The 57,671-nt window shown below is 52.3% G+C and carries 49 protein-coding genes, 2 tRNA genes and 2 pseudogenes (2 of these 53 running past the window's edge); 23 read left to right on the forward strand and 30 right to left on the reverse strand.

Annotated elements, in window-relative coordinates; translation table 11 throughout:
- A protein-coding gene (locus NAL19_RS02790; protein WP_039477842.1) for a helix-turn-helix domain-containing protein crosses the window boundary here: on the reverse strand, positions 1 to 95 show its beginning. Its footprint begins 166 nt before the window's first position; 95 of the gene's 261 nt are visible here — the first part of the coding sequence; the start codon lies at positions 93 to 95; its stop codon lies off the left edge, out of view.
- A 120-nt stretch (positions 96 to 215) separates the two neighbouring features.
- Here NAL19_RS02790 and NAL19_RS02795 point away from each other — a divergent pair, with 120 nt between their 5' ends.
- Positions 216 to 437 carry a helix-turn-helix domain-containing protein gene (locus tag NAL19_RS02795; RefSeq protein ID WP_010301503.1) on the forward strand — a complete coding sequence of 74 codons (222 nt, stop codon included), beginning with the start codon at positions 216 to 218 and terminating at the stop codon, positions 435 to 437.
- Positions 438 to 1,346: 909 nt separating this feature from the next.
- Here NAL19_RS02795 and NAL19_RS02800 read toward each other — a convergent pair.
- From NAL19_RS02800 to aspA, 7 genes are all read right to left on the reverse strand, one after another.
- Positions 1,347 to 2,606 carry a tyrosine-type recombinase/integrase gene (locus tag NAL19_RS02800; protein WP_263058701.1) on the reverse strand — a complete coding sequence of 420 codons (1,260 nt, stop codon included), beginning with the start codon at positions 2,604 to 2,606 and terminating at the stop codon, positions 1,347 to 1,349.
- Between the two features lie 163 nt (positions 2,607 to 2,769).
- Positions 2,770 to 2,845: transfer RNA gene (locus tag NAL19_RS02805), tRNA-Phe, on the reverse strand.
- Between the two features lie 126 nt (positions 2,846 to 2,971).
- Positions 2,972 to 3,547 carry a transcriptional regulator gene (locus tag NAL19_RS02810; protein WP_225086805.1) on the reverse strand — a complete coding sequence of 192 codons (576 nt, stop codon included), beginning with the start codon at positions 3,545 to 3,547 and terminating at the stop codon, positions 2,972 to 2,974.
- Between the two features lie 43 nt (positions 3,548 to 3,590).
- Entirely contained in the window at positions 3,591 to 5,342 is a 1,752-nt protein-coding gene (locus NAL19_RS02815) for a protein-disulfide reductase DsbD (protein WP_263058702.1), read from the reverse strand.
- Positions 5,318 to 5,650: a divalent cation tolerance protein CutA gene (gene cutA, locus NAL19_RS02820; protein WP_263058703.1), complete on the reverse strand. Its 333-nt coding sequence runs from the start codon at positions 5,648 to 5,650 to the stop codon at positions 5,318 to 5,320. Before cutA ends, NAL19_RS02815 begins: the two co-directional genes overlap by 25 nt.
- 149 nt (positions 5,651 to 5,799) lie before the next feature.
- Positions 5,800 to 7,101 (reverse strand): anaerobic C4-dicarboxylate transporter, encoded by a 1,302-nt coding sequence (locus NAL19_RS02825; RefSeq protein WP_263058704.1) that lies wholly within the window; start codon positions 7,099 to 7,101, stop codon positions 5,800 to 5,802.
- A gap of 121 nt (positions 7,102 to 7,222) precedes the next feature.
- Positions 7,223 to 8,662 (reverse strand): aspartate ammonia-lyase, encoded by a 1,440-nt coding sequence (gene aspA, locus NAL19_RS02830; protein ID WP_263058705.1) that lies wholly within the window; start codon positions 8,660 to 8,662, stop codon positions 7,223 to 7,225.
- A gap of 509 nt (positions 8,663 to 9,171) precedes the next feature.
- Between aspA and NAL19_RS02835 the strand changes: the two genes are divergently transcribed.
- From NAL19_RS02835 to ubiA, 5 genes are all read left to right on the forward strand, one after another.
- Positions 9,172 to 9,636 carry an FxsA family protein gene (locus NAL19_RS02835; protein ID WP_225086810.1) on the forward strand — a complete coding sequence of 155 codons (465 nt, stop codon included), beginning with the start codon at positions 9,172 to 9,174 and terminating at the stop codon, positions 9,634 to 9,636.
- A 231-nt stretch (positions 9,637 to 9,867) separates the two neighbouring features.
- Positions 9,868 to 10,161, forward strand: a complete 294-nt coding sequence (locus NAL19_RS02840) for a co-chaperone GroES (RefSeq protein ID WP_005971295.1) — start codon at positions 9,868 to 9,870, stop codon at positions 10,159 to 10,161.
- 45 nt (positions 10,162 to 10,206) lie between these two features.
- Positions 10,207 to 11,853 carry a chaperonin GroEL gene (groL, locus tag NAL19_RS02845; RefSeq protein ID WP_096616408.1) on the forward strand — a complete coding sequence of 549 codons (1,647 nt, stop codon included), beginning with the start codon at positions 10,207 to 10,209 and terminating at the stop codon, positions 11,851 to 11,853.
- Between the two features lie 389 nt (positions 11,854 to 12,242).
- Positions 12,243 to 12,776 (forward strand): chorismate lyase, encoded by a 534-nt coding sequence (ubiC, locus tag NAL19_RS02850; RefSeq protein WP_225086811.1) that lies wholly within the window; start codon positions 12,243 to 12,245, stop codon positions 12,774 to 12,776.
- Positions 12,777 to 12,788: 12 nt separating this feature from the next.
- On the forward strand, positions 12,789 to 13,652 hold the full coding sequence (gene ubiA, locus NAL19_RS02855; protein ID WP_225086812.1) for a 4-hydroxybenzoate octaprenyltransferase: 864 nt from the start codon (positions 12,789 to 12,791) through the stop codon (positions 13,650 to 13,652).
- Between the two features lie 130 nt (positions 13,653 to 13,782).
- Here the strand turns inward: ubiA and plsB are convergent, their stop codons facing one another.
- Complete coding sequence (gene plsB / locus NAL19_RS02860; protein WP_225086813.1) at positions 13,783 to 16,251, reverse strand: glycerol-3-phosphate 1-O-acyltransferase PlsB; 2,469 nt, start codon at positions 16,249 to 16,251, stop codon at positions 13,783 to 13,785.
- 127 nt (positions 16,252 to 16,378) lie between these two features.
- On the opposite strand from plsB, the gene NAL19_RS02865 reads away from it, so the two are divergent.
- The 3 genes from NAL19_RS02865 (at position 16,379) to NAL19_RS02875 (ending at position 18,185) form a co-directional block, all read left to right on the forward strand.
- On the forward strand, positions 16,379 to 16,744 hold the full coding sequence (locus NAL19_RS02865; protein WP_263058706.1) for a diacylglycerol kinase: 366 nt from the start codon (positions 16,379 to 16,381) through the stop codon (positions 16,742 to 16,744).
- A gap of 111 nt (positions 16,745 to 16,855) precedes the next feature.
- Entirely contained in the window at positions 16,856 to 17,464 is a 609-nt protein-coding gene (lexA, locus tag NAL19_RS02870; RefSeq protein WP_225086815.1) for a transcriptional repressor LexA, read from the forward strand.
- A 511-nt stretch (positions 17,465 to 17,975) separates the two neighbouring features.
- Positions 17,976 to 18,185 carry a CsbD family protein gene (locus tag NAL19_RS02875; protein WP_010298839.1) on the forward strand — a complete coding sequence of 70 codons (210 nt, stop codon included), beginning with the start codon at positions 17,976 to 17,978 and terminating at the stop codon, positions 18,183 to 18,185.
- A gap of 64 nt (positions 18,186 to 18,249) precedes the next feature.
- On the opposite strand, the gene zur is transcribed toward NAL19_RS02875, so the two are convergent.
- Together zur and NAL19_RS02885 are read right to left on the reverse strand one after the other, a co-directional pair.
- On the reverse strand, positions 18,250 to 18,759 hold the full coding sequence (zur, locus tag NAL19_RS02880) for a zinc uptake transcriptional repressor Zur (RefSeq protein WP_010298842.1): 510 nt from the start codon (positions 18,757 to 18,759) through the stop codon (positions 18,250 to 18,252).
- A gap of 147 nt (positions 18,760 to 18,906) precedes the next feature.
- Positions 18,907 to 19,605, reverse strand: a complete 699-nt coding sequence (locus NAL19_RS02885; RefSeq protein ID WP_225086816.1) for a pirin family protein — start codon at positions 19,603 to 19,605, stop codon at positions 18,907 to 18,909.
- 112 nt (positions 19,606 to 19,717) lie between these two features.
- Here NAL19_RS02885 and NAL19_RS02890 point away from each other — a divergent pair, with 112 nt between their 5' ends.
- Positions 19,718 to 20,614 carry a LysR family transcriptional regulator gene (locus NAL19_RS02890; protein WP_225086817.1) on the forward strand — a complete coding sequence of 299 codons (897 nt, stop codon included), beginning with the start codon at positions 19,718 to 19,720 and terminating at the stop codon, positions 20,612 to 20,614.
- A 58-nt stretch (positions 20,615 to 20,672) separates the two neighbouring features.
- Here NAL19_RS02890 and NAL19_RS02895 read toward each other — a convergent pair whose 3' ends face one another.
- The 10 genes from NAL19_RS02895 to NAL19_RS02940 all read right to left on the reverse strand — a co-directional run bounded on the left by NAL19_RS02895 (position 20,673) and on the right by NAL19_RS02940 (position 27,860).
- Positions 20,673 to 21,668, reverse strand: coding sequence for a glutathione S-transferase family protein (locus tag NAL19_RS02895; protein WP_263058707.1), 996 nt, complete (start codon positions 21,666 to 21,668; stop codon positions 20,673 to 20,675).
- Between the two features lie 108 nt (positions 21,669 to 21,776).
- Entirely contained in the window at positions 21,777 to 22,172 is a 396-nt protein-coding gene (locus NAL19_RS02900; protein WP_010298854.1) for a DoxX family protein, read from the reverse strand.
- A gap of 273 nt (positions 22,173 to 22,445) precedes the next feature.
- Entirely contained in the window at positions 22,446 to 22,736 is a 291-nt protein-coding gene (locus tag NAL19_RS02905) for a YqjK-like family protein (protein WP_225086819.1), read from the reverse strand.
- Positions 22,733 to 23,128, reverse strand: coding sequence for a phage holin family protein (locus NAL19_RS02910; RefSeq protein ID WP_225086820.1), 396 nt, complete (start codon positions 23,126 to 23,128; stop codon positions 22,733 to 22,735). The genes NAL19_RS02905 and NAL19_RS02910 overlap by 4 nt, the downstream gene beginning before the upstream one ends.
- A gap of 31 nt (positions 23,129 to 23,159) precedes the next feature.
- Positions 23,160 to 23,465, reverse strand: a complete 306-nt coding sequence (locus NAL19_RS02915; protein WP_012773230.1) for a YqjD family protein — start codon at positions 23,463 to 23,465, stop codon at positions 23,160 to 23,162.
- Positions 23,466 to 23,640: 175 nt separating this feature from the next.
- Positions 23,641 to 24,030, reverse strand: coding sequence for a DUF1090 domain-containing protein (locus NAL19_RS02920; protein WP_263058708.1), 390 nt, complete (start codon positions 24,028 to 24,030; stop codon positions 23,641 to 23,643).
- A 5-nt stretch (positions 24,031 to 24,035) separates the two neighbouring features.
- Positions 24,036 to 24,431 carry an EnvZ/OmpR regulon moderator MzrA gene (mzrA, locus tag NAL19_RS02925; protein WP_263058709.1) on the reverse strand — a complete coding sequence of 132 codons (396 nt, stop codon included), beginning with the start codon at positions 24,429 to 24,431 and terminating at the stop codon, positions 24,036 to 24,038.
- A 2-nt stretch (positions 24,432 to 24,433) separates the two neighbouring features.
- Positions 24,434 to 25,117 carry a DedA family protein gene (locus NAL19_RS02930; RefSeq protein WP_225086823.1) on the reverse strand — a complete coding sequence of 228 codons (684 nt, stop codon included), beginning with the start codon at positions 25,115 to 25,117 and terminating at the stop codon, positions 24,434 to 24,436.
- Positions 25,118 to 25,572: 455 nt separating this feature from the next.
- The gene (gene exuR / locus NAL19_RS02935; RefSeq protein ID WP_012773234.1) at positions 25,573 to 26,349 is read right to left on the reverse strand and encodes a transcriptional regulator ExuR; all 777 of its coding nucleotides are present in this window, start codon (positions 26,347 to 26,349) and stop codon (positions 25,573 to 25,575) included.
- Between the two features lie 209 nt (positions 26,350 to 26,558).
- Complete coding sequence (locus tag NAL19_RS02940) at positions 26,559 to 27,860, reverse strand: MFS transporter (protein ID WP_225086824.1); 1,302 nt, start codon at positions 27,858 to 27,860, stop codon at positions 26,559 to 26,561.
- 415 nt (positions 27,861 to 28,275) lie between these two features.
- On the opposite strand from NAL19_RS02940, the gene uxaC reads away from it, so the two are divergent.
- From uxaC to NAL19_RS02960, 4 genes and pseudogenes are all read left to right on the forward strand, one after another.
- Complete coding sequence (gene uxaC, locus NAL19_RS02945) at positions 28,276 to 29,685, forward strand: glucuronate isomerase (RefSeq protein ID WP_225086825.1); 1,410 nt, start codon at positions 28,276 to 28,278, stop codon at positions 29,683 to 29,685.
- A gap of 330 nt (positions 29,686 to 30,015) precedes the next feature.
- Positions 30,016 to 31,482 carry a tagaturonate reductase gene (locus tag NAL19_RS02950; RefSeq protein WP_263058710.1) on the forward strand — a complete coding sequence of 489 codons (1,467 nt, stop codon included), beginning with the start codon at positions 30,016 to 30,018 and terminating at the stop codon, positions 31,480 to 31,482.
- Positions 31,483 to 31,501: 19 nt separating this feature from the next.
- Positions 31,502 to 32,991: pseudogene (locus tag NAL19_RS02955) on the forward strand (UxaA family hydrolase).
- An 89-nt stretch (positions 32,992 to 33,080) separates the two neighbouring features.
- A complete protein-coding gene (locus tag NAL19_RS02960) occupies positions 33,081 to 33,611 on the forward strand; it encodes a YgjV family protein (RefSeq protein ID WP_225086828.1) in 531 nt (176 codons plus the stop codon).
- An 85-nt stretch (positions 33,612 to 33,696) separates the two neighbouring features.
- Here the strand turns inward: NAL19_RS02960 and sstT are convergent, their stop codons facing one another.
- The 3 genes from sstT to NAL19_RS02975 all read right to left on the reverse strand — a co-directional run bounded on the left by sstT (position 33,697) and on the right by NAL19_RS02975 (position 37,481).
- Positions 33,697 to 34,944, reverse strand: coding sequence for a serine/threonine transporter SstT (sstT, locus tag NAL19_RS02965; RefSeq protein WP_225086829.1), 1,248 nt, complete (start codon positions 34,942 to 34,944; stop codon positions 33,697 to 33,699).
- Positions 34,945 to 35,256: 312 nt separating this feature from the next.
- The gene (locus tag NAL19_RS02970; protein WP_263058711.1) at positions 35,257 to 36,210 is read right to left on the reverse strand and encodes a TerC family protein; all 954 of its coding nucleotides are present in this window, start codon (positions 36,208 to 36,210) and stop codon (positions 35,257 to 35,259) included.
- A gap of 272 nt (positions 36,211 to 36,482) precedes the next feature.
- Positions 36,483 to 37,481, reverse strand: coding sequence for a Gfo/Idh/MocA family protein (locus NAL19_RS02975; protein WP_263058712.1), 999 nt, complete (start codon positions 37,479 to 37,481; stop codon positions 36,483 to 36,485).
- A 161-nt stretch (positions 37,482 to 37,642) separates the two neighbouring features.
- On the opposite strand from NAL19_RS02975, the gene rlmG reads away from it, so the two are divergent.
- Positions 37,643 to 38,782 carry a 23S rRNA (guanine(1835)-N(2))-methyltransferase RlmG gene (gene rlmG, locus NAL19_RS02980; RefSeq protein WP_263058713.1) on the forward strand — a complete coding sequence of 380 codons (1,140 nt, stop codon included), beginning with the start codon at positions 37,643 to 37,645 and terminating at the stop codon, positions 38,780 to 38,782.
- Positions 38,783 to 38,875: 93 nt separating this feature from the next.
- On the opposite strand, the gene NAL19_RS02985 is transcribed toward rlmG, so the two are convergent.
- The gene (locus NAL19_RS02985; protein WP_263058714.1) at positions 38,876 to 40,948 is read right to left on the reverse strand and encodes an NADPH-dependent 2,4-dienoyl-CoA reductase; all 2,073 of its coding nucleotides are present in this window, start codon (positions 40,946 to 40,948) and stop codon (positions 38,876 to 38,878) included.
- 215 nt (positions 40,949 to 41,163) lie between these two features.
- On the opposite strand from NAL19_RS02985, the gene NAL19_RS02990 reads away from it, so the two are divergent.
- From NAL19_RS02990 to NAL19_RS03010, 5 genes are all read left to right on the forward strand, one after another.
- Complete coding sequence (locus tag NAL19_RS02990; protein WP_225086834.1) at positions 41,164 to 41,460, forward strand: hypothetical protein; 297 nt, start codon at positions 41,164 to 41,166, stop codon at positions 41,458 to 41,460.
- Between the two features lie 253 nt (positions 41,461 to 41,713).
- Positions 41,714 to 42,202: an ATP-independent periplasmic protein-refolding chaperone Spy gene (gene spy, locus NAL19_RS02995; RefSeq protein ID WP_225086835.1), complete on the forward strand. Its 489-nt coding sequence runs from the start codon at positions 41,714 to 41,716 to the stop codon at positions 42,200 to 42,202.
- A gap of 212 nt (positions 42,203 to 42,414) precedes the next feature.
- A complete protein-coding gene (locus NAL19_RS03000) occupies positions 42,415 to 43,884 on the forward strand; it encodes a GGDEF domain-containing protein (protein ID WP_263058715.1) in 1,470 nt (489 codons plus the stop codon).
- Between the two features lie 71 nt (positions 43,885 to 43,955).
- Complete coding sequence (locus tag NAL19_RS03005; RefSeq protein WP_263058716.1) at positions 43,956 to 44,318, forward strand: DUF305 domain-containing protein; 363 nt, start codon at positions 43,956 to 43,958, stop codon at positions 44,316 to 44,318.
- Between the two features lie 318 nt (positions 44,319 to 44,636).
- On the forward strand, positions 44,637 to 46,547 hold the full coding sequence (locus NAL19_RS03010; RefSeq protein ID WP_263058717.1) for a beta-glucoside-specific PTS transporter subunit IIABC: 1,911 nt from the start codon (positions 44,637 to 44,639) through the stop codon (positions 46,545 to 46,547).
- Between the two features lie 69 nt (positions 46,548 to 46,616).
- On the opposite strand, the gene NAL19_RS03015 is transcribed toward NAL19_RS03010, so the two are convergent.
- Positions 46,617 to 47,996, reverse strand: a complete 1,380-nt coding sequence (locus NAL19_RS03015; protein WP_263059653.1) for a glycoside hydrolase family 1 protein — start codon at positions 47,994 to 47,996, stop codon at positions 46,617 to 46,619.
- Positions 47,997 to 48,283: 287 nt separating this feature from the next.
- A complete protein-coding gene (locus tag NAL19_RS03020; RefSeq protein ID WP_263057333.1) occupies positions 48,284 to 49,306 on the reverse strand; it encodes an IS110 family transposase in 1,023 nt (340 codons plus the stop codon).
- Between the two features lie 502 nt (positions 49,307 to 49,808).
- On the opposite strand from NAL19_RS03020, the gene NAL19_RS03025 reads away from it, so the two are divergent.
- Positions 49,809 to 50,312, forward strand: a complete 504-nt coding sequence (locus tag NAL19_RS03025; RefSeq protein WP_263058718.1) for a DUF1543 domain-containing protein — start codon at positions 49,809 to 49,811, stop codon at positions 50,310 to 50,312.
- Between the two features lie 411 nt (positions 50,313 to 50,723).
- Positions 50,724 to 54,940, forward strand: a pseudogene (locus tag NAL19_RS03030) (sulfite reductase subunit alpha).
- A gap of 605 nt (positions 54,941 to 55,545) precedes the next feature.
- On the opposite strand, the gene NAL19_RS03035 reads toward NAL19_RS03030, so the two are convergent.
- A complete protein-coding gene (locus tag NAL19_RS03035; protein ID WP_263058719.1) occupies positions 55,546 to 56,346 on the reverse strand; it encodes a hypothetical protein in 801 nt (266 codons plus the stop codon).
- 262 nt (positions 56,347 to 56,608) lie between these two features.
- Positions 56,609 to 56,684, reverse strand: a tRNA-Ile gene (locus NAL19_RS03040).
- Positions 56,685 to 56,825: 141 nt separating this feature from the next.
- On the opposite strand from NAL19_RS03040, the gene mug reads away from it, so the two are divergent.
- Positions 56,826 to 57,329 carry a G/U mismatch-specific DNA glycosylase gene (gene mug, locus NAL19_RS03045; RefSeq protein WP_225086844.1) on the forward strand — a complete coding sequence of 168 codons (504 nt, stop codon included), beginning with the start codon at positions 56,826 to 56,828 and terminating at the stop codon, positions 57,327 to 57,329.
- A gap of 87 nt (positions 57,330 to 57,416) precedes the next feature.
- Here the strand turns inward: mug and rpoD are convergent, their stop codons facing one another.
- Positions 57,417 to 57,671 carry the end of an RNA polymerase sigma factor RpoD gene (rpoD, locus tag NAL19_RS03050; protein ID WP_263058720.1) on the reverse strand. 1,584 nt of this gene lie beyond the right edge of the window, so 255 of the gene's 1,839 nt are visible here — the last part of the coding sequence; the start codon falls outside the window, past its right edge; the stop codon is at positions 57,417 to 57,419.

Below are 57,671 nucleotides of genomic sequence, written 5' to 3' on the forward strand. Positions count from 1 at the left end.
CGCGCAGTTTCTTCTTCAATGCCAGCAAGAACTCCCAATTTTTCCTGAGTTAGATTAGCCCGTAGTCGGGCGGCTTTGAGACGAGTAGGCAGCATTCATTACACCATCAATGATCATACATTGACTTAGTGTTTAGCATTACTTAACATCGTAGTTGTTTAGACTATCTGAACAAATGATGTTTAATGTGAGGCCACAAAATAAGGATCATGGAGATGATTGATAAGGATTGGCACCCGGCAGATATCATCGCCGGGTTAAGAAAGAAGGGAACAACATTGGCAGCCGTTTCCCGAGAAGCGGGGTTAGCGTCTTCCACGCTGGCAAACGCGTTAACAAAACACTGGCCGAAAGGGGAAAAGCTGATTGCGGAAGCGCTGGGGGTTTCACCTGCGGAAATCTGGCCTTCCCGTTACCGCAAATCAGAAGATCGTTAAAGTAAAACAGGATCTCCCGAACCGTTATCGAACAAGATCGGTAACGGTTCGGGAGAAGGCAAGCGAAGCGCGACAGTTTACTTTTGTTGTTCGCCCCATGCTCTCACCCCGTGACTTCGCCCCATGGTATGGGGCAAGTATATGCGGCGAGCGCATGAGGCGAATGCGGTGGCAGCAATGCAGCCCTGTGTCGGAAAATACATTTCCCGACACAAAACGGCGTGCGCCAGTTCATGCGGGCTGGACGCCCTTATTGCCTTTCGCATGGGGGTAATGTCGTGGCTGGACGCCACGCCAAAACCCCCAGGGTCAACGGCGGCACACCGTCGCGCGCTACGCGCGACCAACCCCTTTAAGACGCGCGTTTTAGCCTGTTATTTCTCTTTCTCGCAAGCTCGGTGCGAAATAACGGGAAACGCTGCTTTAAATGGGTTGGTCGCGCCTCGCTACCGGCTTGTGGCCGGGACTTAGCGGCGACGGTGTGCGGGGCAAGCCCCCCCAAATAAACCGACGCGTGGGCGCGTCTTTTTGCTCGCTGGGACGGCAAAATTTATTCGGCTCCCCCGGCCAGCTCGGTTTCCCTTGGGGGGGAAAACGCTCGCGGGTGGGTTCGGGCGACGCAAATTAGCCATTTCTACGAAATGGAATTTACTCGCCTCACGCCACTTTTTTAATTTCTGCTGTTCGCATCCATTAAAAAAGCCATACAAGCGCAGCCTGTCATATCGCTTGTCCCTGTAAAAACGGGTAATTTTGATGATGACAGAATCCCGCTGTTGTATCAGGGATGTTCGGTGCTCGCTCTGCTGCGCTCCGCCTCAGCCCTGATACAACAGCGGCGTAGAGAAACAAGATAAGCCGCCTCTGTTCGATTAGAAGCGACTTATTCCATCGGTGTATAAGTCTGGCTCAGGCAACCTTAATCGACTTTTCAAAGCGGTAAGCCGGGATGAATTGATGCTGACAGGCATCGAGATAATCTGACCACCATTGCATCATCTGAGTCCGTTCGTCGAGGTGTTCCGCTTTGTGAATATAGGCGGCACGAACGTGATTGCGCTCCTGATGGCTCATCTGCCGCTCCAGAGCATCTTTTGACCAGCGACCTGATTCGATCAACGCACTACACGCTATCGTGCGGAAGCCATGTCCGCAGATATCCACCTGTGTGTCATAACCCATTGTGCGCAACGCCTTGTTGATGGTGTTCTCACTCATTGGCTTACGGGCATCGTGATCGCCGGGGAAAAGTAAATCCCCGTTGCCGGACAACAGTTTTAGCTGCTTCAGTACCGTTACCGCCTGTTTTGACAGCGGCACAAGATGCGGCGTTTTCATTTTTGCGCCACGCTCTGAGTGGCGCACGCCAGCTATGGGCTCCCGCTGTGCGGGAAGTGTCCACATGGCGTTATCCAGATCGATCTCTACCCAACGGGCAAAACGCAATTCACTGGAGCGGATAAAGATCAGCAAATTAAGCTGTACCGCCAACCTTGTTAGCAGTCTGCCTGAATAGCCTTCTATCCTTTCCAGCAGTTCCGGCAACTTTTCCAGCGGTAGGGCAGGGTAATGGTTTTTCGGCGGCGGGGTGATCGCGCCGCAGAGGTCATTGGCCGGATTGCTGGCAATCAGTCCTTCCTGTACGGCGTAACGCATGATGACCGTCGTGCGTTGCTGTATCCGTGCAGCCGTTTCCAGACAACCCTTTTTCTCCGCTACCCGCAGCGGGATCAGCAGGTTGGCGGTTTTCAGGTCGGTGACAAGGACATTGCCGATGAGCGGGAAAACGTGCAGTTCCAGTGAACGCAGGACTTTGGCGGCGTGTGCCTCACTCCAGCGAATGTTCGTGGCCACCCACTGACGAGCGATGGCTTCAAAGGTATTGCCGTTTTTCCTCGCCTGTTTGCCGTGCTGTTTTTTTACGCCGGGATCGTTCCCTGCGCTGAGAATAGTTCGGGCTTCTTCACGCAGTTTACGGGCACTGGCAAGCGAGACAGTCGGGTAAGCGCCAAACGCCAGCTTCTTCTCCTTGCCGCCGAAGCGGTACTTAAGATGCCAGAGCTTGGAACCGTTAGGTTTAATCAGCAGGTACAGACCCTGCGCGTCGCTGAGTTTGTAAGGTTTATCGAGCGGTTTGGCGTTGCGGATGGCGGTATCAGTCAGAGGCATAGCGGGGGCTCCGTAGTTTATCGAACCGACAGGCCCCCAATTAAGCCCCCAAAAACTACGGATGTCAAAAAATCTGGTAGTACCTTGAGGTGCTCCAGATTTTCATCAACTCACTGATTTTTCTATGTTCCCGGACGTATAGGAACGTCCCAAAACAAAAATATGGTGCCCGGACTCGGAATCGAACCAAGGACACGAGGATTTTCAATCCTCTGCTCTACCGACTGAGCTATCCGGGCAACGGGGCGCATTAAACCGTATTGGCCGCACGGCGTCAACGGGTTTATCAACGAAAGCGCGCAAAACCCTGCTGACTGCCGACTTTTCAGCCAAAATGCGGGCTTTACCGCATTTTGTGCCTGAAATCAGGTGAGTGCACCGTTTTTGCGGCACAGCGCAAAGCGTAAGACATCTTCTGCCAGCCGCTGGGCGGTGGCGATACTGGCGGCTTGATGCTTGACCAGCAGGTTGCTCAGGCAGCCTTCCAGAATCAATTCCATCTGCTGTGCGACCATTTCGGGATCGTCGGTTTCCAGCTCTTCCAGCAAATCACGTGTGTATTGGTAAGACGCCAGCTTCTGCTGTTCCGCAATTTGGTGGATAGGATGGGTGATATCAGGGAAAAAGCTGCACGCCGCAATAAACAAGCAGCCCGGATAGCGCTGTTTGTTTACCGACTCATGCAGCACCTGATAGCGTGCCAGCAGTTTCTGTTCGATGGTTTTCTCGTCGTCTAGTAGCAACTGACGCCGCCAGGTATCGACTTGCTGGCTATGGTGACGCAGGCCGTCGTACAGCAGCGCCTCCCGATCCGGCCAGAAGGGCGTCAGCTCCTCTACCGGAACCCCCAGCCTCTCCGCCAGCATATCCAGTGTCGTCATGGCAAAACCGTGCTGCTCCAGTAGCGTAAGCGCGTGTTCAAGTACGTCTTCCCGTTGCATTAGGTCTCCTCCAGAAGCACAACAAGCGAATTGAAAGTGTCGTTTATGGGCTGAATTTCTGCAAATGTGCCTGAAATTGTTCAGCATTCATAAAACCGGTGACGCGCGAACCGGGGATCTCTTTCCCCTGAGCGTCAAAAAATACGATGGTCGGCAGCCCTAAAACCTGTAGCTTTTTCAGCAGCGCATTTTGTTCTGCGCGGTTAGCGGTGACGTCCGCCTGTAGCAGCGTGATGCGCGACAGATGGTTTTGCACTGTCGGGTCGCTGAACGTGTATTTCTCGAACTCTTTGCAGGCTACGCACCAGTCCGCGTAAAGATCGAGCATAACAGGCTGAGTGCTCTTTGCCAGCGCACTGTTGAGATCGGCGATATTGGCGACAGGGGCGAAGTTCAGTGCGGAGGTATGAGTTTGCGCCACGCCCGTTGGAGGGAATACCCAGTCTTGCAGCGGTTTGGCGCTGATCACTACGCCTGCCAGCAGCAGTAGCTGCACGCCGCGCATCCAGCCTTTACTGCTGCGCAGCGTCAGCATGAGCGCCCAGCCAAAGAAGGCGATACCGAGCGCGCTCCACAGGCGGGTTCCCCAGGTTTCTCCCAGAATGCGTTCCAGCAGGAAAACGGGCAACGCCAGAATAATAAAGCCAAACGCTTCTTTAACGTACTGCATCCACGGGCCGCTGCGTGGCAGCAGTTTGTTGCCAAACAACGTGACCAGAATGAGCGGTAAGCCCATGCCCAGCGCGTAGAGATAAAGCGTGCCGCCGCCTGCCAGCATGTTGCCGCTCTGGGCGATGTAAAGCAGGATGGCACTGAGCGGGGCGGTGGTGCAGGGGGAACAAATCAGTCCTGCCAGTGCGCCCATGAAGAATACGCCCGTGACGGAGCCGCCCTGCTGACGGTTGCTCCACTCTGTCAGTCGGGTTTGTACCGAGGACGGGAGCTGGAGTGTATACAGGCCAAACATGGACAGCGCCAGCGCAGCAAACATGACTGACAGACCAATCAGAATATAAGGATGCTGAAGTGCAGCCTGAAAGCGTAATCCGGCGGCGGCGACAACCAGCCCGAGCAGCGTGTAGGTCAGCGCCATCCCCTGAACATAGGTCATCGACAGCAGCAGCGTGCGGCGCGGCGTCAGTTGTTCTTTTCTACCCAGCACCAGGCTGGCAATCAGCGGGTACATTGGCAGGACGCAAGGAGTAAAGGCGACGCCGATGCCAATCAACAGCGCCCACCACGGCGAGAACGGCATGGGCGTGCTCTGCGGCGGTGTGCTTTGGTTTGATGGTGTTGCCTTGTCTGATAGCGTAGTGAGCGGTGCACGGGTGTCTGCGTTAGCCTGCACTTGACTGAGAGGAACAACGCGCGTTTCCGGCGGATAGCAGAAACCCGCATCGGCGCAGCCTTGATAGGTCACTTTGACAGTCGCACCGCTCTCGGCCCGTTCAATGGGAACCGCTAACGCCAGCCGATCCCGCAGAATAAAGACCTGACCGAAGAACTCGTCGCTATGGCTTTCGCCCTGCGGCAGTTCCACCTTGCCAAGCGTGGCACCGTTTCCTTCGATCTTGATCTGTGCGCGATACAGATAGTAATCGGGATGAATATCCCAGCCCAGGTTGAGCTGGTTGTCCTGCTGCTGAAACTCAAAGGCGAACGCCCCGTCGACCGGCAGAAAGCGTGACGTCGTGCTGTTGCCAAACAGTTTCTGACCAAAAGAAGAGGCGGCTACACTGGGTGTGCCGAAAGCCGTCCATAACAGGAAAATCAGCGTAAAGATGCGTTGAGCCATGTCAGATAATCGCTATCGCCCCCGGATACCGGCAGAACTAATAGCTCCGGCGTATCGTAAGGGTGTTGTTGTTTCAGGTGAGTCAGCAGCGCTTGCTGATGTGAGGTATCGCTTTTTATCAGCATTTGTACTTCTGATTGCTGTTCGAGCTTGCCTTCCCAGTAATAGAGCGAACGTGCGCCGGGCAGTAGGGTGACGCAGGCAGCAAGCCGCGTTTCCAGCAGCGAATGGGCAAGCCGTTGCGCACAGGCGTCGTCAGGTGCGGTACATAATATGACGACGGCAGCGCAAAGCGGGCGGTCAGACATCACATCCTCCGTGTCAGATGAACAAATTCCAGACAACCAGAGCCACACTATACCTTGCTTTATTGTTTGAAGGGAATGAACTGCGCGGGAGGAATGAGGCGGATCGACGAGTTAAGCCGATCCGCAAGGGACTGTCTAAAAGGCAATCGTTAGATCAGGATGCTACCGAGGATAAAGCCAAATATCACCGACAGCGTAATTGCCAGCACGCCGGGAATCAGGAAGGAGTGGTTAAACACAAACTTGCCGATGCGCGTTGAGCCGGTGTCATCCATCTCCACCGCCGCCAGCAGAGTCGGATAGGTCGGCAGAACGAACAGGGCGGAAACGGCAGCAAAAGACGCCACCGCCGTGACCGGAGAAACGCCCAGCAGCAGCGCCGCAGGCATCAGTGCTTTCGCGGTTGCCGCCTGAGAATAAAGCAGCGTGGCGGCGAAGAACAGCACAACGGCCAGCATCCACGGGTAGCTTTGCAGCAGCGCGCCTGCGGTATCCTGAATATCGGAAATGTGCGCTTTAACAAAGGTATCGCCCAGCCAGGCCACGCCCATTACGCAGATACAGGCACTCATGCCAGACTTGAACGTGCTGGCTGAGAGGATGCGCGCGGTGTCGATTTTACAGGTGATGCAAATCAGCGTGGCGATCGTCAGCATAAAGACCACAATCGCTTCGTTACGCGGCAGAACCGGATTCTGAATCAGCCCAGCCGTGCCGCTAATCGCCGTGGCATACAGCACGACAGCGATGATGCCGATCAGAAACAGCGTCACGGAAAGTTTGGCGCCCGGTTTGATCTCATGCTGGCTATTACCGCGCAGCGTGGTTTCGCCTTTTTTCAGACGTTCCTGATAAATCGGATCGTCTTTCAGTTCTTTACCCAGGAAATTGGTCACAATTGCCGTCAACAGGATTGCTGCCAGCGTGGTAGGGATGCAGATACCTAACAGCAGCAGATAGCTAACCCCGTGTGGCTCAAGAATACCGGCGACAAACACCACTGCCGCAGAGATCGGCGACGCGGTAATGGCGATTTGTGAGGCGACAACGGCGATGGAGAGCGGGCGAGAAGGACGAATCCCCTGCTCTTTGGCGACTTCGGCGATAACGGGCAGGGTGGAAAACGCGGTGTGCCCGGTTCCAGCCAGAATCGTCATGAAGTAGGTGACCAGCGGCGCGAGAAAGGTGACGTATTTCGGGTGCTTACGCAGCAATTTCTCCGCCAGACTGACCAGATAATCCATTCCGCCCGCCACCTGCATCGCAGCGATGGCGGCGATAACGGCCATGATAATTTCAATGACATCAAAAGGGATGACGCCGGGCTTTATCTGAAACCCCAGCGTAAGAACAAGCACTCCCAGGCCACCGGCGAAACCAATGCCGATGCCTCCCAGTCGTGCCCCCAAATAGATGGCGAGCAGAACGATAAACAACTCAAGACCAAGCATGACTATGCTCCTTAATTAATAATAAAAATTTCATAACTTATTCTTATGGCCGTAGACGGCAAAAAATAAAGGCACGCGGTTCTTCGTGAACGGACGTGCCTGTTGGAATTAGATGTTGGTGTTAGGGAAGCTCGTTTTCATCGGTATAGCGTTTGGCTTTGTACGCCGGATGCATCAGGTTCTGGATGGAGAAAATGTCATCCAGCTCGGCTTCGGTCAGCAGGCCGCGCTCCAGTACAACTTCACGCACGCTTTTTCCCGTTTCTGCACAGATCCTGCCGACGATATCGCCGTTGTGGTGGCCGATGAACGGATTTAGGTACGTCACAATCCCAATAGAATTGAAGACATAGGCTTCGCACACGCTCTTATTGGCGGTGATGCCGTTGACGCATTTCTCCAGCAGGTTGTAGCAGGCGTTGGTCAGAATGTGGGTCGATTCAAACATCGCCTGACCGATGACCGGCTCCATCACGTTTAACTGTAATTGTCCCGCTTCCGAGGCCATGGTGACGCAGGTATCGTTACCGATGACCTTGAAGCACACCTGATTGACGACTTCCGGCACGACTGGGTTAACCTTGGCGGGCATAATTGAGGAACCCGCCTGTAGCTCTGGCAGGTTGATTTCATTCAGGCCCGCGCGCGGGCCGGAGGAGAGCAAACGCAGGTCATTACAGATCTTCGACAGCTTCACGGCCAGACGCTTCAGCGAACTGTGCACCATGACATAGGCACCGCAGTCTGACGTCGCTTCGATCAAATCTTCTGCTGGCACACAGGGCAAGCCGCTGACTTCTGCCAGACGCTGTACCGCCAGTTGCTGGTAGCCATCTGGCGTATTCAGACGTGTACCAATGGCGGTCGCGCCCAGATTGACTTCAAGCAGCAGTTCCGCCGTGCGCAGCAGGTTTTTGATTTCTTCCTGCAACAGCACGTTAAATGCATGAAATTCCTGGCCGAGCGTCATCGGTACTGCGTCCTGCAACTGAGTACGCCCCATCTTTAGCACGTCTTCAAATTCTTTGGCTTTGCGTTCGAAGCCCTCACTCAACTTCGCTATCGCCTCGGTCAGCTTCAGGACGGAAGCGTAGACCGCGATACGAAATCCGGTGGGGTAGGCATCATTCGTGGACTGGCATTTATTCAGATGATCGTTGGGGTTCAGGTACTGGTATTCGCCTTTCTGGTGGCCCATCAGCTCCAGACCAATATTGGCTAATACTTCGTTGGTATTCATATTGACCGACGTGCCAGCGCCACCCTGATAGACATCCACCGGAAATTGATCCATGCATTTGCCGTTATTCAGCACTTCATCACAGGCACGGATGATGATGTCGGCAATTTTTTTCGGGATGGTTTGCAGCTCTCTGTTCGCCAACGCCGCGGCTTTCTTCACCATGACCATGCCGCGTACGAACTCGGGAATGTCGCTGATTTTATTGTTGCTGATATAGAAATTTTCGACAGCGCGCAGCGTATGCACGCCATAATACGCGTCTGCGGGAACTTCTCGGGTGCCTAACAGGTCTTCTTCAATACGGATGTTTTCTGACATGAGAGTGCCTATCCTGTTGTGCGACTAGTGGTGCAACTAGACGTTGTGGGCTGGTGTTATCTCGTAAAACCATTATCTCGGCAATCAATTATCTCGAAAAATAATTAAATTTTAGACAAATTGTCTTATCTAGGCAGTCTTGTCGGGATGTCTGACCAACCAATAATTCATTGCCGCTAGGATATGTCGTTATGGTAGTGAAAAATAGGTGTTTAGATCACTATACTGGCGTTCTCTACCGTTACGGTAAATGAACTGTGACTGTAGTCACGTGTCACTATTTTAGAACAATAATCGTGTGGCGGCGGCTTGAAGATGCGCAAGGTCGCCCCCATTTACATCATCACGATGTGCCGGATCGCAGAGTAGGTGTGCGCCTTTACTTATCCATGAGTAGTAAGATTCATGGGGGAGAGCGTACTGACTTTTCAATCGCGACGGCTTAACACGTTCTTATTCACACTCGTTCTGATTAACACAGTACGCGTAAAAACACACAGGAGAACCGGGTGCGCTGGTTACCGTTATTACTTATTTTTCTTTTGGCTTACATCGAGATATCGCTGTTTATTCAGGTGGCGGAAGTGCTGGGCGTTGCCATGACTCTGCTGCTGGTGGTCTTCACGTCTTGTGTGGGCGTCTCGCTGGTGCGCAATCAGGGGATGAAAACACTGGTGCAGATGCAGCAGAAAATGGCAGCCGGTGAAAGCCCGGCGGCTGAAATGGTAAAAAGCGTGTCACTGGTTCTGGCAGGCTTCTTGCTCCTGATTCCGGGTTTTCTGACTGACTTTCTGGGGCTGTTGCTTCTACTGCCACCCGTGCAAAAAAGCCTGACGCTCAAACTGATGCCTCACCTACATATCTGGCGTTCTGGCTCCGACGCGTCGTCGTCTTCTGGTGGTAACACCTTTGAGGGTGAATACCAGCGCAAGGATGGCGGGAGCGCAAATATTGAACATCGTGACGACCGTTAATGTCACGATGAACTGAAAAACAGATAAGGATTATCATATTGATAATCCTTATTTTTTATCTGCTGTCTGCGACAAGTGGCCGCCTAACGCAAAAAAAATGAATTTTCTCCCTTGAAGGGCGGTGAAACGTCCCCACTTAGAACACCACAAGGCCAATGATGAAAAGCATAAGCAAAACATCGTCGGCGTTTATCCTAAACCGATATGGACTTTCTCAAAGGAGAGCTATCAATGAATATTCGTCCATTGCATGACCGCGTGATCGTCAAGCGCAAAGAAGTCGAGTCAAAATCTGCTGGCGGTATCGTACTGACTGGTTCCGCTGCTGGTAAATCTACCCGTGGTGAAGTTCTGGCCGTAGGTCACGGACGTATCCTGGAAAATGGCGAAGTGAAGCCGCTGGATGTGAAAGTTGGCGACATCGTTATTTTCAATGATGGCTATGGCGTGAAGGCAGAGAAGATCGATAACGAAGAAGTGTTGATCATGTCTGAAAGCGACATTCTGGCAATTGTTGAAGCGTAATTGCGCGTAATCATCTGAACTGAAAGAATTTAAGGGAAATACACCATGGCAGCTAAAGACGTAAAATTCGGTAATGACGCTCGCGTAAAAATGCTGCGCGGCGTAAATGTACTGGCTGATGCAGTGAAGGTTACCCTGGGCCCGAAAGGCCGTAACGTAGTTTTGGATAAATCCTTCGGTGCACCGACCATTACTAAAGACGGCGTATCTGTTGCGCGTGAAATCGAGCTGGAAGACAAGTTCGAGAACATGGGCGCGCAGATGGTGAAAGAAGTGGCCTCTAAAGCGAATGACGCAGCAGGCGACGGCACCACGACCGCAACCGTATTGGCGCAGGCTATCATCACTGAAGGCCTGAAAGCTGTTGCAGCGGGCATGAACCCGATGGATCTGAAGCGCGGTATCGATAAAGCCGTTATCGCCGCTGTTGAAGAGCTGAAAGCACTGTCTGTACCGTGCTCTGACTCTAAAGCGATTGCTCAGGTTGGTACCATCTCTGCTAACTCCGACGAAACCGTAGGCAAAATGATTGCCGAAGCGATGGACAAAGTCGGTAAAGAAGGTGTTATCACCGTTGAAGAAGGTACCGGTCTGCAAGATGAGCTGGACGTGGTTGAAGGTATGCAGTTCGACCGTGGCTACCTGTCCCCGTACTTCATCAACAAACCAGAAACAGGTGCGGTAGAGCTGGAAAGCCCGTTCATCCTGCTGGCTGACAAAAAAATCTCCAACATCCGCGAAATGCTGCCAGTTCTGGAAGCGGTAGCGAAAGCCGGTAAACCGCTGGTTATCGTTGCTGAAGATGTTGAAGGCGAAGCACTGGCAACGCTGGTGGTTAACACCATGCGCGGCATCGTGAAAGTGGCTGCGGTGAAAGCACCGGGCTTCGGCGACCGTCGTAAAGCGATGCTGCAAGATATCGCGACGCTGACTGGCGGTACCGTTATCTCTGAAGAGATCGGTCTGGAGCTGGAAAAAGCGACGCTGGAAGATCTGGGTCAGGCAAAACGCGTTGTGATCAACAAAGACACCACCACCATCATCGATGGTACGGGTGAAGAAGCTGCGATCCAGGGCCGTGTTGCTCAGATCCGTCAGCAGGTTGAAGAAGCAACGTCTGATTACGACCGCGAAAAACTGCAAGAGCGTGTGGCTAAACTGGCTGGCGGCGTAGCCGTGATCAAAGTTGGCGCAGCAACTGAAGTTGAAATGAAAGAGAAGAAAGCTCGCGTTGAAGATGCGCTGGCTGCGACTCGCGCTGCGGTAGAAGAAGGCGTGGTTGCTGGTGGTGGCGTGGCGCTGGTTCGCGTTGCAGCGAAACTGGCTTCTCTGTCTGCTCAGAACGAAGACCAGAACGTGGGTATCAAAGTTGCGCTGCGCGCGATGGAAGCACCACTGCGTCAGATCGTTTCCAACGCTGGTGAAGAGCCATCTGTGGTTGCTAACACCGTTAAAGCGGGCGAAGGTAACTACGGTTACAACGCGGCAACGGAAGAATACGGCAACATGATCGACTTCGGTATCCTGGATCCGACCAAAGTCACTCGTTCTGCGCTGCAATACGCAGCTTCTGTTGCGGGTCTGATGATCACCACTGAATGTATGGTAACCGACCTGCCGAAAAGCGATGCGCCTGACTTAGGTGCTGCTGGCGGTATGGGCGGCATGGGTGGTATGGGCGGCATGATGTAATGTGACGCCATTGTCACCGGACGTGATTTTCCGGTGACAGGGAGTCAGGTTACAGAAACACGTCTTTCTGTCCTTTAAAGAGCACTATCCGGTCGCGATACTGGGTGGTGCTTTTTTTATGGGCCTCATTTCTGTTTAATCAATTCAATGAATTACTGAGGTGAGCGCTTTTGCGTTTGCCGATTTCCTGCCGGATTACCTGATAAATGAGTAAAGGTGCATCACGCTGGTTGCCGCATATCCTGCGACATTGCCGAAATGTTGCCACATCGGGGATGAATTGGTTTATCGCGTGTTATCGGGGGAAGCATTCTGCGCTACAATAGGAGCGCTTACTTTATTTACGAATGCTGTTATTTGGCAAAGTAACCCTGTTTGGAGTAGGGACAATGTCTGACGATGCGTCTACGCTTTTGCGCACCATTTCCTGGTTTGCTGAACCTCCTTCGGTATTACCTGAGCATATTGGTGACTGGCTGATGGAAGCCCGTTCCATGACGCAGCGGCTGGAAAAATATTGTGCCCAACTGCGGGTTACCCTTTGTCGTGAGGGATTTATTACGCCACAAGAGCTGGGCGAAGAGCGCGAACAGCTACCATATAGTGAGCGCTACTGGCTGCGTGAAGTGGTGTTGTACGGTGACGATCGCCCCTGGCTTTTTGGCCGTACCGTCGTTCCGCAACAGACGCTTGACGGAACGGATTCAGCCCTGACGAAGATAGGCAACCAGCCGTTAGGCCGTTATCTGTTTGAACAAAAATCGCTGACGCGTGACTACATTCATACCGGATGCTGCGAAGGCTTATGGGCGCGGCGTTCCCGCTTGTGCCTTTCGGATCATCCGTTACTGTTGACTGAGCTTTTCTTACCGGAATCACCGGTTTATTACGTACCGGGTGATGAAGGTTGGCAGGTAATTTGAGGAGATAAATCCTTGGAAAGAAGTGTTACAGCAGGGAAATGGCTGGCTTATTGCCGCTTGATGCGGATTGATAAACCAGTAGGTTCTCTGTTATTGCTGTGGCCAACGCTATGGGCGCTGTGGCTGGCGGGAGGAGGAGTACCCGCACCGTGGACGCTCTTTGTGTTTGTCGCTGGCGTTTTCTTAATGCGTGCGGCGGGCTGCGTCATCAATGATTATGCCGATCGTCATTTTGACGGTCATGTAAAACGCACGGCTTCTCGCCCATTGCCTAGCGGTGAAGTGAGCGAGCAGTCTGCTAAAGTGTTGTTTGTCGTGCTGGTCTTACTGGCGTTTGGTCTGGTGTTGACGCTGAATAAGATGACGATCTGGCTGTCCGTTGCAGGGCTGGGGCTGGCATGGGTCTATCCGTTTATGAAACGGGTCAGCCATCTTCCTCAGTTTGTGCTGGGTGCCGCGTTTGGCTGGTCGATCCCGATGGCGTATGCCGCGGTGAGTGAAAGCCTGCCTGCAACCTGCTGGATGATGTTTCTGGCGTATATTTGCTGGACGGTCGCCTACGATACCCAATATGCGATGGTGGATCGCGACGACGATCTGAAGATCGGGGTGAAATCCACTGCGATCTTGTTTGGCCGTTTTGACAATCTCATCATCGGGTTATTGCAGTTTAGCATGCTGGCGCTGCTGCTGATTTTAGGAAAGATCAGCGGATTGGGAACCCCTTACTATATTTCGCTGCTGGCGGCGGGTGGGATGTTTGTCTATCAGCAAATACTCACAGCCGGTCGTGAGCGCGATGCTTGTTTTAAGGCGTTCCACAATAATAAATACGTGGGAATGGCGATATTTATTGGTGTGCTGTTTGGCCTGTAAGCTGAACATCAGAGACAAAAAAGCAGCGATTTCTCGCTGCTTTTTTTATGGCACAACATCTACTGTGTTGGTAACGCTAAACACATCTGCGGCTTGATGGCGGCAGACCGTCCGCCATTTTCCAGCCTGACTACGCCTGCGTTGTCTTTTCTACTTCCTGACTATCGGCTTCCATTTCAGTAGATGAGCTGGCGCTTTCAATGGTCAAACGCACTTCCGGGGTGATCAGATCGCCGAGAATGTTGTAGATCGCGACGATATCGCCTTGTGCCGCTTCCGCGCTGTCGGTGATATACCCTTCTGTCCGTAAGGTCGCGACCAGCGTTGAGAACACCGCTTTATCAAAGAATTCCGGCGCGTTGATACCGTGCAGAACGGACAGGCGTTGCGCCATATTCCGGCTTTCTTTCTCCAGCGTGCCGCGGTTGATTTCTGGGTTCGCACACAGCAACGACAGCGTAATCGCATAGCGTTGCAGCGTTTCACGTACGCCTGCTGACAGCAATTGCAGCGTACGGATACGCGGCGGATTGATAGCCAGTTCACCGTCACGGCTGCATAGCAATTGCTGTTGAATCAGCTCGTTAGCCAACGTTTCCAGCACGCCCGGTAACTGTTCTTTGGAATAGTGTAGGAACAGTTCAGATTGCAGCAGCGGATAAATCAGCGCGATCTGTCGTACGACTTCGGCAAGCGTAATCCGGCGATGATGGATGACGATGCTGGCGATCAGCGACGGTAAGACCAACAGATGCTGGATGTTATTGCGATAGTACGTCATCAGAACGGCCTGCTCGCGCGGCAGAATGATGATATCGCCAATACTATCCTTCTCGACTTCGAACTTGTTCATGCTCAACGCATGTTCCAACAGTTCATCTGCTGTCTTTTTCGGAACCGTAATATCTTTGTGGTAAGGAACCTGGCGCAGCAGTTGCAGATAGCAATCCAACTGTTCTTGCATTTGTTCGCGCGTCAGCGAGCGCTGGCGCGATGCTAGCAAGGCCGTCGAACACAGGTTCATCGCGTTTGCCGCCGCAGAATTATTGATGCGCACCATGATATCCATAGAGATATCCTGCACTGTCGGCGTTAGCCAGCTTGGGCGCTGTGCTTCGATAGGGTCAATCGCATCACGCCATTGCGGAACATGCTGATTCAGATAGGTGGTCAATGGGAGCGGTTCGCCGAAGTTCACATACCCTTGGCCGAGATTACGCAGTTTGCGCAAACCGCGCACCATCTGCATAAAGCCTTCTTTTTCCTTCACCGCGCCGCGCAGTTCTTTCGCATAGGTGCCGACTTCCATCACATGCTCGTAACCGACATAAATCGGCACCAGCGTGATAGGGCGCGTACCGCCTCTGAGCATGGCCTGAATGGTCATGGCCAGCGTACCGGTTTTAGGCTCTAACAGACGACCTGTGCGCGAACGTCCACCTTCCATGAAGTATTCCACCGAATAGCCACGGGCAAACAGTTCACCCAGATACTCACGGAAAATCGTGGAATACAGCTTGTTGCCTTTGAAGGTACGGCGAATGAAGAAAGCGCCAAGACGGCGGAAGATTGGGCCTGCTGGCCAGAAATTAAGATTGATGCCCGCGGCGATGTGTGGCGGCACTAAGCCCTGATGGTACAGGACGTAGGACAACAGCAGATAGTCCATGTGGCTGCGGTGGCAAGGCACATAGACAATACCGTGACCATCCTGCGCCAGCTGACGAACGCGTTCGGCGTTATGGACGTTTATCCCCTGATAAAGGCGGTTCCACGTCCAGCTTAAAACGCGATCCGACAGACGTACGGCCTCGTAGGAGAAGTCGGCGGCAATTTCTTCCATTAGCGCAATCGCGTTCTGCTGCGCTTTCTCAGTAGAAATCTTCTTACTGCGCGCCTCATCGTCCACGGCTTTCTTGATCGCTTTGGAATCCAGCAGCTTATTAAACAGCTCCTGACGTACCGGCAAGCGTGGGCCAACTGCCGCCAAACGTTGGCGAGAGAAGTGCATACGCGCGACACGCGCCAGTTTGTGGGCTATGGTTTTGTCTGTGCCATGCTCGGTCGCCATATAGCGCAGTGACACTGGGCTGGAGAAGCGGACAAAACTGTCACGGCCTAGCCACAGAACGGCGAAGAATTTCTCAATACCGTTGAGCAATCGCAGGTGCGGTGTGGCCTGAGAATGGCCTTCCCGACCCGGAGAACGCCCAAACATCACGGAAACCGGCACCATCTGAACGTCTAAATCTGGATTGGCGCGATGCAGGTCCAGATAGTCGTGGAACAGTTTGACGGATTTCTGCTTGGGTACGTAATAGCGGAAGACACGCGGCCCGTCATTAATAAAGACGTGGCTTGGGAGTTCGACGCCGTTGAATTCGAACGACTGCGAGGGATCGGGTAACCCCAATGCCAGGCACTTCGCACGTAGCGTCAAGAGATCTGCCTGAGAGTTATAAGGCAGAACATAGAGTATAGGACGTGAGGGATCTAACCCCAGCTCGACCACAGGATCTGCGGGAATAACTTTGCTTTTAACCAGCAGTTTCAGTGGGAGATTCAATAGTTTATAGTAAATTTTACGCCAACCTGACATAACAACTTGGAGCCTCTTGTTAGCAATGCGCCGCAAGGATACCAGAAACTGCGCCGGAGATCTGTGGTGATGAGACAACATGAGCGCGTTAAAATGCGAACTATTTTGCATAAATAGCGGAGGATAAATGAATAAAGCAACGGGGATGATCCGGATTATTAAGGCGACCGGTTATTCCCTTAAGGGGCTAAAGCAGGCATGGCAGCATGAGGCGGCGTTTCGTCAGGAAACCGTACTGACGATTGTCGGCGTGATTATCGCGTGTTTGCTGCCAGTTACGCTGGTTGAAAAACTGCTGCTGATCGGGTCTGTCGTATTGATTATGCTCTTTGAGTTGGCTAATAGCGCCATTGAAGCGGTTGTCGATCGTATTGGCCCTGAGCATCACGAATTATCCGGAAGGGCGAAAGATATCGGCTCGGCGGCTGTTTTTGTTGCCATCGTGTTAGCCGCTGTCGTGTGGGGCAGCATCCTCTGGCAACATTTTGCCTGACGGTACGCATAAATGAATAAAAGTCAGAGGCTTTGCCGATATCTCCATTCCCAATTGTGGCTTACCTGTATATACTCACAGCAAGACTGTATAAACAACCAAGGGGGCGGAATGAAAGTATTAACAGCAAGGCAGCAGCAGGTTTATGACCTGATCCGCGATCATATTGCGCAGACCGGAATGCCACCAACGCGCGCGGAGATTGCTCAACAGCTGGGGTTTCGCTCTCCCAATGCGGCTGAAGAACATCTGAAAGCGCTGGCGCGTAAAGGCGTTATTGAGATTGTATCCGGCGCTTCTCGCGGTATTCGTCTGCTGATGGAAGAAGAAGCGGGCATTCCTCTGGTTGGTCGCGTGGCTGCCGGTGAGCCTCTGCTGGCACAGGAACATATCGAATGTCACTATCAGGTTGATCCTGCCATGTTCAAACCCAGCGCTGATTTTTTGCTGCGGGTGAGCGGTATGTCAATGAAAGATATTGGTATTATGGATGGCGATTTATTGGCCGTGCATAAAACAGAAGATGTACGTAACGGTCAGATCGTTGTCGCGCGTATTGACGATGAAGTGACGGTGAAGCGCCTGAAAAAGCAGGGCAATATGGTGCATCTTCTCGCGGAGAACGAAGAGTTTGCCCCGATTGTTGTCGACCTACGTCAGCAAAGTTTTTCGATAGAAGGCTTAGCGGTTGGCGTCATCCGTAACAGCGACTGGAGCTAACGGTTCATAGAGATGCACTGTTCACCTGTCTGAATCAGTGCATCATCCTCTCTCTTTCTCTTTGTGTTAATCGCGTCATGTGCTAGTCACTTTATGTGTGGGTGTCCCGCGTGTTAAGCTGCTAGCTGTATATATTTCGTTACATTTATCGTGTGTTCTCTACGATTCCTCTTACCACCTGTTTTCCCACTGCTTTTGCGGTGATGTTCTCTTTCCTAACGTCTTTTTTAGCTACAGATTCCTATTTTTCAATTTTAATCGAAATATTCGACTATGATTTTTATCAAGATAAGCATTTTTATCTTGATTGGTTGTTTGGTGATTGATCATCAGCGATCACATTTAGGTTGGCCCGGCAATCAAGGGAGACAGTGGCGAAGCACACCGTGATGGTTCACACCATGATGACGCTGCTTACTGAATAGACCGATTTATCTGATTATCTGAAACTGACGCATAAGTCGGTAGTCACGATTTTTATGCGCAATTCACCTAAGGTACGGAGATTCTTATGAATAAAGACCAAGCCAGCGGTAACTGGAAACAGTTTAAAGGTAAAGCGAAAGAGCAATGGGGCAAATTAACGGATGACGATCTGACGGTCATCGAAGGTAAACGTGACCAACTGGTAGGGAGAATCCAGGAGCGTTACGGGTACGCAAAAGAAGCGGCAGAGAAAGAAGTGAAGCACTGGGAAGAACACCACAAATATCACTGGTAGTGAACGTGATGCTTCTGCGCAGAAAGAGACGATAGCCCTTGGGGCTATCGTTTTTTAATCGAGGTTACCGCTTTTTAATTGGAACCGTGTGGTCGTGGTCGCAATGATCCGGCTGTTTGCACGATGCCACTTCCTGACAGCCGCCACATAGCCCGTGAGCTTCCACAACGCTGTGACGTAGCGTAAATCCTGACTGCTGTGCCAGGCTACGTAGTGTTTCTTCCACACCTTCGGTTTGACGTTCCGTGACCTGCCCGCAGCGATCGCAGATGAACAGGGCTGATGTATGGCTGTGGTCTTCAATATGGTGGCACAGCACGTAGCTGTTGTTTGACTCAACTCGATGAATGAAGCCTTGTTCCAGCAGAAAATCCAGTGCGCGATAGACGGTCGGCGGTTTGGCCTGAGGTTCGGACACTCGCAGCAGATCCAGCAGGTCATAAGCGCTGATAGCGCCGGACTGCTGCGCCATTAGACGTAAAACCTCTAACCGCTGCGGCGTGAGACGCACAGCGCGCTGCTGACAAATCTGTTCAGCCTGGGCAAGAAGTTTGTCCTGTTTGGTTGAATCCATTGTCATATCACCCTGACGCATTGAGGAACAAGACGGATATCTTACCACGGCTGAAGAAAAACGCCGAACTGGCGGCGTTTTCCTGCGAAAACAACTTCCTGTAAAAACAACGAACAGAAGTCCCTGTAAAAACAGCGGACAGAAGCGCTACACGACCAGGTCGATGAGCAGCGCCCGTAAAGGTGTTTCTGCCTGTAGCGTCAACGCCGTTTCTTCTTTGACAAAGGCGCCGTCGCCGCAATGTAGGGCTTCACTGTGCTGATTGCCTTTTACCACCATTGAACCGTGGATCAACTGGAGGTATGCCTGATTGCCCTGTAGTGCGATCGTGCTTTGCTCATTCTGCTGGAGATCGACATGATGGATCCAAACCTGCTGGCGCAGTTGCAGACTCGTCTGTTCGCCTTCCGGTGAGGCAAGCAGAGTGTGACTTGATGAATCCAATTCCATGCGCTGTAACGGGCTGTTCTCTCGAGTCTGGCAGGCATTCAGCCATAACTGCAGCCGTGTCAGTGGTTTACTGGGGTTGGTATTATGTTCGCTATAGCTGACGTTTGGCTGAGTCGCGAGTAGCAAAACATCGCCAGCTTTGGCCTGAATGTGGCGACCATTGCTGTCGCGGTATTCAGCTTCACCCTGCAGAATGATGTTCAGAATATCAACCCGTGGGTAGGTTCGCGGCTGAAATGATGCCCCCGGCGCTAATACTTCCTGATTGAGCACGCGTAGAGAAGCGTAGCCCAGCAACTGTGGGTCAAAATAGTGACCAAAAGAAAAGGTGTAGCGTGCTTGCAGCCAGCCATAGTCGGCCTGGCCGCATTGCCCCGCTGCTCTTCGTGCGATCATAATTTTTATCCCCCAGATAATTATTTATTAAACCGATAGTAATTGTGTGGACGTTGGATTGTTAGCTAGTTAATCTGGTGGGTATATTCAAAATTCCTGAATGAGTACCAAGATGGCGAAAGAACGAGCATTGACGCTGGAAGCCTTGAGGGTTATGGATGCGATCGATCGTCGTGGCAGCTTTGCCGCTGCGGCAGACGAGCTGGGTAGGGTGCCTTCGGCACTGAGCTATACCATGCAGAAATTGGAAGAAGAGTTAGATGTGGTGTTGTTCGATCGTTCCGGGCACCGTACTAAATTCACGAATGTCGGGCGTATGCTGCTGGAACGTGGACGTATCCTGCTGGAGGCCGCGGATAAGCTCACGACGGATGCGGAAGCACTGGCGCGCGGCTGGGAAACGCATCTGACGATTGTGACGGAAGCGCTTATTCCGACTCAGCGGCTTTTTCCGTTAATCGATAAGCTGGCGCTCAAAGCGAATACACAGGTGTCGATTCTGACGGAAGTGCTGGCGGGCGCGTGGGAACGTCTTGAGCAAGGGCGTGCCGATATCGTGATTGCACCGGATATGCATTTTCGCTCCTCTTCAGAAATGAATACCCGCAAGCTGTACACGATGAATAATGTGTATGTTGCCAGCCCAGAGCACCCGATTCATCAGGAGCCTGAACCACTGTCGGATGCCACTCGGGTGAAATATCGCGGGATTGCGGTGGCGGATACCGCACGCGAACGCCCGGTGCTGACCGTACAATTGCTCGACAAACAGCAGCGTCTGACGGTGAGCTCGCTGGATGATAAGCGGCGTGCGCTGCTGGCTGGGTTAGGTGTCGCGACCATGCCTTATCCGATGGTCGCGCAAGATATTGCCGAAGGGCGTTTGCTGGTGATTGGGCCGGAGCATCAGATGGAAAGCCAGATTATTATGGCGTGGCGGCGAGACAGCATGGGCGAGGCGAAATCCTGGTTCCTGCGTGAAATTCCAAAACTGCTGAACCAGCCCTAAACCCTGCATTTTTTGCGGCAAGGTGTGGTTTCACACCTTGCCTCTGCACTTCATTATGTCAGTATAAATCGACAAACGTCTTATCACGGTGGTGAGGCTGGTTCAGATCTTGCTCTGGACCCAGCGAAATCACGCCATGCGGATTAATCGTGCCGTGGCTACGATAGTAGTGGTGACGAATATGCGCCATATCGACGGTATCGGCGATGCCAGGCATTTGATAAATATCACGCAGAAAGCCGAACAGATTGGGATAATCGCTCAGGCGATATTTATCGCATTTAAAATGCGTGTGATAGACCGGGTCGAAACGGATCAGTGTCGTCCACAGGCGCAGATCGGCTTCGGTTAATTGCTCACCGGTCAGGTAGCGCTGTTTTGCCAGTATGGCTTCCAGATCGGATAATGCGGCAAAAACGGTCGTTGCTGCTTCATCATAGGCCGACTGACTCGTCGCAAAACCGGCTTTGTAAACGCCGTTGTTGACCTTGTCGTAAATCCAGCCGTTCAATTCATCAATCTGAGCGCGTAGCGCTTCTGGGTAGTAATCTCCTGCCGCTGCGCCCACGCCGTCAAACGCGCTGTTCAGCATACGGATGATATCGGCGGATTCATTACTGACGATGGTGTGTTGCTCGGTGTCCCACAGGACGGGCACGGTCACCCGACCGCTGTAGTCCGGTTTGGCGTGCAGGTAGAGTTGGTAGAGGAATTCGTGTTGATAAAGTGAGTCCCCCGTTGCCCCCTCAAAATCAGTCCCGAACGTCCAGCCGTGATCGAGCATGAGCGGATGAACCACCGACACCGCGATATGGTCTTCTAACCCTTTCAGCTGTCGCATGAGCAGCGTGCGGTGCGCCCACGGGCAGGCGAGCGAAACATAGAGATGATAACGACCGGATTGGGCAGGAAAGCCACCGTTGCCGGTGAGGCCGGGTGCACCATCAGGCGTGACCCAGTTGCGGAATGTGGATTCTGAACGCTTAAAGTGGCCGCCGGTAGATTTGGTTTCATACCAGGTATCGTGCCATACGCCGTCAACCAGTTGTCCCATCAATCCTCCCGTTTGTGTGTGATGATAAAACGACGGCAAGCCTTTTATGCTTGCCGTCTACTTTGCGATTTGGCTATTAAGTGTAGTACAGGCTTGAAAAGACCCCTCTTACCACTTTTTGCCCAGCAGGCGGTCGATGCTGAATGCGCCTGGGCCGGTTACTGCCAGCAGGAGGTAGCCGCCAGCAATGGTCAGGTTTTTCATGAACATCAATTGGTTCATGCCTTCCGCAAAGTTAGAGTGGAAAATCAGTGCAGTCAGCAGCGTAAAGCCCGCAGTAAACAGTGCAACGGTACGCGTCAGCAGGCCGAACAGCACCGCCAGACCACCACCCAGTTCCAGCAGAATGGTCAGTGGCAGCAGGAAGGTCGGTACACCCATCGCCTGCATGTATTGTTGTGTGCCCGCATAGGCATCACCCAGCTTACCGTAACCTGCAACGATAAACAGAATCGGCATTAAGATACGTGCAACCAGCAGTGCAGTGCTTTCTAAATTTTTCATCATCTCTCCAATTGATTTTGTTGTGGGCTATATCGCCCTGTTGTGTTTGTTATAGCAGGTGTTGTCTGAAAACTTGGCCCGCCATCAGGTTATGGGCAGATAGTATAGAGAGATGATTTGGGCTACCAGCGAGTATAATTGTTGCAGTATTTCAGAAAAATTGATGTTCAGTGAATGATGCAAGAACGCGCTGCAATGACGTGAGCGCGTCAGGCAAAAGTGAAGTGAATAATGGCGTATAGCACAGGCAGATCGCCGATGCGATAGGAAGGATTACGGACGAGCATCAAACGTTTTGCGGACGAGCCTGAATGTTCCCCACAGCCCGGCAAGACGGCGTCCCCAGCGAATCATACGGCTGGGGTGCCGCACGCCATAGAGCGCCACGAGGCTGGAGCCAACGATCCAGTATTTACGCCACTGCATCAGGCTTTGCCAGCCGCGATCGTAACGGGCGGTGGTATCCAGCCAGTGTTTCTTACCTGCCGATAAATCCAGCCGCTGCTGCTGTATCTGGCGCAGTAGCTGGGCTTTTTCTCTGTCTCGCTGCTGACGCTGGCTCATTTGGGATCGTCCTCCAGCAGTGACCTGTCCGTCGCCAGCTCCTTACGTGTGGCTTTGAGCAAGGTGGAACGACGTACCTTCAGGAGTGTCCAGATGCCGCCTATCAGCGCCAGCCCAAGCAAGGTGGCGGTGATACACCCCAGTGCAAAGAGACGATATTGCGGGTCGATGCCCCAGATGATCAGCGCAATCAGGCTCATAATGCCAAAAGCGGCAAAAAGCAGCGTCAGGCCGACCATAATCAGCAACTGAATCAGATTGGCTTTTTCTTCCTCTAATTCAATTACGGCGAGTCGAACACGGCTTTCCACCATGCTGACAATAATGGAGATGATGCGCTGAGCAGAAGCGATGACCCCGCTTGCGGGGCCTTGTTGTGATTTATCCGTCATAACGATCCGCTAAGTCATAACAAGCCGCTAATTAGCGACGAGACAGCAGGACGCCAAGCACGACGCCGACAGCAGCACCAATACCGACACCGGTCCACGGGTTCTGACGTACATAGTCGTCTGCAGATTCAACCGCTTCTTTGGTGTGGGAAGCGATTCGCTCACCGGTATCGCTCAGGCGATTACGGGTTTCTTTCAGCGCGCTTTCTGCTTTATTACGCAGTTTGTCGAGTTCCGCTTTAGATTTATCGCTGGAGGTGCTTAATACTTCTTCCAGCGTATCCGCCAGTGATTTCAATTCGGCGCGTAGGTATTCAGAATTTTGATCTTTAGCCATATTAATAACCCTTCGTGTTATAAACCTGAACGTTAACTATAGCTGAAGCTGAAATTTATGCCGCCCCAAACGGGTACGGACAATTCTGATAACTCGCTGTAAATTTTAGTGATTTGGTTTTTGAATATAAAATGAACAATTGCTGGGTGTTTTATAGGGACACGATATTGAGGGGTTATTGTGATGCGGCGCGTTCCGCAGCACGTAATTCCTGCTCGGCTTCAGCCAGCTTTCTTTCGCGTTTGAGGATCTTCTCAGCGTTATCCCCTTTCTGCCGGCTTTCGTGTAGTTCCTGCTGGCGTTCAGCGACGTCTTTACGTTTTTCCTCAATCGCTTCCTGACGCTTCTCAGCCAACCCGGCATCCGTACAGTGGGTTTTCACGCCGTCCAGTGCCTTTTCTAACCCGCTGATGCGGTTTTGATTGCCGTGCTTACGTGCTTCATCGATTTGGCGCTGAATATCCTGCGCTTTCTGCTGACAGGTTTCCACTTGACTGGCGGTATTCGCGAGCGCGTGGCCGGAAAGCAGGACAGATAATGCAATGATGGATGGAAATAGTTTCATCTACGTCACCCCAGTTTGGATTGTTTCTGTGTCAGTTTTTGCTGCCAGAACGGTGTCGGGGTTGTCGCCTGCTGCGCGGTAATAGTGACTTTAGGCAGAGACAATCGCAGGACATCTCTGGCAGCGATACTCTGTTCTGGCGAGGCAAGACGGACGATCAGGCTATCTTGCTCTGGTGTAATGCTTTTGATCGCAATGCCTTTTTCATTAAGACGCTGATACACGTAAAAGCCATCTGGCAGCGCGGCGCCATCGTCAGGCTTGATGTGTAGCATCGCATCGTCCTGAGAATGACGCAGCGACTGGGATTGCGTCAAGGCGATAATGGGCAGGGCAAGCAATATCAGTATGCGGCCTATTTTTCTGGGCGTAAGTTTAGGCAATAGCCAGCGGATTGACACGGTTAGCTTCCTTTTTCTGTGTTATCTGCTTTCGCTTCACGCTTTTTACGCCACAGGACAAAGAGCGATCCAAACAGTCCGATAAACAGCAGCGCCAGCGGCAGCATCATCAGGCAGAACATCAGCTCGTCTTCATATTTCAGGAAGATCGTTGTTTTCCCTAAGGCGAAGCCCAGCGTAACCAAAATAAATACCCACAGGAACCCGCTCATCCAGTTGAAGAACTGAAAACGCGCGTTATTCAGGCCTGACAAGCCTGCGATGGTCGGTAATAACGTTCTGACAAAAGCCAGAAAGCGGCCAACTAATAGTGCGGACAGACCATGACGGTGGAAGAGCTGATGGGCGCGCTGGTGATAGTGTGCGGGCAAGTGCGAGAGCCAGCCTTGAACCACTCCCGTATTGCCAAGCCACCTCCCCTGGATGTAGCTAGCCCAGCAGCCGAGGCTGGCGGCCGTCGTCAGGAGAAATAGAGTAAAAGGATAATTCATTGTGCCTTTGGCGACGAGGACACCGACCAAAATGAGCAGGCTATCGCCGGGCAGGAAAGCGGCGGGGAGCAGGCCATTTTCCAGAAAAATAATCAAAAACAGCAAGATGTAGATGGTCCATACCAGCTTGGGGTCGGCTAAAATATCGAAATCCTGATGCCAGAGTGCGTTTAACAGTTCTTTGATTAATTCCATCCGGTATTCCTAATACTGCTGTTGCATTTTAGCCTTGGCGACAATCACGCTTCTGGACATGATAAGAGCGAATACAGTGTTATCAGGGCGCAGGATTATGATTTTTTTTATGATCTCTGTTTGGTTCCGCCCAATAGTGACGCAGGTGTCTGACTTGATGCTCGCTTTTCGCTGTGAACCCGATAAACAGGCGGGTCGGGATTGTTTGGTCTTGGCTGACTTTACATCCAAAGCGACGGATTAAGCGTAAGAAAGACGCGTTAACTGTAACAAAATAGGTGTTACTGAGACAGAAAAATATTACGACAACTGAGGCGGTTTAGGGGGAATTTTTTCGAGGAAAAGTGGGGGTTTCTGCGATATTTTACACTCGCTGACAGAAATCAACGTTTTCTGACCTTTTCCCGCGTGTCCAAAAGGTTACCCCTCGTTTAAAACAAGGGGCAAAAATCGCGTTAAGACTTACCGGCGTGTATTTGGTCGAGGTGAACGACCGGGTTCTCGGCGAACATATAGCGATCGACGTTAAACTCGAAATCGTCCGTCGTGGCGCGAAACAGCATCTGTTTGGTGTTTTCCAGATGTTGCCACATGGCCAGTTTGGCGGCGTAAGGATCTTTGCGAATCAGTGCCTTAAGGATGCGATCGTGCTCTTCGCACCAGCTTTCTATCGACTTGTCGTCAATGTGTTCATGCAGTTTGCGCCAGTAAGGATTGTGGATCCGTTGGCTCCACATTTTTTCGACGATGGTCGCCATGGCTGAATTTTGTGTTGCCAACGCGACCTGCACGTGGAATTTGAGATCCCATTGAGAATCACGGAAGCGATCTTCCTGACGCGCATATTCCTGAATTTCCATCAGTTGGATGATGTCCTGACGGGTGACCTGCGTGGCTGCAAATTCAGCAATATTGCTTTCAATGAGTTGACGTGCCTGAAGCAGCTCAAACGGACCGGCTGCGACGAATTCAATATCGCCGCTATTAATGAACGGGTTCTTTTGCTGATTGGAAATAACGTGAATGCCTGAACCCTTGCGTACTTCAACGTACCCTTCGACTTCCAGCATAATAATAGCTTCGCGCACCACGGTGCGGCTGACGTTCATTTCTTCAGAAATATAGCGCTCTGCCGGTAATTTTTCGCCGACCTGGTACATACCGCTTTCGATGCGCTGTTTTAATTCTGCGGCTAACTGCTGGTATAGCCGTCGGGGTTCAGTGAGTGCCATGATGATGTCTACTCTCGATAGATGACGGTCCATGTGCCACGTCAGGGCCTGAGTGTCTATCTCGTTAATCTTTGAGGGATGATTTGTTATACCACTTAATCATAGCAGCAACCAATGTTGCGGTCACAGTTATCGCAGTGTGTTATTGCAGGGAGGTGGCTCACCCGGTATCCGATCATACCGGATGAGTCAGGATAATGCAGGGATTATCAGTGCTGGTTGGCTTCTTTCAAGGTTTCAGCCGCAGCGGCGACTTCTGATGCAGGTTGATTTTTCAACACTGTCCAGATGACGACGGCACCTAACAAGTCGAAGACCGCCAGTGCAGCAAACAGCGGGCTGAAGCCCAACGTATCCGCCAGTGCGCCCACAACCAGCGCAAACATGGTGCTTGCCATCCAGGCCGCCATACCGGTTAAACCGTTTGCTGTGGCCACTTCATTACGGCCAAATACGTCAGATGACAGCGTAATCAGCGCGCCGGACAGCGACTGGTGCGCGAAACCGCCGACGCACAGCAGCGCGATGGCGACGTAAGGGCTAGAGAACAGCCCGATCATTCCCGGTGCAATCATCAGTATCGCGCCCATGGTCACGACCAGCTTGCGGGAAACGATCAGGTTCACTTTGAAATATTTCTGGAACAGCATCGGCAGGTAGCCGCCCAGAATACAGCCGATATCGGCGAACAGCATCGGCATCCAGGCGAACATGGCGATTTCTTTCAGGTTAAAACCGTAGGCTTTAAACATGAATAGCGGGATCCACGCGTTGAACGTTCCCCAGGCCGGTTCAGCCAGAAAACGCGGCAGCGCGATACCCCAGAATTGACGGTTACGCAGGATCTGCCAGGCAGACATTTTCTTCGCGTTATTGGTTTGGTGCTGCGCTTCCTGCCCGCTAAGAATATAGTCGCGCTCTTCGTCGCTGAGTTTTTTCTGATCTTTAGGGTGTTTATAAAAAACGAGCCAGCAGATGGCCCAGACCAGGCTCAGCGCACCGGTAATGATAAAGGCCATTTCCCAGCTGTGTGCCACAATCGCCCACACCACCAGCGGCGGTGCAATCATCGCGCCGATGGATGACCCCACGTTGAAATAACCCACCGCAACAGAACGCTCTTTTGCCGGGAACCATTCGCTGCTGGCTTTCAGGCCCGCAGGGATCATCGCGGCTTCCGCCATACCGACCGCGCCACGAGCGATCGCTAACCCTCCCCAACTGTTCGCCAGTGCGGTTCCCATGCAGAAGATGGCCCACAGAATGGCGAACATGGCATAGCCGATTTTAGTCCCCAGCAGGTCCAGCACATAACCGGCGATGGGTTGCATAATGGTATAACAAGCTGAGTAGGCAGCAACGATGTAAGAATATTGCTGTGTGGTGATATGCAATTGATCCTGTAGCGTCGGGGCGGCAACAGAAATTGCATTACGCGTCAGGTATCCCAGCACGGTACCAATGGTCACCAGGCCGATCATATACCAGCGTAATCCTTTGATTTTACGCATTTAACTTTCTCTCCGAGTCAATAAAAAACACAGTGTGGCTCTTGAGTAGCGTCACGGTGTGCGGTGTCTTGTAATGTGGTACGACACGTTTTGTTGTTGTGCTGAGCAGGAAAACCCTTCTCTTTGTGAGATAGCGATTGAATCCCTGCTTAAGGCAGCGCTACAATAATTTGTCATACAACTTTAAAAGTTGAGTGATATCACAAAACCATTATTTTTATGCGGAATAACGAATTGTTCGCTGAAATCGAGAGAGACAAGCGGTTTAAAGTGATAAGTGCTGAGTTATTGTACTGCTTGTTACATTTTTGCGATCATGACCTCACAAATACTGTGAGATATCGCGCATAATTGGTGTGATATCTTTTAACGGTCAACTAATTTGGTGCACAAGAAGCACGGTAAGGAAGAAAACATGCCCCAGTTTCTGAGTGAAGATTTTCTGTTAGACAGTGAATTTGCCCGTCGTCTCTACCATGAGTATGCCGTCGACCAGCCGATATTTGACTACCACTGCCATTTGCCGCCTGAGCAGATCGCGGAAAACTACCGTTTCAAAAATTTGTATGACATCTGGTTGAAAGGCGATCACTACAAGTGGCGTGCGATGCGTACTAACGGCGTGCCTGAGCGTTTGTGTACGGGCGATGCCAGCGACTGGGAAAAATTTGAGGCCTGGGCCGCTACCGTGCCACACACCATCGGCAACCCGCTTTATCACTGGACACACCTGGAACTGCGCCGCCCATTTGGCGTAACCGGCACGCTGCTGTCGCCAAGCACAGCAAAAGACATTTGGGATCGCTGTAATGCCATGCTGGAGCGTGATGATTTTACTGCGCGCGGCATCATGCAGCAGATGAACGTGAAAATGGTCGGCACGACGGACGATCCGATTGACGATCTGCGCCACCATAAAACTGTTGCTCAGGATTCAAGCTTCTCTATCAAAGTGCTGCCGAGCTGGCGCCCGGACAAAGCGTTCAACATTGAACTGGCAACCTTCAACGACTATATGGCGAAGTTGGGTGAGGTGTCCGACACCGATATCCGTCGTTTCAGCGATCTGCAAACCGCGCTGACCAAGCGTCTGGATCACTTTGCGGCGCACGGTTGTAAAGTGTCCGACCACGCGTTGGATGTGGTGATGTTTGCGGAAGCCGATGAGTCGACGCTGGACAGCATTCTGGCACGCCGTCTTTCTGGTGAAACGCTGAGCGAACATGAAGTGGCACAGTTCAAGACCGGCGTTCTGGTCTGGCTGGGAGCGGAATACGCGCGTCGTGGCTGGGTGCAGCAGTACCACATTGGCGCGCTGCGCAACAATAACCTGCGTCAGTTCAAGCTACTGGGGCCGGACGTGGGCTTCGATTCCATCAACGACCGTCCGCTGGCTCAGGAATTGTCTCGCCTGCTCAGCAAGCAGAATGAAGAAAACCTACTGCCGAAAACCATTCTTTACTGCCTGAACCCGCGCGATAACGAAGTGCTCGGTACCATGATCGGCAACTTCCAGGGTGAAGGGATGCCGGGCAAGATGCAGTTCGGTTCCGGCTGGTGGTTCAACGATCAGAAAGACGGTATGCAACGTCAGATGACCCAGCTTGCGCAGCTTGGTTTGCTAAGCCGTTTCGTCGGTATGCTGACGGATAGCCGTAGCTTCCTGTCTTATACCCGCCATGAATATTTCCGCCGCATTCTGTGCCAGATGATTGGCCGCTGGGTGGAAGATGGCGAAGCGCCAGCCGATCTGCCATTGCTGGGCGAAATGGTGAAAAACATCAGTTTCGATAACGCTAAAAACTATTTTGCCATCGAGCTGTAATTCCACCGCGTCGTAGGGTGTGAATTGTGCGGGGGCGCGGCAGTAAGATTCCCAAAGGGGCTTACGCCGCGGTTCCCGGTGTCTCGGTCTTTTGTCATCGGCACTGGTGGTGATTCGGTGCGGGTGAATGTATACCCCAAATAATTCGAGTTGCAGGAAGGCGGCAAGAGAGGGAATCCCGATGAGCTTACACAAGTAAGTGATTCGGGTGAGTGAACGCAGCCAACGCACATGCAGCTTGAAGTATGACGGGAATGAATATAGCAGGGCAAGGATGACGGTGGTTCGGTCGTGCCCTGAATGTGAGATTCGTCCTGAGGTAGCCTGTTAATGCAAACGTTAAATCGTCGTAACTTCCCCGGTCGTCAACACCCGGATCGCGTTATCCAGTTTGGTGAAGGCAACTTCTTGCGTGCCTTCGTCGACTGGCAGTTAGATTTGCTGAATGAACACACCGATCTGGATGCGGGTATTGTCGTTGTTCGTCCGATCGATTCTGATTTCCCACCCGCGCTGGACACTCAGGATGGGTTGTACACCACCATTATCCGTGGTCTGAACGAGCAGGGCGAAGCCGTGCGCGAGCCCCGTCTGATCCGTTCGGTAAACCGTGAAATCAACGTGTACCGTCAGTTCGATGAATATCTGGCGCTGGCGCATGATCCAAACATTCGTTTTGTTTTCTCCAATACTACCGAAGCGGGTATCAGCTATCACGCAGACGACAGCCTGAACGACGCGCCGCCTGTTAGCTTCCCGGCGAAATTAACCCGTCTGCTGTATGAGCGTTTCTGTCATTTTGACGGCGCAGCGGATAAAGGCTGGGTGCTGTTACCGTGCGAGCTGATTGATTACAACGGCGTAGCGCTGAAAGAACTGGTGCTGCGCTATGCCGCACAGTGGAAACTGACGCCAACGTTTACCGCCTGGCTGAACGATCACAACACCTTCTGCTCGACGCTGGTAGACCGCATTGTGACGGGTTACCCACGTGCCGAAGTTGAAGCACTAGAGCAGGAAATGGGCTACAAGGATACCTTCTGGGACACGGCAGAACATTTCTACCTGTTCGTGATTCAGGGGCCACAGTGGCTGGCAGAAGAGTTGCGTTTGAACAAGCTGGATCTGAACATTCGTATTGTTGATGACATCAAGCCGTATAAAGAACGTAAAGTGGCGATTCTCAATGGCGCCCACACTGCGCTGGTGCCAGTCGCATTCCTGGCGGGTCTGGATACCGTTGGCGAGTCGATGGATGATGCCCTGATTGGCAAATTCGTAGAAAAGACCATTGCCGAAGAGATTGTGCCGGTATTGGATTTGCCTCATGACGAACTGACCTCGTTTGCTCAGGCCGTGCTAAGCCGCTTCCGTAACCCCTTCATTCAGCATCAGCTGTTGTCTATCTCGCTGAATGGTATGACTAAATTCCGCACCCGCATCCTGCCGCAACTGCTGACTTACCGTGAGCGCCACGGTGAACTGCCTGCTCGTTTGACGTTTGCGCTGGCGGCTTTGATTGCATTCTACCGCGGTGAACGCAGCGGTGAAGGTGATGCGTTACAAACCTACCCGTTGCAGGATGATGCACATTGGCTGGAGCGTTATTCCACGCTGTGGGCAGGCGTAAAAGAGAACACCGTCAGCCTGGCTGAGCTGGTGAATGTTGTGCTGCGCGATGCCGATCACTGGGAACAGGATTTAACGCTGGTTCCTGGTCTGGCTGCGCAGGTGACTGAACAGTTGCAAACCATCGTTGAGCGCGGCATGCGCGCAGCCGTGGAAGGTTATTGCTAATTAGCAAGAAGGGTTATCCATGCAAAGTATTATAAAAATTCATTCTCTGGACAATGTGGCTGTCGCCCTGCGTGATGTTGAGCAAGGCGAAACGGTGTCGGTGGATAGCCATACGGTGACACTTCAGCAACCTGTCGTGCGCGGACATAAGTTCGCGCTGGAAACCATCGCACCGGGAGAAATGATTACCAAGTATGGCCTGCCGATCGGCCATGCGCTGGTGTCTATTGCCCCCGGAGAACATATTCATTCCCAGAATGCGAAAACCAACCTGAGCGATCTGGATGAATATCAATACCAGCCTGAGTTTATCGACCTGCCGCCGCAAATGGGCGATCGGGACGTGCAGCTCTATCGTCGCAAAAATGGCGATGTCGGTATCCGCAATGAGTTGTGGATCCTGCCAACCGTCGGTTGCGTGAACGGGATCGCACGCCAGATTCAGCAGCGTTTCCTGAAAGAAACCAATGACGCGGAAGGTATCGACGGCGTTTATCTGTTTAGTCATACCTTCGGCTGCTCACAGCTCGGTCAGGATCACGAAAATACCCGTACGATGCTGCAAAACATGGTGCGTCACCCAAATGCCGGGGCTGTACTGGTGATCGGTCTGGGCTGTGAGAACAATCAGGTTGATGCATTCCGCACGACGCTGGGCGATTTTGATTCCGATCGCGTAACGTTCATGGTGTGCCAGCAGCAGGACGATGAAGTTGAAGCTGGCCTGGAGCGTCTGCATACGCTGTATGAGGCGATGCGTCATGACAAACGCGAGCCGGGTAAGCTGAGCGAACTGAAATTTGGTCTGGAATGTGGTGGTTCTGATGGGCTGTCTGGGATTACGGCCAACCCGCTGTTAGGCCGTTTCTCCGACTATCTGATCGCCAACGGCGGCACCACCGTGCTGACCGAAGTGCCAGAAATGTTCGGTGCGGAACGTATTCTGATGAGCCGCTGCCGTGATGAAGCGACGTTTGAGAAAACCGTGCACATGGTGAACGATTTCAAACAGTACTTCATCGCGCACGACCAGCCTATTTACGAAAACCCATCGCCGGGTAACAAGGCGGGGGGGATCACCACGCTGGAAGAGAAATCACTGGGCTGTACGCAAAAGCCGGACAGAGCAAAGTGGTTGACGTACTGAAATATGGTGAGCGCTTACATACTCCGGGGCTCAACCTGCTCAGCGCACCGGGGAATGATGCCGTCGCAACCAGCGCGCTGGCGGGAGCCGGTTGCCATATGGTGCTGTTCAGTACCGGACGTGGAACACCTTACGGCGGCTTCGTACCTACCGTAAAACTGGCGACCAACAGTGAACTGGCGAAGAAGAAACCGCATTGGATCGATTTTGATGCGGGGCGTCTGATCCATGACATGCCGATGGATGAACTGCTGAGCCAGTTTGTCGAGCTGATTGTCGAGATTGCTGATGGCAAGCGTACGAAGAATGAAGTGAACGACTTCCGTGAATTAGCCATATTTAAGAGTGGCGTAACGTTGTAAATTCTATTCATTCCAATTAAAATAAAACGGCGTTTCATTTTTATAATGGCGCCGTTTTTTTTCGCAGCAACTTTTTAGAGGCAGGGATCATGACACAGTATTGGATTGCCCAGTCTGTTGGTGTACTGGCGTTTCTGGTCGGTATCACCATGTTTTTCAACCGTAACGATCAAAAATTCAAAATACAGCTCTCGGCATACAGCGCCGTGATTGGCCTGCATTTCTTCCTGATGGGGGCAAATGCGGCGGGTGCCAGCGCATTGTTGAACTCGGCACGTACGCTAATCTCACTGAAAACACACAACATCCTCGTGATGTTTGTCTTTATCTCACTGACGCTGCTCTTTGGTTTATCGGGCATGCACCATCCTATGGAACTGTTGCCGATAGCAGGCACGGTTGCCAGTACCTGGGCGCTGTTTCGCACCTCTGGGCTGACGACGCGCTGCGTGATGTGGTGCTCAACCGCCTGCTGGGTGGTACACAATATCTGGCTGGGATCGATTGGTGGATCGCTGATCGAAGGGAGTTTCCTGCTGATGAACGGCTTTAACATCATCCGCTTCTGGCGCATGCAGCAGCGCGGCATCGATCCTTTCAGCGTAGAGAAAAAAGCGTAATTTCGAAGGTTTCTCATCATGTTAACGCTGCTCGTTTTAAAGCGAACGGCGTTAACATGATGAGGGATCATTAATCCCTAATCAGTTACAGCAGATTCAAGCGCTCTTTTTCCGCCAGTTTAGCGTCTTCCGCGTGGCACACGGCGGCGATGAACATCACGTCCGTCGAGGAGTTCACCGCGGTTTCGGCGGAATCCTGCAAGACGCCAATGATGAAGCCAACTGCGACCACCTGCATGGCGATATCATTGGAAATCCCGAACATGCTGCACGCCAGCGGGATCAGCAGCAGTGAACCGCCCGCCACGCCCGATGCGCCACAGGCACACAGCGACGCCACGACGCTGAGCAGCAGCGCGGTCGGTACGTCAATCTGAATACCTAATGTATGTGCCGCAGCCAGCGTTAACACCGTGATGGTAATCGCTGCACCCGCCATATTGATGGTGGCACCCAGCGGGATAGCGACAGAGTAGGTGTCTTCATCCAGATTCAGCTTGCGGCACAGTTCCATATTTACCGGGATGTTAGCGGCAGAACTGCGGGTGAAGAACGCTGTCACACCGCTCTCGCGCAGGCAGCGCAGTACCAATGGATAAGGGTTGCTGCGAATCTTCCAGTAAACGATCAGTGGATTGACCACCAGTGCGACCAGCAGCATACCGCCAATCAGCACCATCAGCAGATGGGCATAGCCCCACAGTGCGCTGAAGCCCGTTTCTGCCAGCGTTGACGCGACCAGTCCGAAAATCCCCAGCGGGGCAAAGCGAATGACCACGCGCACAATCATGGTGACCGCGTTGGAGGCATCAGTAATCATGCTCTTTGTGCTGTCCGAACCGTGGCGGAACGCAATGCCCAGACCAACGGCCCAGACCAGAATACCTATGTAATTCGCATTCAGCAGTGCGTGAATTGGGTTGGCGATGATGCTCATCAACAGCCCTTTCAGCACGTCGACAATACCTGACGGCGGCGTGATGTCGGTGGCCTGGGCGCTGAGCGCCAACGTAGAAGGGAAGAGGACGCTGAGCACGACGGCGATCAGTGCCGCCGAGAAGGTGCCGATGAGGTAAAGAAACAGGATCGGACGGATATTGGTTTTCTGCCCTTGCTGGTGGTTAGCGATAGACGCCATGACCAGCACCAATACCAGAACGGGTGCGACGGCTTTCAATGCACCGACGAACAGCGTTCCCAATAAACCGGCAGCCAGCGCGGCCTGTGTAGACAGCGAGGCCAGAATAATCCCGGCTGCGAGCCCCAGAAGAATCTGTTTAACCAGGCTGCCGCGAGTAATGTACTGCAAAAAACGAGAGTATTGAGTTTCCATAATTTTGACGGCGTAGCCGTTCCGCTAAGTGGTTGTCTGTACGGATTTGGCACCTCTGACATGTGTCGGGTGATTTTTTCTTTCCGTAACGAAATGTGTTTGCACGTGTCAGTATATGAAAATTTATTTTTGAGAAAAGCGATGATGTGGTTTTTTATGACGGACATCCTTGTCCGTCACCCTGCGGGCCGTTGCTGCGCAACGTTGAAAAACGCTCCCGACGTTTTTTTATGACGGACATCCTTGTCCGTCACCCTAAGATGGAACGAGGAAAGGGTCTCCGCACGGTGGGAACCGTGCGGAGAGAAAGGATTAACGCTCGGCGCGTTTGTTCACCCAGACGTTGATCAGCATGGTGATGATAAGAATGCTGGCAACGACGCCCAGAGAAATCGCCACCGGAATATGGAAAATGTCGATGAGCATCATCTTGGTACCAATGAAGATCAGGATGACGGCCAGGCCATATTTCAACAGTGAGAAGCGCTCAGCCACACCAGCCAGTAGGAAGTACATCGCACGCAGGCCGAGAATAGCGAACAGGTTGGATGTCAGCACGATAAAGGGATCGGTGGTGACGGCGAAAATGGCTGGGATACTGTCGACGGCGAAAATGACGTCGCTGATTTCAACCATGATCAGTACCATAAACAGCGGGGTGGCATACAGGATGCCGTTACGGCGGACGAAGAACTTTTCGTTCTCGATGCTATCCGTCATGCGCAAACGGCTACGCAGCCAGCGTACCAACGGCTTGTCGCCGATCGCCCCGTCATCTTCTTTCGCCAGCGCCATTTTAAGGCCGGTGAACAGCAGGAACGCCCCGAACACGTAGAGTAGCCATTGGAACTGCGTGACCAGCCAACTGCCGCCAAACACCATCAGCGTTCTGAGAACGATGGCGCCTAACACGCCGTAAATCAGCACGCGGCGCTGGTATTGTGGGGGAACGGCGAAGTAGCTAAATAGCATCAGCCAGACGAAGACGTTATCGACGGCGAGGGCTTTCTCGATCAAATAACCGGTCAGGAAGGCCAGCGACTGGGCGTTGGCTACTTCCCGGCCCATCGTGCCGTCCAGATACCACCAAAAACCGGCGTTGAACAGCAGCGAGAGCGTAACCCAGATGATAGACCAGACGGCAGCCTGCTTGAACGTCATTACTGTCGACCCTTTTCGCCCTTGATAGAGCAGGTCGATGGCCAGCATCACTATAACAATGGCAGCGAAGCTGCCCCATAACCATGGCGTGCCGATGGTGTGCATAGCAAGATCCTTAAATAGAAACAAAAACGGCCAACGTCGGAAGGACGCTGGCCGCTTGTGATTAAAGCTGCAAATGCACCTCGCCTTCCGGCAAGGTCTCACTTACAACATTAATGAAGCTGTCTCATCAAGAATCGAGCTTTTCATCAAAGTTGCCCAGTAACCGGATGCGGAACGCATCGTAATGACGATTAGCTGGCGGAAAAGTTACTCCCCTTTGCCTGATAGAAGATAGGTGAAAAGATGATCCTGGTCAAATAATTATCGCTGTCTTACTCTGCGTTTCCCGGTGCGGCGGCGTCGGCCGGAAACACGACGCCGGTTTGGCGGCGAATTTCCGTCAGCAACCCGGCGACAGTACGCGAGCGCGCCAGTTCCGCATGGTTGATGTTGTTATCGCTTACCAGCGTGGCAAAGACGTCCGCTTCGTACAGCATGCTGTTGATATGCTGCGGCTGGCTGAGATCCAACTGTTTCCCTTCACGCGGAATGAATTTCACGTTATGGCATTCGGAGACTTTCTCAATCACCAGCGAACCGTCTTCCCCCTGAATTTCACTGGGTATCGTGGAGTGGCTGACTTTGGAATGGATGATAGTGACATCGAAATCACCGTAGTTCAGGATGACACTGCCATGTGCGTCTACGCCGCTTTCCAATAGCGTCGCGCTGGCCTGTGTGGTGCACGGTTCGCCCCACAGCGCCACGGCGAAGGCCAGGCAATAGTAGCCGATATCCATGATGGAACCGTTGGAGAACGCCGGGTTGAATGTATTGGGGTTCTCGCCCGCCAGATAGCGCGGGTAGCGTGAAGAATACTGGCAGTAATTCAACACCACTTTACGCAATCTGCCCACTTTCGGCAGCGCCTGCTGTATCACGCTGAAATTGGGCAGGCTGGCGGTTTTGAACGCTTCAAAGAGCACGACCTGATTTTCTCTGGCGCAGGCGATCATCTGTTCGACTTCATAGCGGTTGGAAGCCAGCGGTTTTTCACAAATGACGTGCTTGCTGTGGCTCAGGAAGAGCAGCGCCTGTTCGCAATGCAGTGAGTTAGGGCTGGCCAGATATACGGCATCGATAAGGTCGGATTTCGCCATGGCTTCCAGTGAATCAAAGCGCGTGTCCACCATGTAGTCAGCCTGAAACGGCTGTGCTTTTTCTGCCGTGCGTGAATAGATGGCGGTGAGCTTCAGCTTGCCGGTTTCGTGGGCGGCATCAACAAACTGACGGGTGATCCAACTGGTTCCTACAATAGCGAAGCGAATCATAAGCGTTTGGTATCCTGAAGGCATAGGTGATGACTAGGGAGATTATCACGGTGAAATGACAAGGCAACGTCAATCATTTCCCGTTCCGGCAGAGAAAAGCATTTACTGACGGGCTATTTTAAGGGATAAACAGCGCAAATTTTATGATGCAGGAGAGGCCAATGAGCCAACTCGAATTGGAAACGTGCAACCTGACGTTGGTGCGTTACCCTCAGGTCGCTGAAAACTCGGCGCTACAGGCGTGGGATGCCGCAGATGAATACCTGCTGCGTGAGCTGTCCACGATGGAAATTGCGCCAGGCCCGCGTCTGATTTTCAATGATACGTTTGGCGCGTTGGCCTGCGGCTTGCAAGCACAGTCGCCCATCAGTATCAGTGACTCTTACCTCAGCCAACTGGCAACGCGGCACAATCTGGAACTGAATGGTTACGATGCCGATACGGTAACGCTGTTGGATAGCATGGCGGAGCTGCCCGCTGCACCCGCGCTGGTGGTGATTAAAATTCCTAAAACGATCGCGCTGTTGGAACAGCAATTGAGAATGTTGCGTAAGGTTGTCACGCCGCAAACACGCATCATCGCTGGTGCGAAAGCGAAGGATATTCATACCTCTACGCTGCAACTGTTTGAACGTGTGATGGGCCCGACGAAAACCTCGCTGGCCTGGAAAAAGGCGCGTCTGGTTCACTGTGAATGGGCAGAGTTGAAAGTCAGTGAGCAGTCACTCACCACTGAATGGGCGCTGGATGGCTACGGCTATCGCATTCAAAACCATGCTAACGTGTATTCACGTAATGGGTTGGATATCGGCGCGCGTTTCTTTATGCAGCATTTGCCGGAACAACTCGACGGTAAGATCGTCGATCTTGGCTGCGGTAACGGCGTGATTGGGCTGGCGGCGCTGAAAGCTAACCCGGACGCCACTGTGGGTTTCTTCGATGAGTCCTACATGGCGGTGGCATCGAGCCAGATGAACGTTGAGGTCAACTGCCCGCAGGATGTCGAGCGCTGTAGCTTTGTAGTGAATAACGGATTGGCACGTGTTAAGCGCGATACGTTACAGGCGGTGTTGTGCAATCCGCCATTCCACCAGCAACACGCGGTGACGGATGAAATTGCCTGGCAGATGTTCATGGATGCTCGTCGCTGTCTTCAGGTTGGCGGAGAATTGCGCATCGTGGGGAATCGTCATTTGGATTATTTCCACAAGCTGAAGCGTCTGTTCGGCAACTGTGAAACCGTCGCCAGCAATACGAAGTTCGTCATACTGCGTGCGGTGAAAACGGGATCGTCCCGCTAAGATGTTCCTGCTTTGTGAAGCCGAACGTGCCTCACAAAGCGGAAGCTGTTTCGCAACATTGTGTTGTCCTGAACACTGAATTTGTCCTACGCATTATAGAGTTAACGCCAGCCGGGTGGCCTGATCGATCGCCCGGCGAGCGTCCAGTTCCTGCGCTACATCGGTACCGCCAATCAGATGAACGTGACATCCGGCCGCCATTAAAGGCGCGTAAAGTGCACGATTAGGCTCCTGACCGGCGCAAATAATGATGTTATCCACTGGCAGACAGCGCATTTGCTGGTCGTGGATAATGTGCAGCCCCTCATCATCAATATTGTGATATTCCACGCCGCCCAGCAGCGTGACGCCGTGGCGCAGCAGCGTGGTGCGGTGTATCCAGCCTGTCGTTTTTCCCAGATTTTCACCGGGCTTGCCGGTCTTCCGCTGTAATAACGTAATGTCTCGCTGGTGGGGAAGCCCACCCGGCTGATGAGGTAGCAGGCCACCCCGGTGCTGTAGCTGCGTATCAATGCCCCATTCCGCATAAAAATCGCGGTGTTCCGCTGGAGCATCATGAGTATTAAGACGATGTTTCTCGCTAAGAAGGCTATTGTCACTAAGAAGGCTATTCTTACTAAGAAGATAGTGCGCAGTATCAAAACCGATGCCGCCAGCCCCGATGATAGCAACTCGCTTACCGACCGGTTTTTTGTCGCGCAGCACCTCCAGATAACTCAGCACGCTAGGGTGATCGATACCTTGAATGGCGGGGATACGTGGCACGATGCCACAGGCCAGAATCACGTCATCAAAACCGAGTAAATCGGTGATGGTTGCCTGCGTGCTCAGGCGCAGCGTGACACCGAGCAGCTCGATCTGTCGACGGTAATAGCGTAGCGTTTCATAAAATTCGGCTTTGCCGGGGATCTGTTTGGCAATGTTGAACTGTCCGCCGATATACGAAGAGGCTTCAAACAGCGTAACCTGATGGCCGCGTGCGGCGGCGTTGACGGCAAAGGCCATACCGGCAGGCCCTGCGCCGACCACCGCAAAGCGCTTACCCGCTCTGGCGGGATGGATAGGCAGCTCAGTTTCGTGACAGGCGCGTGGGTTGACCAGACAGGACGTGACCTTACCGGCAAAAATCTGATCGAGGCAGGCCTGATTGCAGCCGATGCAGGTATTGATTTCATCGCTGCGCCCCGACTGCGCTTTCGCTACCAGATCGGCATCGGCGAGAAAAGGGCGAGCCATCGACACCATGTCGGCGCAGCCCTCTGCCAGTAGTTGTTCCGCCACGCCGGGATCGTTGATGCGGTTAGTGGTAATCAGCGGGATGCGGACTTTCCCCATCAGTTTCTTCGTCACCCAGCCGAATGCGCCGCGCGGCACCAGCGTGGCGATAGTCGGGATACGTGCTTCATGCCAGCCGATGCCGGTATTTATGAGGGTAGCGCCAGCCTGTTCAACCGCCTGCGCCAACTGCATAATTTCTTGCCAGCTTGAGCCTTCTTCTATCAGGTCGAGCATGGATAAACGGTAAATCAGGATGAAATCTGATCCCGTTCGTTCCCGCACGGCGCGAACAATCTCAAGCGCAAAGCGGCAGCGGCGTTGAAAATCACCGCCCCATTCGTCATCACGATGGTTGGTATGCGTGACCAGAAACTGATTAATCAGATAGCCTTCCGATCCCATAATTTCCACGCCATCGTAGCCTGCCTGCTGCGCTAACGCCGCACAACGGGCAAAGTCATCGATGGTTTGCACAATATCCTGCGTACTCATCGCCTGTGGCGCAAAGCGGTTAATCGGTGCCTGAATGGCCGATGGCGCGACCGGATCGGGCTGATAGCTGTAGCGTCCGGCGTGGAGAATTTGCAGCGCAATTTTCCCGCCCGCTTCATGTACGGCCTGCGTCAGCACCTGATGATGCGCGAGCTGTGCCTCGTCATGTAGGGTCGCCCCGCCTTTGGCAACGGCACCTTTGGCGTTTGGCGCAATGCCGCCTGTGACAATCAGGCCAACGCCGCCCTGTGCTCGCTCGCGATAAAATGCCGCCAGCCTTTCGGTGCCGTCCGGGTGTTCTTCCAGACCGGTATGCATGGATCCCATCACCACGCGGTTCTTTAACGTCGTGAAGCCAAGATTGAGCGGCGAAAGCAGCGTAGGGTAGGCCGTCATTGCACTCTCCGGTGAAGTTAACTGGTCTGATGAGTCATGATGTTCAATCTAGCGGTAATTGAGAGAGTTGTGAAATTTATGTTTATTTATTGTGATTGATGTCATTGCGAATCGTAGGGGGAAGCGTGTGCAGGCAAGGGATCGTGCGCCGGAGTGTTTGTTGTCGGAGGCGTGTGACATTATAATCCGCGGGTTTATCGGGCAAAGGTATCGTTATGCGGGTGGAAGAGTTGGAATATCGTCTGGATAGCGCACTCCGTGCGTTAGAGCAAAGCGTTCAGCGTCAGCAGCAGACGTGGCGGCAGGAACATCACTCCCTCCAGCAGCAGTTGCTTCAGGCGAAAGAGCGTGACGCTTACCTTTGCACGCAGATTGAACGGCTCTCTGCGCAGTTGAATGCGATGGATAGCTCGCCAGATCGCAATCCGCTGCTTCAGAAAATGAAGGTCATTCATGCCCACCTTGATGCGCTGGCACAAGAGGCCAGTGCTTTTCGACGTTCACTGCGGTAACCGCACCGCTGGCATTTTTTAGCTATATCGTGCCGCGGTGTTAATGCGATATCTCGTATGCGCTATTCCGTTAACGTAATGCTTCCGTTTCCTTACACAATTCCTCCTTATTCTCCATAATTGCCGCAAATGTGGAGCCGATGCTTGCAGATATTTACCCTTGCTCTAATTAACTGAAGGTGTCGAGCCTATACTTTCTCTCGTAGCGCGGCAGCCGCCGTCGAGTAAGTCAATTCAGAGAGAGGAATGAAATATGCGTAAACTCACTGCAATGCTGGTTGCTTCTTCTTTGGCATTGGGCGCGGCAGGTATCGCGCATGCTAATGAAGCACCGAAAGGGTCTGGCTCGGAACACAAGATGATGATGAAAGAGGGTCGGGAACACCGTGACATGATGGGGCCGGATGCGATGTTTAAGGAGCTGAATTTGACGGAAGCGCAGAAGCAGCAAATCAAAGACATCATGAAAGATTCCCGCGAGAAAATGCACAAAGCGATGCAGGATGACCGCCGTGAAATGCATAGCCTGATCGCATCAGATACCTTTGATACTGCAAAAGCACAGGCGCAGTTGGATAAAGTCGATGCGGAACACAAGGCCAGAATGCTTAACGGGCTGGAAACCAAAAACAAAATTTACAACATTCTGACGCCAGAGCAGAAAAAGCAATACAACGACAACTTTGAAAAGCGACTGACCCAACCGCCAAGACCTGACGGCAAGCCTGTTCCTGCGGAATAATGTGTTCGCACGATAGTAAGTCCGTACGCTAAGTCAGCAAGTAAGACCACCGGATTGACGTATTGCCCCATGGGTAATGCTGCGGTCCGGTGGTTTTTTTATTTATTTTCCCTCTACCATCGTGCCGTGAGTCGGGAAATGATTAATGCTATCCTCACGCGGAGAAAGTAGGCAGTGCCATCGGACATTGGACAGCGGGCGGTAAAGGACAGATGAATAACGATTTGACGTTAAAAACTATAAAATTCATGCCGTTTCTGTTCTTGACCACCCTCATCGTGAGCTGTCTGGGATTTCGGTTTCGAGTGCTGGATGAACTGTCATTATTCTGGCCTGCCAATATTCTGGTTTTTTGCCTCCTGATTAGTTTCAGAGCCAGAAAAGGGACGATAAAAGGCAAAACACTCTCTATTTGCACGGGGTTTTTGGTGAGTTATGTGGCGATGCTGTCGGCGGCGCTACTGATGGACAATAACTCTCCGTTAAAAACCAAGGTGTTGTTATGTTTGTGCAATATGGTCTTTGTGGTGACGGCCTGGTGTGCCTTTTGCCTGATGTGTCGGCTGAGCGGCAAGTGGTCGACATTTGAGAAATTCAGCAAATATTACGTTTATATTATTTTCGCCTCGACGTTTGTTGGCGCGTTCTCATCCGGCGTGGCGTATGGGTTTTATGCGTATGTCTACGACACGGGGAACCGTTACGCCGAGTTTATGGATTGGTTCAGTGAGCAACTGGGAACCGGTATTATCCTCGCGTTTTTTTTCCTGAAAAGTAAGAATATCCTGCGAGCGCTACGGAATATTCCACTCTGTCCTAAGCACATCAGAGAGAACATTTTTCCCTTTCTGGTCTTTATTATCTTCTTATTAGTGAGCCTGTTTTTTCTGGACGCGAGCCTGATCACGCTGTCCGTTATTCCGCTCACGCTGTGCGCGTTCAACTACTCTTTCCCGACCATGTCGCTGCTTTGTGCGATTACGGGCGTAATTCTGAATTATCTCTACATTAATCAGGTCGGTATCCTCATTAATTCAAATTCTGAAGCGTACATTAACTCGTTTCTTACCACGGCGCGGCTGAACATTGCGATGCTCATTATGGCGATGTTAAGTGTTTCTCATTTTGTCTCAATGAATCGGCGACTGATTAAAATCATTGAAAGCAACAGCCGGAAGGATGCACTCACGAATACCTTCAATCGCCGGGCGTTTCTCAGCATGTTGAATGGAAAGCAGAGTGTGTTGGGGTATAAGAAAAAGCGTCAGTTAACGCTGCTATTTCTGGATATCGATTATTTTAAGCAAGTCAACGATACCTACGGCCATGCCTGTGGTGATGAATTAATTGCCAGCTTTGCCCGTATGCTGAGTACTGCTATTCGGCCGAGCGACATTCTTTGCCGCTGGGGTGGGGAAGAGTTTGTTATTGCTGCTTACGATCTCACCGCTAAGGAATCCGAAGCGATGGCTGAATCGCTGCGGCATCTTACGGAATCCACGGCGTTGATGCTGTCCGATGGGCGGGAAATCCATTTTACGACCAGCATTGGTGTGGCCGTGTTTGCCCAGTATGGCGGGGGCAATATTTACGATGCTATCGGGCTGGCGGACGAGGAGTTGTACAAAGCGAAAGCGCAGGGGCGTAATTGTGTGTGTCTGCGTTTGGTCGAAGATATCTGAATCCTCCCTTGACCTTCCCCTTACTGGAACGTCTACCCTCAAAAAGTCCTGTGACTGATTGAGAGGTTGTGATGAAGAAAGTCCATTTGTTAGTAGCGGCGACCTTGCTGGTTCCGGTTCTCTCGTTTGCCGCCGACAGCGCGCATAGCGGCCATGGTTCAACGCAAGAGACGTCTTCCTCCCAACAGGCGTATATGAAAGGGATGGATGCGATGCATGCCGAGATGATGGAAGGGATGCAGGCTAGCGATCCTGATATTGCCTTTGCCAAAGGGATGATTGCGCACCACCGTGGCGCGATTGATATGGCAAAAACGGAGCTGCAATACGGCAAAGATCCTGAATTACGGAAGCTGGCGGAAGAGATTATTAAAGCCCAGCAGCCGGAGATCGACCAAATGGAAGCCTGGCTGAAGAAACAGGGTAAGCAGTAACGTTGTTGATGGTGCTTCTTCTGAGAAGCGCCATTCCGTTTGTACCGCACCGTAGGCAGAGCCACGTTGTCGGATGGGTAAAAATTTAGTGACTGTTTTCACAGAATAAAACGTAGAGATAGCTTTCTCTGCGTGAACTTGTTAGAAAACAGGAAAGGACGTCACCAGAAGTTTCTGGGCGAGACCTGGATAAAGCCGCGTATACCGCACGCGGCTTTATCCAGGTTTTTTTTTGCTTATTTTCCAACTGGCCAGCGGACAACAAGCGGGATGACGTGTATCAGGCAGTTGCAGCCATTGACGAAACGGGAAGTCATTATGAATAGCAAAGTGCTCGCGGAAAATATTCTGAGGTTAGTCGGAGGGGAGACGAACGTTTCTACTTTGGTGCATTGTGCAACACGCTTGCGCTTTAAGATTGTTGATCACGGCAAGGTGGATGTGGCTGCGCTTGAGGCGCTGGACGGCGTCATTACGGTGATCAACGCATCAGGGCAGTTGCAGGTGGTGATTGGGAACCGGGTGCCGGAGGTTTATCGCGCTTTTGGCTCGATCTCCACCCTGCTGGAGGACGGCGACGGGAAACGCCAGACGGTGGAAAGTGAGCAATCGACTTCGGCGATGGGACGGTTGATCGATCTGGTGGCTGGGATCTTTACCCCGTTATTAGGGGCGATGGCGGCGGCGGGGGTGCTGAAAGGGGCGCTGTCCATCGTGCTGGCGCTCGGGTGGCTCAATGCGAAGGAAAGTACCTATATCATCCTGCATGCGGCGTCTGACAGTCTGTTCTACTTCCTGCCGATGCTGCTGGCGATTACCGCCGCGCGTAAATTTGAAACCAACATTTTTGTGGCGGTGTCGGTTGCCGGTGCGTTGGTTTACCCGACGATTCAAGGGCTGTTTGACGCGGGTCAGCCCGTGACGTTCTTCGGTCTGCCCGTCGTGATGATGAAATACACCTCTTCGGTGATCCCGATTATCTTCAGCGTATGGCTGATGTCGTATATCGAGCGTTTCCTGAATCGCCATATTCACGAAAGCGTGCGCAATATCCTGACGCCGTTCTTCCTGCTGGTGCTGATGGTGCCGCTTACGCTGATGACCATCGGTCCTATTGGTATTTCGGCCAGTAAGCTCATTGCGTCGGTGTTCGTCAGCATCTATGAATTCAACCCGATTATTGCCGGGGCGTTGATGGCGGCGTCATGGCAGATCTTAGTGATCTTTGGCGTTCACTGGGGATTCGTGACCGTATTCATCAACGATCTCTCCGTCATGGGGCGCAGCTACCTTAAAGCTGCCTCCAGCCCGTCTGTTTTTGCCCAGTCTGGCGCACTGCTGGGTGTGATGGTGCGTACCAAAGATAAAAAACTCAAAGCGCTGGCGGGCAGTACGTTTATTGCGTCGCTGTTTGGCATCACGGAACCTGGTGTTTACGGCGTGACGCTAAAGCTGAAAAAACCGTTTATCTGTGCGGTGATCGCTGCGGCTATCGGGGGCGCTATCGTCGGCTATGCGAAAAGTTCCGCGGTCTCCATGGGGATGCCTGGCTTGCTGACATTGCCGATTTTCTACGGAGAAGGCTTTGTCGGGTTCCTTATCGGTTGTGCAATCGCCTTCGTGGTGAGTTTTGTGCTGACCATTATTGTTGGATTTGACGACCCCGCGCAGCCTGCGGAGAAAGCACCCGCGCCAACACACGCACCAACGGTTAAACCTGTGGCACCGGTATCACGCCAGCATGCTAACGCCCAGTCGCTAAAAGACGCGCCAGCGACGGCTGAACAATTGGGATCGCCAGTCAAGGGCGAACTGATCTTGCTGGAAGACGTGGACGATAAGGTGTTCTCGTCCGGCGTTGTTGGGCAGGGCGTTGCCATTTTGCCGCAGGAAGGCCGCATTTATTCACCGGTGGACGGTGTGATTGCCAGCACGTTCGCTAGCGGCCATGCCGTCGGTATTCTTTCGCAGAGCGGTGCGGAGATTCTGATTCATGTCGGTATCAACACGGTGCAACTGGAAGGACAGTATTATCAGATGCACGTTGCAGAAGGCGACAAAGTGCAGAAGGGCCAACTGCTGTTGGAATTCGATTTGGAAGCGATCAAAAACGCGGGCTACGATACGGTGACACCGATGGTGGTGACGAATGCCGATGAATACCACCTCTTCAGCCCAGGCTCCACACGTCAGTTGAGGGTCGGGGAGACGGTTATCGCGCTGACGTAACGCCATCAATCAGACGGTGAGACATGAGCTTACCGTCTGATTTCCTCTATCACCTTATGTGCTATAGCGTTACAGCGATTTTCCGTTGCTGTTAATCACATCCTGATACCAGTAGAAGCTGTCTTTGCGCCGACGCTCCAGTGTGCCTTTGCCGTCATCATCACGGTCTACATGAATAAAGCCGTAGCGTTTTGACATCTGCGCGGTCCCCGCGCTGACCAGATCGATCGGCCCCCAACTGGTGTAGCCCAACAGCTCGACGCCATCGTCGATGGCTTCACGCACCTGAATCAGATGGCGACGCAGGTAGTCAATGCGGTAGCTGTCGTGAATGCTGCCATCTTCTTCCACCACATCGCGTGCGCCTAACCCGTTTTCCACGATGAACAGCGGTTTCTGATAGCGGTCATACAGTTCGTTCAGCAGGAAACGCAGGCCTTCGGGGTCAATCTGCCAGCCCCATTCGGAGGCCTCAAGGTGTGGGTTAGGAATCAGACGGATGATGTTGCCGCGTGAGGACTGATATTTCTCCGGCTCGAAGGTCGCGCAGCCGCTCATGTAATAGCTGAAGGAGACAAAGTCGACGGTATGGCTCAGATCGGCTTTATCCTGCGCGGTAATGGTGAGTTCGACGCCATTTTCCCGGAAATAGCGCTGGATCCAGGCCGGATAGGTGCCGCGTACCTGCACATCACCGAAGAACAGCCATTCACGGTTCTTGTTCTGTGCTTCCAGCACATCTTTCGGATGGCAGGTCATGGGGTAGCGTACCGCGCCCAATAGCATGTTGCCGATTTTTGCATCCGGGATAAGGTCATGACAGGCTTTCACCGCGCGTGCGCTGGCAACCAATTGGTGGTGAATAGCCTGATAAATCTCCTGTTTCGAAGGCTCGCCGCTCAGCCCGATGCCTGTAAAGGGCGAATGCAGCGCCATGTTGATTTCATTGAAGGTCAGCCAGTATTTCACCTTGTCTTTGTAGCGGCTGAAAACGGTACGGGCATACTTCTCAAAATGGTCGATGACGGCACGGTTGCCCCAGCCCCCCAGTTTTTTCACCAGACCGTAAGGCATTTCATAATGCGACAGCGTAATCAGCGGCTGAATCTGGTGCTTTGCCATTTCATCGAACAGACGATCGTAGAAGGCCAAACCGGCTTCGCAGGGCTCTGCTTCATCGCCTTCAGGGTAAATGCGCGTCCAGGCAATCGAGGTGCGCAACACCTTGAACCCCATTTCGGCAAATAGCTGAATATCCTGCGGATATTGATGATAAAAATCGATTGCCCGATCTTTGATGCAGCGAATGCTCTCATCGCGTTCCGTCACCGGACCATGTACGCCCTTTAGCTGAAGATCGGAGGTGGAGACGCCTTTACCGTCTTCATTCCATGCACCTTCAACCTGGTTTGCTGCAACTGAACCGCCCCATAAAATCCGTCGGGGAATGCTTTCATGGTATTGCTATATGAACGCATCCCGTTTGCAAGGCTTCCGTTGTGTTGACGTTGACGGATAGGTCGCAGCTCTATATCCGGCCTTATTGCAGCCTGTGCCGCGGGCCTCGATGAGATTCGCCGACTTGCTCCTTATTCTCCTGGCGGGCTTTATGCCCGACACACCATTCAGGTTTAGCAAGTCCCGGTCTTACCTGTCGTCGTCATCACGCTGGCTGCCCTCGCAACCTTTCCGCATTCATCCTTTTGTTAAGGGTTAATGGTTTTCAGCATCCGCTGTTAATACGGCCTGATGCTGACGTAATCTTTCCGGTACTCCCGTTCGTGCGCCGCCACCGCCCACACCGTGCGCGCCAGTTTGTTGGCCATCGCGACTATCGCCACACTGGTCGGCCGCCGTTTCTTTAACTCCGTTATCCACGGTCCCGGCTCTTTCGCCAACAGGCTCGCTGCCCTCGCTCCATGGATAAACAGCGTACGCAGGTAGGTGTCACCGCGTTTGCTTATCCCCAGCAGGCGAACCTTGCCGCCAGTGCCGGTCTGTTTTGGGACGAGTCCGACATAGGCCGCGAACTCCCGTCCCGACCGGAACGCATGAGCCTCGCCCATCGTAGCCACCGCCGCCGTGGCTATCAGTGGCCCTACGCCGGGTATAGCCATCAGCCGTCGGCAGGTCTCGTTCTGTTTCGCCAGCGCCGTCAGTTGTTGCTCAATGCCGTTAATCTGAGCATCCAGCTCACTCAAGCGACGGTGCTGCTCTTCAATCTGGGCGATGAGGAACAGCGGCAGGCGGTTTTTCAGCCTCTCCAGCGCCACGGGCAGAGCCTTGTCCAGCGCGGTACGTCCTTTGCGTACTGTTTCACCAAATTCGAGCAGTAAGCCATGCAGGGCATTGGTCTGCGCGGTGCGGAACTTCACCCACTGGCGGCGCATGCGATGCAGTGCCAGAACGGCCTGCTGCTCTTCGCTCTTTACGGCAATCCCCCGTCCCGGTTGCTGGACCGCCATCCATATGGCGCGGGAGTCCATGACATCGTTCTTGTTGCCCATCAGGAAGGCTTTGACGAATTTCGCCTGAAGCAGGCGAACCTGATGACCAAGTTTCTTCAACTCCCGGGCCCAGTGCTGAGAGCCGCCACAGGCTTCCATACCAATCAGGCAGGGTTCACGGTTGCTGAAGAAGGTCAGAACATCCTGACGTCGCAGCTGTTTATCCACCACTTCGCCGCTATGTTTGTCGATGAAGTGAACCTGAATCAGGTGTTTTGCGATATCAACGCCAACAGGGGTATAGTTATTCATGTGTGGAGTCTCCAGTCAGGGGAACGATGAGTATCCCGTTATAGGCACGATGATGCCGGAAATCTGCGAGGCTCCACACCCCGTCTTTCAGCCTCTGTGCTACTCGTCAAATAGTTGGGATGCGTTCATCTCATTCTCCTCATCGTTTTCTACATCATTACGCTGCGCTGGCCTGTGGCTCCACGCTGGGAACCGCTGAATGACAGGCAAAAAAAAACTTGGGCAGAAGAGAGTATTGCTACTCACCTCTGCCCAAGTCTCGCCCGCCATTGGCGGTAACGTCTTATCAGGACACTATACAATCCTGAATTTCTGCGGCAATGCCCCCGTCTGGTTATGTGACTCCGGTCACGACATCTCTGCTGGCATCACGGTGGAACAGAGAGGAATACCTTGCTGGAGAAGATTGGGTATGTCTTGATGCTATCGTTGTGTATAAAAAAACATAACGAATGTGAGACAATGAGGCCGATGCCTGACGTCATATAAGGAGAAAATTACCGTGTATCTGTATATGTTTTACCTGGGAGGGAACGCGGGGAAGTCCAATATTGAAGTTCACGATATCCAGTTTGTGGCGGCTGAGAAGCCAGAGGATGCGTGGCCCGCGCTCCGGGAAGCGTGGTTTGGCGACCCTGATAAAGTGCATATTGATGGATATGCGCGCGTGATATGGGCGGATGGTTATACCGTTACCCTTTCGGATACGCGACCTGCGGGCGACAACCGGCTCTTTTTTGTCAATGCTGGCGCTTACCATCCTTCAACGCTGGCGGAACTGCATGCCTTCGATCTCTTTGTGGCGAAGAGCGTGCAAGAAGCAAAATCGAAAGGATTGGCATCACTGCTTAATGGTGCGCTGCATCAGCATAAAGACAACCTTAAGGATGTGGATGACTGCCTGTTGCTTGAGAAAATCGGCGATCTGTATATCCATCTGACACCTTGTGCATCCGGCATTCCCTTCACACCGGAATGGCAGGGCTACCAGCCGATCGGTCGCTGATTTATCCTGCCTCCCGCATTAAACCGGTAAGCCAGGTTCGTGGCATACCGGTTCTTCTTCACTGCCGTCCCGTCGCCTGACGGAGAATGAACCAGAAATGCACGGTTGCCCTCTTAACCTGCACCACCGTGATGCAGCAGGCCATACGGATCTCGATCATTTCACGCTTACCCTCGCTATATCTGGTGATACACAGCGATGGCATGCAATTTGCTTCTTAAGCTCATAGCAACTCCGCAGGCTTACCTCAACGGTGAGTGAAGCCTCGGTCAGGACAACGGCGTCCACATCTTCATGCTTTTCGCATTACGGCGAGAGCAGGGGGATGTGGACGTTTTTTTATGTCTGGATTCGCCTGTTGCTGCACGGCTTTCGCGAGGCTGTGACAGCGCGATCCGATGGGAGCCCATCATGAATGCCAAATCATCAACGTGTGTGAAGAGCGTCTGTCCCTACTGTGGGGTCGGTTGCGGTGTGGTGATGGAGGTAAAAGAAAATCGCGTGATCAAGGTATCAGGCGATAAGACGCACCCCACCAACTTCGGGCGACTGTGCACGAAGGGAAATACGAGTGGTCAGGCGCTTGCCGAATCAGGGCGGCTGGAGCATGCCTACCTGCGGGGGGATCGTCAGCACGAATCCGTCAGGGTTGATTTGGATAAGGCGATTAAGGAAACCGCACGACGACTGCGGACGATCATTGATACCCATGGTCCTGACGCCGTGTCGCTCTATGTCTCCGGTCAGATGTCGCTGGAGTCGCAATATCTGGCCAATAAGCTTGCCAAAGGCTTTATCGGTACCAATAACATTGAGTCAAACTCACGCCTTTGTATGGCGAGTGCGGGGAGCGGCTACAAGCTCTCTCTGGGAGCGGATGGGCCGCCGGGTTCTTATCAGGATTTTGAACATGCCGATGTCTTTTTTGTCACCGGTGCGAACATGGCCGACTGTCACCCCATTCTTTTCCTGCGGATGATGGATCGCGTTAAAGCAGGGGCTAAGCTCATCGTGGTCGACCCACGCCGTAATGCCACGGCGGACAAAGCGAACCTGTTCCTGCACATTAAGCCCGGCACGGATTTGGCCTTGCTCAATGGCCTGCTCTATCTGCTGGTCCAGAACGGGCATACCGATCCTGCGTTTATCGCCGAGTTCACCGAAGGGTGGGAAGCGATGCCCGCATTCCTTGAAGACTACCACCCGGAGACGGTGGCGGAGATCACCGGGTTGCCAGAAGCTGACATCCGCAAGGCGGCGGAATGGATCGGCAGTGCGTCGGCGTGGATGAGTTGCTGGACGATGGGGCTTAACCAAAGCACGCATGGCACCTGGAATACCAATGCGATCTGCAACCTGCATTTAGCCACGGGGGCGATTTGCCGCCCCGGCAGCGGCCCGTTTTCTCTGACGGGACAACCCAATGCGATGGGCGGACGCGAAATGGGCTATATGGGGATGGGGTTACCGGGGCAACGCTCGGTACTGGTAGAAAAGGATCGTGCTGCTATTGAAGCCCTCTGGAATGTCCCGGCTGGCACCTTACGTACCGATCTGGGTGGGGGCACCGTCGCCATGTTTGAAGACATGATGGCAGGCAAGATCAAGGCATGCTGGATCATTTGTACGAATCCGGTGGCGACGGTTCCTAATCGCAAGAACGTGATTGCTGGGTTGCAGGCCGCCGAGCTGGTCATCACGCAGGATGCGTTTCTCGATACCGAAACCAACCGCTATGCGGATATCCTGCTGCCCGGTGCGCTGTGGGCGGAAGCAGAAGGCGTGATGATTAACTCCGAGCGGAATTTGACGCTGATGCAGAAGGCCGTTGATCCTCCCGGTGAGGCGATGGCCGATTGGCAAATCATCGCTAGCGTCGCCTGCGAAATGGGCTATGCAAAGGGATTTAGCTACGGGTCAGCATCTGAGGTGTTTGAAGAAATCAAGCAGGCCTGGAACCCAAAGACAGGTTATGACATTCGTGGTGCCAGCTATGCGCGCTTACGGCAGGCACCGTTGCAATGGCCTTGTCCGCCGAATGATGACAGCCATCGCCATCCCGTTCGCTACCTCAACGACGGTGTGAGTCAAACGCTCAACGTGTTACCAGACGGCACGCGGCCGAGGCTTGTTTTTGCGACCGACAGCGGTAAAGGGATATTCCTCCCCCGACCGCATATGCCGCCCGCCGAGATGCCGGATGATGATTTCCAGTTTGTGTTGAATACCGGTCGCTTGCAGCACCAGTGGCACACGATGACGAAAACCGGAAAGATTCCGACGCTCAATAAGCTCAATCCGGGGCCTTTCATTGAAGTGCATCCTGAAGATGCTACCGCGCTTGGCATTCGAGAGAAGGATCGGGTGGAAGTCCGTTCACGTCGGGGACGTGCGGTACTCCCTGCCGTTGTGACCGATCGCGTGCGCCCCGGAAACTGCTTTGCGCCTTTCCACTGGAATGATGTCTTTGGTGATGATCTGGCGATTAACGCGGTCACCAGTGATGCCATTGATCCTATTTCCCAGCAGCCTGAATTCAAGTTTTGCGCTGTAGCACTGGCTCGGATTGCTGAACCATCCGCGCCTATTTCCCCTGCGCGCGAGAGCGATGCGGCTCCGGTGCCATCGGTACCTGCCGAGGCGGGGGCGCCGAACAACGACATCAAGGAGCTCGACATGAAACACATTGATGCGCTGGCTACGCTACTTGGCCTGGAGGCTCCTCCGACGCTCACGCTGAGCGCACCCGAACAGCATTATCTGCAAGGGTATATCGCCGCGTTGCGTACTGATGCATCACGACTGGCTGGTGGCGTGCCCGTGCTACCTGCCACGGCGCCATTGGAACCCTCCCGACGCCTGATGCTCGACGGCATGCTGGCAGGTTTTTTTGCCCGAACCTGGGTGCCTGATGGCGGTGGCGCTTCTCTGCCAGTGACGTCTCCTGCCGCCTCTGCGGCGATCACATCATCACCCTCGCCCATTTGGGTTTTATGGGCATCATCGACCGGCAATGCGGAGAGTGTTGCAGCGCAGTGCGCTGAACGTCTGAAAGCTGAGGGGCATTCCGTGATGCTGTCTGAGATGGGCAGCGTCAAGATTGCCGATTTGCCTGCAACGTCGCGTGTACTCTTTATCGCCAGCACCTTTGGCGACGGTGATCCTCCCGACAATGGCATGAATTTCTGGGCGGCATTGCAGGCGGAGGCAGTCCCCAGTCTGGCGGGAATGGCGTTCGCCGTGCTGGCATTGGGTGATTCAAACTACGACCAGTTTTGCGGCTTTGGCCGTCGGCTTGATGCACGACTGGAGGCGCTGGGTGCGACGCGCCTGTCCGCACGAATCGACTGTGAACCTGACTATCAGGAGGCAGCGAAAATTTGGCTGGATAGCATGGTCAACGCGCTCGCAGGAACACCTATGCCAGCGGTGAGTCGAGTGTCTACTGCCGCAGCGGCGACAGTGGCTGACGCGGATACGGTAGCACCTGCTGTGATTTCGGCTCCCATCTTCAGTAGAAATGCACCTTTGCCTGCACACCTTGTACATAACCAACTGCTTAATGCACCAGGCGCAGAAAAGGAAACCCGGCAATTCGCCTTTGATATTTCAGGCAGCAATGTGAGCTACGAAGCGGGCGATGCACTCGGCATCTGGCCGACGAACAGCCCTGAGCTGGTGAGCGAGATGCTCTCGGCACTCAAGCTTTCGCCTGCTACCGTAGTGACCGTCAAGGATAAAGGCGACATGACGCTGGCTGAGGCGTTATCCCAGCATGTCGAAATTGCCCGTATCACGCCGGAGTTTTTGCAGTTTGTGAGTCAACGTTCAGATCATGGTGAACTGGCTGAGCTGTTGAAAGAGGAACGTAAAGAGGAACTCAAACAGTGGCTGTGGGGACGGCAGATTGTCGATGTGCTACAGGCGTTTCCAATTCAGGTTCAGGCTGACGAATTACTAAGCGTGCTTAAGCGTATTCAACCGCGCTTATACTCGATTTCATCCAGCCCAACAGTCACCCCGCATCAGATCCACCTGACTGTCTCGACGGTGCGCTATGGGGCTGAGGGTAAACCGCGTGGCGGCGTGTGTTCAACCTTTCTGGCTGACCGCGCGGCAGAGTCGATTGCGGTGCCGATCTTCATTCAAAAGTCAGCCCATTTCCGCACGCCTAAAAACCCGGATACGCCAATCATCATGGTGGGGGCGGGCACGGGTATCGCACCTTTCCGGGCTTTTTTGCAAGAACGTCGGGCGACAGGGGCACAAGGTAAAAACTGGCTGTTCTTTGGCGAACAGCGTGCGGCGACCGATTTCTACTATCGTGAGGAGCTGGAAGCGCTGCAGCGTGATGGTTACCTGCATCGATTTGATACGGCTTTTTCGCGTGACCAACGCGAGAAGATTTATGTTCAACACCGTATGGGTGAGCAGGGGCTGAGCTGTGGCGCTGGTTAGAGAAGGGCGCGCATTTCTACGTGTGTGGTGACGCCAGCCGCATGGCGAAAGATGTGGATTCGGCGCTTCGGCAGGTTGCACAGGTTCACGGGAACATGAGCAGTGAAGAGGCGGCAGCCTATATTGCCAAAATGGCACAGGACAAACGCTATGTCCGTGATGTGTACTGAGTTTGCCAGTAGCTTTTACTGGCATCAGGTGCCGTTATTTCTGAGGTCGATGCGTTAGGTGTTTTACCACCTAGCGCTATTTCTTTTACTCCATAATTGTTGCATATGTAAGTGACCATTGCATAATGGCGCTACATTTGCTGAAAGTGGCGTCCCTCCGCATTGGCCCTGCTCTATGAAAAGCGAAGCATCAATGCGCAAAGTTATTCAGCTTTATATACTTTGGAGATACTACGTACACTTATGTATGCTCCGTTATGGTGTGTCAACGCACAAAAAACTTGAAGTATGGTAGATAACTCTAGCGATGAGTTTCCGATAGAAGTATCGAGTAGTTATCTTTATGAATAGTATTAGAGAGCAATTTCATAAATCAAAATGGCTTATGATTTTGAAAGCATCATACTTTTTTCTCGGTCTGCTTAAATCTCTGGAAGAAGAATTTACCTCATTCAGCTTACTACTCAACACATTTTTAGTATCGCTAGATAATGAATCCCACCATTCAGGGTTGGAATATGTATTTTCTGAATAAGAATAGAAAAACTCAACGAGTAGGTCTTCTTTATTCTCTTTTTCCATTAATGATTTAATTAATTTTTCCGCTAGGCTATTTTCCTGAAGCCATGAGAAAAAATAAATCCTTTGTCTTTACTAGTGCTTATACAATTGAATATAATAAATTGATCTTGATTGTAGTCATTGAGGTTTTGCAATTTATTGTTATAGAAATCTATTTCTATTAGGATGGATGCTCCTGTTACAACTTTATTGTTCTCTACTTCAAATACTTTGTGTCTAAGACGTGAGAAAGACTTTGATAAATATATTTCATCAAGTTTTTTCTTTATCTTTCCAGTGTCGGACAAACCTTGTTTTTCATGCCTTTCTTTTTCGGATAGGATTGATTTTATTATTTTCTCTTTTGTTTTTAAATCATCGTAATTGCGTTCTTTCTTTAATTCTTTCAATTGTGAATTGAATTCGTTTCTTAATTTATATTGGTTTTTAACAATAAGTGATTTTTTAAAATATTCCATGCAACTAATACGATAAGCTTGTAAGAAAAGGTTTTCTGCTGAGGGATAGAACAAAGTATTTTCTATAGGAGAAAAGATATGTTTATCGTGGTAGGCACAAAATCCAGTAAATACAGATGCTTTAGAAATGCCGGTTTTTGTAAATGTTAGCACTCCATTTTGTTCATTTAAAGTAAAGGGGTTGGTATTCACTGACATAACCACTCCATTACTTGCTATAGGCCGAAGAGATAAAGATTTTGATAATGTATGTGCATCAATGATTCTTGAGTCACACCTTTCATGTAAAATTTCTGGCGCACTACAATACTTTAATTTCTGGCTTTTCATTAAATTTTTGGCGATATTAGCCCATCCATTATCCATATTTTACCTTTCAATTTTGATTGATTTTCATTTAATTAAAATTCTTTTACGCACTAGTTATAGTATTATTCAGTGGGAAGTGATGGGGTAAGGTTAATTATATATTTTTAGAGGCGATTTTTGGTTTTTAAATTGTAAGGGAAATCATTAATGTTTTTTTCTTAATTTGAAATTTTATTTATCCGAATATCTGATAACTTTTTTCTGAATAGTCAAAACGATGAAGAAATCATAAAAATACGTAGTATGTCGATTATATATTTGGTGGCCCCTGCTGGACTTGAACCAGCGACCAAGCGATTATGAGTCGCCTGCTCTAACCACTGAGCTAAGGGGCCGAATGGGCAATGATTATACGGTAATGTGCGGAGGAGGTCTATAGCCTATCTGCTGGGTGGTGCTTTTATGTACTCAAGATAGCTTGTTGTTATTCTTATCAGAATTTACGATAGCTGTAGTCAACGGAAGTAGGGAAAGACATGATTACCGATATTCTTGCCATGAATCTTCAGGTGGTTTTCTGCGGCATTAACCCTGGGTTGTCGACGGCCCATCATGGTTACCACTTCGCGAACCCCAGTAACCGCTTCTGGAAAGTCATTCATCAGGCAGGGTTTACCGAGCGGTTGCTGACGCCCGCCGAAGAACAACATCTGCTGGACACCGGATGCGGCATCACGATGCTGGTGGATCGCCCAACGGTTGAAGCCACCGAGCTAGGGCGAGATGAGCTGCTGCAAGGTGGGAGCGCGATTGTTGAGAAAATGGAGCGTTATCAGCCGCGTGCGTTGGCTGTGCTGGGGAAGCAGGCGTTCAGTCAGGCGTTTGGTATCAAGAAAGTGTCGTGGGGACGTCAGGCGTTGCGTATTGGCGAGACGCAGGTTTGGGTGCTGCCGAACCCAAGTGGACTGAATCGTGCGACGCTGGAGTCGCTGGTGGCGTCGTATCAGGAGCTGCATCAGGCATTGCAGGATAACGTATAAATGCAATCTGAGCGTTCTGACAGGCAAAAAATAACCCCGGAGAACCGGGGTTATTTATCATGTCGTGTGGATTAGCTGAGAACCGAATTAATCATCCAGGAAGCTACGCAGCACTTCGGAACGGCTTGGGTGGCGCAGTTTACGCAGCGCTTTCGCTTCGATCTGACGAATACGTTCACGTGTAACGTCAAACTGTTTGCCCACTTCTTCCAGCGTATGGTCGGTGTTCATATCGATACCGAAACGCATGCGCAGGACTTTCGCTTCACGTGCGGTCAGGCCAGCCAGTACGTCGTGTGTCGCAGAACGCAGGCTTTCCGACGTTGCTGAATCCAGCGGCAG

This window comes from Pectobacterium sp. F1-1 (genome assembly GCF_025643735.1).
Taxonomy (GTDB): domain Bacteria; phylum Pseudomonadota; class Gammaproteobacteria; order Enterobacterales; family Enterobacteriaceae; genus Pectobacterium; species Pectobacterium colocasium.

Excerpts from the sequence above, each read along its gene's own strand:
- NAL19_RS02795 (WP_010301503.1), top strand. The coding sequence starts at position 216 with ATGATTGATAAGGATTGGCACCCGGCAGATATCATCGCCGGGTTAAGA.
- NAL19_RS02800 (WP_263058701.1), bottom strand. The coding sequence starts at position 2,606 with ATGCCTCTGACTGATACCGCCATCCGCAACGCCAAACCGCTCGATAAA.
- NAL19_RS02810 (WP_225086805.1), bottom strand. The coding sequence starts at position 3,547 with ATGCAACGGGAAGACGTACTTGAACACGCGCTTACGCTACTGGAGCAG.
- NAL19_RS02815 (WP_263058702.1), bottom strand. The coding sequence starts at position 5,342 with ATGGCTCAACGCATCTTTACGCTGATTTTCCTGTTATGGACGGCTTTC.
- cutA (WP_263058703.1), bottom strand. The coding sequence starts at position 5,650 with ATGTCTGACCGCCCGCTTTGCGCTGCCGTCGTCATATTATGTACCGCA.
- NAL19_RS02825 (WP_263058704.1), bottom strand. The coding sequence starts at position 7,101 with ATGCTTGGTCTTGAGTTGTTTATCGTTCTGCTCGCCATCTATTTGGGG.
- aspA (WP_263058705.1), bottom strand. The coding sequence starts at position 8,662 with ATGTCAGAAAACATCCGTATTGAAGAAGACCTGTTAGGCACCCGAGAA.
- NAL19_RS02840 (WP_005971295.1), top strand. The coding sequence starts at position 9,868 with ATGAATATTCGTCCATTGCATGACCGCGTGATCGTCAAGCGCAAAGAA.
- groL (WP_096616408.1), top strand. The coding sequence starts at position 10,207 with ATGGCAGCTAAAGACGTAAAATTCGGTAATGACGCTCGCGTAAAAATG.
- ubiC (WP_225086811.1), top strand. The coding sequence starts at position 12,243 with ATGTCTGACGATGCGTCTACGCTTTTGCGCACCATTTCCTGGTTTGCT.
- plsB (WP_225086813.1), bottom strand. The coding sequence starts at position 16,251 with ATGTCAGGTTGGCGTAAAATTTACTATAAACTATTGAATCTCCCACTG.
- NAL19_RS02865 (WP_263058706.1), top strand. The coding sequence starts at position 16,379 with ATGAATAAAGCAACGGGGATGATCCGGATTATTAAGGCGACCGGTTAT.
- lexA (WP_225086815.1), top strand. The coding sequence starts at position 16,856 with ATGAAAGTATTAACAGCAAGGCAGCAGCAGGTTTATGACCTGATCCGC.
- NAL19_RS02875 (WP_010298839.1), top strand. The coding sequence starts at position 17,976 with ATGAATAAAGACCAAGCCAGCGGTAACTGGAAACAGTTTAAAGGTAAA.
- zur (WP_010298842.1), bottom strand. The coding sequence starts at position 18,759 with ATGGATTCAACCAAACAGGACAAACTTCTTGCCCAGGCTGAACAGATT.
- NAL19_RS02885 (WP_225086816.1), bottom strand. The coding sequence starts at position 19,605 with ATGATCGCACGAAGAGCAGCGGGGCAATGCGGCCAGGCCGACTATGGC.
- NAL19_RS02890 (WP_225086817.1), top strand. The coding sequence starts at position 19,718 with ATGGCGAAAGAACGAGCATTGACGCTGGAAGCCTTGAGGGTTATGGAT.
- NAL19_RS02895 (WP_263058707.1), bottom strand. The coding sequence starts at position 21,668 with ATGGGACAACTGGTTGACGGCGTATGGCACGATACCTGGTATGAAACC.
- NAL19_RS02900 (WP_010298854.1), bottom strand. The coding sequence starts at position 22,172 with ATGAAAAATTTAGAAAGCACTGCACTGCTGGTTGCACGTATCTTAATG.
- NAL19_RS02905 (WP_225086819.1), bottom strand. The coding sequence starts at position 22,736 with ATGAGCCAGCGTCAGCAGCGAGACAGAGAAAAAGCCCAGCTACTGCGC.
- NAL19_RS02910 (WP_225086820.1), bottom strand. The coding sequence starts at position 23,128 with ATGACGGATAAATCACAACAAGGCCCCGCAAGCGGGGTCATCGCTTCT.
- NAL19_RS02915 (WP_012773230.1), bottom strand. The coding sequence starts at position 23,465 with ATGGCTAAAGATCAAAATTCTGAATACCTACGCGCCGAATTGAAATCA.
- NAL19_RS02920 (WP_263058708.1), bottom strand. The coding sequence starts at position 24,030 with ATGAAACTATTTCCATCCATCATTGCATTATCTGTCCTGCTTTCCGGC.
- NAL19_RS02930 (WP_225086823.1), bottom strand. The coding sequence starts at position 25,117 with ATGGAATTAATCAAAGAACTGTTAAACGCACTCTGGCATCAGGATTTC.
- exuR (WP_012773234.1), bottom strand. The coding sequence starts at position 26,349 with ATGGCACTCACTGAACCCCGACGGCTATACCAGCAGTTAGCCGCAGAA.
- NAL19_RS02940 (WP_225086824.1), bottom strand. The coding sequence starts at position 27,860 with ATGCGTAAAATCAAAGGATTACGCTGGTATATGATCGGCCTGGTGACC.
- uxaC (WP_225086825.1), top strand. The coding sequence starts at position 28,276 with ATGCCCCAGTTTCTGAGTGAAGATTTTCTGTTAGACAGTGAATTTGCC.
- NAL19_RS02950 (WP_263058710.1), top strand. The coding sequence starts at position 30,016 with ATGCAAACGTTAAATCGTCGTAACTTCCCCGGTCGTCAACACCCGGAT.
- NAL19_RS02960 (WP_225086828.1), top strand. The coding sequence starts at position 33,081 with ATGACACAGTATTGGATTGCCCAGTCTGTTGGTGTACTGGCGTTTCTG.
- sstT (WP_225086829.1), bottom strand. The coding sequence starts at position 34,944 with ATGGAAACTCAATACTCTCGTTTTTTGCAGTACATTACTCGCGGCAGC.
- NAL19_RS02970 (WP_263058711.1), bottom strand. The coding sequence starts at position 36,210 with ATGCACACCATCGGCACGCCATGGTTATGGGGCAGCTTCGCTGCCATT.
- NAL19_RS02975 (WP_263058712.1), bottom strand. The coding sequence starts at position 37,481 with ATGATTCGCTTCGCTATTGTAGGAACCAGTTGGATCACCCGTCAGTTT.
- rlmG (WP_263058713.1), top strand. The coding sequence starts at position 37,643 with ATGAGCCAACTCGAATTGGAAACGTGCAACCTGACGTTGGTGCGTTAC.
- NAL19_RS02985 (WP_263058714.1), bottom strand. The coding sequence starts at position 40,948 with ATGACGGCCTACCCTACGCTGCTTTCGCCGCTCAATCTTGGCTTCACG.
- NAL19_RS02990 (WP_225086834.1), top strand. The coding sequence starts at position 41,164 with ATGCGGGTGGAAGAGTTGGAATATCGTCTGGATAGCGCACTCCGTGCG.
- spy (WP_225086835.1), top strand. The coding sequence starts at position 41,714 with ATGCGTAAACTCACTGCAATGCTGGTTGCTTCTTCTTTGGCATTGGGC.
- NAL19_RS03000 (WP_263058715.1), top strand. The coding sequence starts at position 42,415 with ATGAATAACGATTTGACGTTAAAAACTATAAAATTCATGCCGTTTCTG.
- NAL19_RS03005 (WP_263058716.1), top strand. The coding sequence starts at position 43,956 with ATGAAGAAAGTCCATTTGTTAGTAGCGGCGACCTTGCTGGTTCCGGTT.
- NAL19_RS03010 (WP_263058717.1), top strand. The coding sequence starts at position 44,637 with ATGAATAGCAAAGTGCTCGCGGAAAATATTCTGAGGTTAGTCGGAGGG.
- NAL19_RS03020 (WP_263057333.1), bottom strand. The coding sequence starts at position 49,306 with ATGAATAACTATACCCCTGTTGGCGTTGATATCGCAAAACACCTGATT.
- NAL19_RS03035 (WP_263058719.1), bottom strand. The coding sequence starts at position 56,346 with ATGGATAATGGATGGGCTAATATCGCCAAAAATTTAATGAAAAGCCAG.
- mug (WP_225086844.1), top strand. The coding sequence starts at position 56,826 with ATGATTACCGATATTCTTGCCATGAATCTTCAGGTGGTTTTCTGCGGC.